Origin of the sequence: Flavobacterium sp. I-STPP5a (genome assembly GCF_009764685.1) — a bacterium.
In the GTDB taxonomy this organism is placed as follows: domain Bacteria; phylum Bacteroidota; class Bacteroidia; order Flavobacteriales; family Flavobacteriaceae; genus Flavobacterium.
On sequence record NZ_VHLM01000072.1, the window covers coordinates 1 to 57671 of the forward strand.

Here is a 57671-nt window from a genome sequence, read left to right on the forward strand (position 1 = left end):
TGTCCCGTCCTAAAATAGCGATACACAAAAAGTATCCTTATGGAAAATCCTCAAGAATCACGCTACTTAAAGCGTACCCAAAAAGACTACACGATGTCTTTTAAATTACAGATTGTACAAGACATAGAGCAGGGAAAGATGTCTATTTCGCAAGTCAAAAAAGTTTACGGTATTCAGTCACGCTCGACAATTGTGCAATGGCTCCGGAAATTTGGTAACTTTGATTGGGATAATCAAACACCATCAAATATGCCAAAATCACCTGAACAAAGAATAATGGAACTTGAAGCACAAGTTATGTTGTTAGAAAAGCAGAAAGCATTGCTAGAGAGAGAAGCTTATGTATCGGATAAGAAAGCTATCATCTTTGATAAAATGATTGATATTGCAGAAAAAGAATATCAAATTGACATCAGAAAAAACTCATCACCCGAACAATCGACCAATTCAAACAAGAGCAACAAGAGACAGTAATGTTTACCTGTACTTTGTTCGGGATAGACAGACAGGTTTATTATCGAAAAATAAAAAGAAGAGAAGCAAGACAATCCAAGGCTTCTAAGATAGTTGCTATGGTTATAACAATCAGGCAGACGATGCCTAGGATTGGAGCAAAAAAACTCTATTTTCTTTTAAATAACGAATTAAAGCAACTAAAAGTCGGAAGAGATAAATTTATCAGTATCCTAAGAGCTAATCATTTATTGATTGTTCCAAAGCGTTCGTATCATATTACAACCAACTCGCATCATCGCTTTAGAAAACATCAAAATCAGATTCTGGAACTAGAAATAAAACGTCCGGAACAAGTTTGGGTTTCAGACATAACCTATATTGGAAAAAGAGAAAATCCGTGTTACTTAAGTTTGGTAACTGATGCTTATTCTAAAAAAATAATGGGGTTTAATGTAGCTGATAATATGAATACAGAAAGTAGCTTAATAGCATTGGAAAACGCAATAAAACTAAGAAAGGACAAGAATTTATCATTAATACATCATTCCGACAGAGGAGTGCAATATTGTGCAAATGATTATCAAAAACTACTCAAGAAAAGCCTTATAAAGTGTAGCATGACACAAAACTCAGATCCTTATGAAAATGCAGTAGCAGAAAGAATAAATGGTATTTTAAAACAAGAATTTGATATTGATAAATTCAACAAAGACCTTCCAATTATGAAGTTGTTGGTTAAAGATGCTATTGAAATCTATAATCAAAAAAGACCTCATTACTCCAATTATATGCTAACACCAAATCAAATGCATCAGCAAAGTAAAATTAAGATGAGAACCTATAAAAGAAAAAACACTTGCAAGAACGATCCAGCAAGTGTTTAATTAATTATTTTTGTTTAATAATCTGTATCGATTATTTAGGACTAGTCATTGATTTAGATGATAATTATTCAAATTCAGAAGTGAAAAATAATTTGACATTGGGATATTTACTTTGTGTCATTTGAATTGTAAAATCAGAGTCTGCTAGAAAAACTAATTGACCGTATTTATCATGTGCCAAGAATTTTTGTTTGATTCTTCTAAACTCTTTAAACTCGTCACTTTTTAGATCATTTGGCTTTACCCAGCAAGCTTTGTGAACAGGGAAGTTTTCATATGTACATTTGGCTCCATATTCATGTTCCAAACGGTATTGAATAACCTCATATTGTAATGCACCCACTGTTCCAATGATTTTTCGGTTGTTCATTTCTAGTGTAAACAATTGCGCTACTCCTTCATCCATTAGCTGATCAACCCCTTTCTCCAGCTGTTTAGCTTTCATGGGATCAGCGTTGTTAATATATCTAAAATGTTCTGGTGAAAAACTTGGGATTCCTTTAAAGCTCATTAATTCCCCTTCGGTAAGTGTATCACCAATTTTAAAATTTCCTGTATCATGAAGGCCTACAATATCTCCCGGATAAGATATATCTACAATTTCTTTTTTCTCTGCAAAAAATGCGTTTGGACTTGAAAATTTTAAATTTTTCTTTTGGCGAACGTGATAATAGGGTTTGTTTCTTTCAAAAGTACCCGACACGATTTTAATAAAAGCGAGTCTGTCTCTGTGTTTAGGATCCATATTGGCATGGATTTTAAATACAAAACCAGACATTTTTTGTTCTTCTGGATCCACTAGCCTTGTTTCGGAATCTTTAGGTCTTGGCGAAGGCGCAATTTCTACAAAGCAGTCAAGCAATTCTCTAACACCAAAATTATTTAATGCTGAACCAAAGAAAACGGGTTGTAGTTTTCCGTCTAAATAATCTTGTCTGTCAAATTTTGGATATACTTCGTCAATTAACTCTAATTCTTCTCTAAGTTTATCGGCTGGTTTTTGACCAATTATTTTTTCAAGCTCAGGACTTTGTACATCTGAGAAAGCAATTGTTTCTTCTATGTTTTTACGACTATCACCACTGAATAAATTGATATTTTGTTCCCAAAGATTATAAATTCCTTGAAAGTCATATCCCATCCCAATAGGGAAACTCAAAGGTGTTACAGTAAGTCCGAGTTTTTGTTCAACTTCATCCATTAAGTCGAATGCATCTTTTCCTTCTCTATCTAATTTATTGATAAATACAATAATTGGAATTTTACGCATTCTACAAACTGCTACTAATTTTTCAGTTTGTTCCTCCACACCTTTAGCCACGTCAATTACTACAATTACACTGTCAACTGCTGTTAAAGTTCTAAAAGTGTCTTCGGCAAAATCCTTGTGTCCAGGTGTATCAAGGATGTTTATTTTCTTGTCTTGATAATTAAATGCAAGTACAGATGTTGACACAGAAATTCCTCTCTGGCGTTCAATTTCCATAAAGTCACTCGTAGCACCTTTCTTTATTTTATTATTTTTCACGGCACCTGCTTCTTGAATTGCTCCTCCAAAAAGAAGTAATTTTTCAGTCAATGTCGTTTTTCCAGCATCAGGATGTGAGATAATCCCGAAAGTTCTTCTGCGTTGTATTTCTTCTAAAAAGCCCATATGTATATCAATAGTTTGCAAAAGTACTATTTATATACGCTATTTGAAAATTTGATCTCTTTAAAAGGTATTTTCGTATTTTGTAAACGCTATAATTTTTTGTTAATAGTAGCAGGTATACTTGTATAATGTAATTGAATTGTTATTTTTGTTCGTTTTTAAAATTTTAAGATAACTGCTTTTGTTTTAACATAGTAAATATGTCAATCATAGAATCTTATATTTAGAAGGCGAACACCTGAAAAGGTTTCGTTTCGAAAATCTTAATTTTAATAACCGTTTCATTAAAAGTAAATTAAATAATGCCAATAAATTCAATACCAATGAAGTCCAATAATAATAGAATTACACTTACTGTTTTGTTTTTAATGTTTATGAGTGTAGTTGTGAACGCACAAGAAATTATTAAGGATTCTGTAATAGCTCCCGTGAAAAAAGTAAAGTCAACTGGTAAGCAGAAAGTTGATGGTGTTGTAGCAACCGTTGGGGATTATATCATCTTAGATTCGGATATAGACAAAACGTATTTAGAAATTCAAGCTGGTGGAGGTAATACATCAGATTACGATCGTTGTCAAATGCTAGGAAAACTGCTAGAAGATAAGTTGTATGCGCATCAAGCAGTTCAAGATAGTATTATAGTTACTGATACAGAGGTAAAAGGAATGATGGAAGAACGATTAAACTACATGATAGACAAAATAGGGTCTATGGAAAAAGTAGTTCAATATTATAAGAAAGATTCTGAAGAAGAATTTAGAACTTATTTTGCGGATATCTTAAAGGAAGGAAAGCTAACATCAGAAATGCAAAAAAAGATTATTGATGCTGTAGAAATTACCCCTGAAGAGGTTCGGAATTATTTCAAACAAATACCAGCGGCTGATTTGCCATTTTTTGGTGTAGAACTTGAAGTAGCGCAAATTGTGGTTAAGCCAAAAGTTTCTGCAGAAGACAAACAAAAAGTTATTGATAAACTTAACGGGTTTAAAAAGGAAGTACAAGAAGGTGCTAGTTTTTCAACAAAGGCAGTTTTGTACACGCAAGATCCAGGCTCTAGGTCGAATGGTGGTTACTATAAAATGAATCGTAAAACTCCTTTTGTAAAAGAGTTTAAAGAAGTTGCTTTTAGTTTAGCCGAAGGAGAAATCTCTGCTCCTTTTGAAACAGAATTTGGATATCACATTATTCTTGTCGAAAAGATTAAAGGTCAAGAAGTAGAGTTGCGTCATATATTGTTAGCACCAACAGTAACAGATGCATCTTTGGCTGAGGCTAAAGAAAAAATTCAATTAATAAAAAAGAGAATTGAAAACAAGGATATTACTTTTGCTGAGGCTGCCAGAACTTTATCTGAGGAAAAAGAAACTCGAGCAAATGGTGGTGCTTTACTTAACCCACAAACACAAGATACCCGTTTTGAGTTGACTAAAATGGATCCTACTTTTTACAGCCAAGTTTCTAATTTGAAAGAAAATGAAGTTTCTGCTCCTATCTTAGATCAAAGTGAAGAAGGTAAAAAGAGCTTTAAAATTATTACGGTAACCAATAGAATTGATGAACACACGGCAGATTACGCAAAGGATTACATCAAAATTAAGGATTTAGCGTTAAAACAAAAACGAATTACTGAAATAGGAAAATGGTTTGACGAAAAAATCAAAGAGACCTATATTAAGATTCAGGGGGAATATAGAGATTGTAAATTCACAAATAATTGGTTAAAAAAATAGACTTATTTTTAGGGTTTAAAACTTAAAAAATTTCTGTAAATAAATAAAAAGAGTTAGTTTTATGCTTGCATAAACTAGCTCTTTTTTAATTTAAAAAATATATACATGTCAGATGTTGCAGCAATACATAATTTGGTTCAAAAACGAAATGAACTAAAAAAAGAAATCGCAAAAATTATTGTAGGACAAGATGCTGTTGTCGATCAAATATTACTTTGTATTTTTTCGGGTGGACATGCTTTATTATTGGGCGTTCCTGGATTAGCAAAAACGCTTATGGTAAACACTTTGGCGCAGGCCTTAGGGCTTGATTTTAAGAGAATTCAGTTTACTCCAGATTTAATGCCATCAGATATTTTAGGAAGTGAAATTTTAGATGAAAGCAGGCAGTTTAAGTTTATAAAAGGACCTATTTTTTCGAATATAGTTCTAGCAGATGAGATCAATAGAACACCTCCCAAAACTCAAGCGGCTTTGCTTGAGGCTATGCAAGAAAGATCTGTTACAATTGCAGGAAATAATTATAAATTGAATTTGCCTTATTTTGTTTTGGCAACTCAAAACCCAATTGAGCAAGAAGGAACCTATCCTTTACCCGAAGCGCAACTGGATCGTTTTATGTTTGCTATAAAACTTGAGTATCCAAGTTTTGAAGAGGAAGTACAAGTGGTAAAGCAAACTACATCTAATGAGAAAGTAGTTGTAAATGCACTTTTTACTGCACAAGAGATTATTGGTTTTCAAGAATTGATTCGAAGAATTCCAGTTGCGGACAATGTTATAGAATATGCGGTGCGCTTGGTGAGTAAAACGCGTCCAGATAATTCCTTGTCAAATGAATATGTGAAAAATTATTTAGATTGGGGAGCAGGACCTAGAGCCTCTCAAAATTTGATTTTGGCTGCCAAAGCCAATGCCGCTTTTAATGGAAAATTTTCTCCAGACATAGAAGATGTTCAAGCCGTGGCAACCGGAATTTTGAGACACCGAATCATTAAAAATTATAAAGCAGATGCAGAGGGAATAACTGAAGAAATGATCATTGAAAAGCTATTATAACGTTATAGTTGGCTTATTTAGAAAGGTTCTTTGTTGTAAAAGCAGCAAAGAACCTTTTTTTATTTGGTTGTCAATTTAAGGATTACTAAAAATGGCTTTTTAAAATACTAAATAAATAATATTCTTTTCGATTTTTGAATTATCTGCATGAAAATTAAATTTTTATGTGGTTTTAGCATTAATAATTTTTAAAAATGGGACTTCTATTAAATTTTTTTAAATCTCAGCTTTAATTCTTAAATTTGCTTAACAAAATAACATTTAATTCTTATGTCTCTTTTGCATTGATTTTTTAGTACAATGAGACATTAATATATCACACTTATGAGTACTTATAACGATTACATTAATGAGATTGAAGATCGTAAAGGTCAAGGTCTTCACCCAAAGCCAATTGATTCAGCAGAATTGCTAATCGAAATCGTAGCACAAATTAAAGATACAAATAACTCAAATAGAGTAGATTCTCTACAGTTTTTTATCTACAATACCTTACCAGGAACTACAAGTGCTGCTGCTGAAAAAGCAAAATTTTTAAAAGAAATTATTCTTGGTGAAGAAGTGGTAAATGAAATTACTCCTGCTTTTGCTTTTGAATTATTGTCGCACATGAAAGGTGGTCCTTCAATAGAAGTATTACTTGACTTAGCTTTAGGAAGTGATATTGCTATTGCAAATGAAGCTGCAGCTGTTCTTAAAACACAAGTGTATCTGTATGATGCCGATATGGATCGTTTAAAGAGTGCTTTTGAAAATGGAAATGAAGTAGTTAGAGGTGTTTTAGAAAGTTATGCTCAAGCAGAATTTTTCACAAAACTTCCAGAAGTAGCTGAAGAAATTAAAGTAGTAACGTTTATAGCAGGTGAAGGAGATATTTCTACGGATTTATTGTCGCCCGGAAACCAAGCACACTCTCGTTCAGATCGTGAATTGCATGGTAAATGTATGATTACCCCTCAAGCACAAGACGAAATCAAAGCCTTGCAAGCACAACATCCAGACAAATCTGTAATGTTAATTGCTGAAAGAGGTACAATGGGTGTAGGTTCGTCTCGTATGTCGGGTGTAAATAACGTAGCGCTTTGGACAGGAAAACAAGCAAGTCCATACGTGCCATTCGTAAACTTTATGCCAATCGTTGCGGGAACAAACGGAATTTCTCCAATTTTCCTAACAACTGTAGACGTAACTGGTGGTATCGGTTTAGACTTGAAAAACTGGGTAAAAAAGACAGACGCTAATGGAGAAGTAGTTCGTAATGAAAGTGGTGATCCAGTTTTAGAAGAAACCTATTCTGTAGCAACAGGAACTGTTCTTACCATCAATACAAAAGCAAAAAAATTATATAACGGAGACCAAGAATTAATTGACATTTCTAAAGCTTTCACGCCTCAGAAAATGGAATTCATCAAAGCTGGTGGTTCTTATGCGATTGTTTTCGGTAAAAAACTTCAAACATTTGCTGCAAAAACTTTAGGAATTGAAGCGCCTCTAGTTTATGCGCCATCAAAAGAAGTCTCAATAGAAGGACAAGGTCTTACTGCTGTGGAGAAAATCTTCAACAGAAATGCTGTAGGAACCATTTCTAAAAAAGCGTTACACGCGGGATCCGATGTTCGTGTTGAAGTAAACATCGTTGGTTCTCAAGATACAACGGGATTAATGACTGCTCAAGAATTAGAGTCTATGGCAGCAACAGTAATTTCGCCAATAGTTGACGGTGCGTACCAATCTGGTTGTCATACGGCTTCTGTTTGGGATAAAAAAGCGCAAGCTAATATTCCAAAATTAATGAAATTCATGAACGATTTTGGTTTGATTACTGCACGTGATCCAAAAGGTCAATACCATGCCATGACTGACGTAATTCATAAGGTTCTTAACGATATTGTAATTGACGATTGGGCTATCATTATTGGTGGTGATTCACATACTCGTATGTCAAAAGGAGTAGCATTTGGTGCTGATTCTGGAACAGTTGCTTTAGCTCTTGCAACCGGAGAAGCTTCTATGCCGATACCTGAATCTGTAAAGGTAACTTTCAAAGGTCAAATGGCTAGTTACATGGATTTCCGTGATGTAGTTCACGCTACTCAGGCGCAAATGTTACAAAAATTTGGAGGAGAAAATGTTTTCCAAGGACGAATTATTGAAGTGCATTTAGGAACGCTTACTGCCGATCAAGCGTTTACATTTACAGATTGGACTGCTGAAATGAAAGCCAAAGCTTCGATTTGTATTTCAGAAGATGATACATTAATTGAATCTTTAGAAATTGCGAAAGGGAGAATCCAGATCATGATTGATAAAGGAATGGACAACAAAACGCAAGTTCTTCAAGGATTAATCAACAAAGCAAACAAGAGAATTGCTGAAATTAAATCAGGTGATAAACCAGCTTTAACTCCAGATGCCAATGCAAAATATTATGCTGAGGTAGAAATTGATTTGGATGTGATTAACGAACCAATGATTGCTGATCCAGATGTAAACAACAAAGACGTTTCTAAAAGATATACTCACGATACCATTCGTCCGCTTTCTTTCTACGGAGGGGATAAAAAAGTAGATTTAGGATTCATCGGTTCTTGTATGGTGCATAAAGGTGATATGAAAATATTAGCACAAATGCTTAAAAACGTGGAAGCACAAAATGGTAAAGTAGAATTTAAAGCGCCATTAGTAGTAGCACCACCAACCTATAACATCGTAGACGAATTAAAAGCAGAAGGGGATTGGGAAGTTTTACAAAAGTATTCTGGTTTCGAGTTTGATGATAGCGCTCCAAAAGGCGCTGCACGTACTGAATACGAAAACATGTTGTATTTAGAGCGCCCAGGTTGTAATCTATGTATGGGTAACCAAGAAAAAGCTTCAAAAGGTGATACGGTTATGGCAACATCTACTCGTTTGTTCCAAGGTAGAGTAGTAGAAGATACAGCTGAGAAAAAAGGGGAGTCACTACTTTCTTCTACGCCAGTAGTTGTATTGTCAACAATATTAGGAAGAACTCCAACCATTGAAGAATATAAAATTGCAGTTCAAGGAATCAATTTAACCAAATTTGCACCTTCAAATAAGCAATCAGTATTTTAAGGAGATACGTTAATATTTCTATAAAAAGCTCGGGTTTAGGTACTCGAGCTTTTTTTTGTGTAATAGCTGACCTAATTTTTTGTAAATTGTAGTATTGTTCAACAATACTTAAATAGAAATTATGGTCTTTGATATAGAAATGATAAAAAGAGTGTACAGCAACATGGCAGATCGTGTTGATGAAGCAAGAAAAGTTGTAGGTAGACCACTCACATTAAGCGAGAAAATTTTGTACAATCACCTTTGGGAAGGCAAGCCTAACCAAGCTTTTACTCGTGGGGTTAATTATGTAGATTTTGCACCAGATAGAGTTGCTTGTCAAGATGCTACAGCTCAAATGGCCTTATTGCAGTTTATGCATGCGGGTAAAAAAACGGTAGCTGTACCCACAACAGTTCATTGTGATCACTTGATTTTGGCAAAAAACGGAGCCCAATCTGATTTGGCTGTAGCCAATACACAGTCTAAAGAAGTTTTTGATTTCCTTTCTTCGGTTTCTGATAAATATGGAATCGGGTTTTGGAAACCAGGATCAGGAATTATTCATCAAATTGTATTAGAAAATTATGCTTTCCCCGGAGGTTTAATGATTGGGACTGATTCACATACCGTTAATGCTGGTGGTTTAGGAATGCTTGCTATTGGTGTTGGTGGTGCTGATGCTGTTGACGTAATGTCTGGAATGTCTTGGGAATTAAAATTCCCTAAATTGATTGGAGTTAAATTAACAGGTAAATTATCTGGATGGACAGCACCTAAAGATGTTATTTTGAAAGTAGCCGATATACTAACGGTAAAAGGAGGCACAGGAGCCATTGTTGAATATTTTGGAGAAGGAGCAACTTCAATGTCATGTACTGGTAAAGGAACTATTTGCAACATGGGTGCTGAGATTGGAGCAACCACGTCTACATTTGGTTATGATGAATCCATGCGTAGGTATTTAGCAGCAACGGGCAGACAAGATGTGGTAGATGCAGCAGACCATGTAGCAGCATATTTAACCGCAGATCCTGAGGTTTATGCAGATCCTGAAACTTATTTCGACCAAGTAATTGAAATCAATCTTTCTGAACTAGAGCCACATATTAACGGACCTTTTACCCCAGATAGAGGAACACCAGTTTCTCAAATGAAAGCAGAAGCGGCTGCAAACGGTTGGCCAATTAAAGTAGAATGGGGTTTGATAGGGTCTTGTACCAACTCCTCTTATGAGGATATGGCACGAGCTGCATCAATTGTAAACCAAGCGGTAGCAAATGGTATTACTCCAAAAGCTGAATTCGGAATCAATCCAGGATCGGAACAAATTAGATATACCATTGAAAGAGATGGAATTATTGCCACTTTTGAAAAAATGGGAACCAAAGTATTTACCAATGCTTGCGGACCATGCATTGGGCAATGGGATAGAGCAGGAGCAGATAAAGAAGAAAAAAATACCATTGTGCATTCGTTCAATCGAAACTTTTCGAAAAGAGCCGATGGAAATCCTAACACCCATGCATTTGTAACTTCCCCAGAAATGGTTGCGGCTCTTGCTATTTCGGGACGTTTGGATTTTAATCCGATTACAGATACCTTGATAAATGATAAAGGGGAAGAGGTGAAATTAACGGCTCCTTATGGTGATGAATTGCCTCAAAAAGGTTTTGCAGTAGAAGACAATGGATTTCAAGTGCCAGCTGAGGATGGTTCTGGAGTTCAAATTTTAGTTAGTGAAACGTCTGATAGGCTGCAACTTTTAGCTCCATTTGAAGCCTGGAATCGAAAAAATATTACAGGAGCAAAGTTATTGATAAAAGCATTTGGCAAGTGTACCACAGATCACATATCTATGGCTGGTCCTTGGTTGCGTTTTAGAGGCCATTTAGATAATATTTCTAACAATATGTTGATTGGTGCTGTTAATGTATTTAATCAAAAAACGAACGCTGTAAAAAATCAATTAACAGGTGAATATGACGCTGTTCCTGCGGTGGCCAGGGCTTACAAAGCTGCTGGAATTCCGTCAATAGTAGTGGGAGATCACAATTATGGCGAAGGATCATCAAGAGAGCATGCCGCTATGGAACCTCGATTTTTAGGGGTGAAAGCCGTTCTTGTTAAATCGTTTGCTCGCATACATGAAACGAATTTAAAAAAACAAGGTATGCTAGCTTTGACTTTTGCAAATGAAAATGATTATGATAAAATTCAAGAAAACGATACCATTAATTTTCTAGACTTAGTATCATTTGCGCCAGCAAAACCACTCACACTGGAGTTTGTTCACTCAGATGGTAGTACTGATCGAATTCTTGCAAATCATACTTATAATGAAAGTCAAATAGGTTGGTTTGAGGCAGGATCAGCTTTAAATTTAATTGCTGCGGCTAGCAATTTATAAACAGACTTTACATCTTTAAAACTCTCAAAGCTATTTTGAGAGTTTTTTTGTGATATACATTACTTTAGTTGACTGATGAAGTAAGAATAGTCATAAATACTAGCAACGCTAGTTCGTTTAATTTTTCTAAAGAATTCGTTAAAATGGATTTTTTCAACGTTAAAGTTCGAAAAAAGGATGTGTTTTTTGATTAAATCATTTAAATTAGCTTTTTTGAAATAATTAAATAAAAATTTAATTCATTTTCAGGATTTTTTGAATTTAATGCAATACTATTCCAATCGCTAATGTTTAGATTGGAAAAACTCTTTCAGACAAAGAGATTAAGGTAATTGCATTTTTATATAGTTTAGAAGTGAAAATTTTTTTAATCATTTCTTAATCAATTAACTAAGAACCAAATCACGCTCTATTTTTTTAAAAGAGCAGCAAACAAATAAATATGAATTTACGATTACTAACAGCTTTATTTTTTCTAAATAGTGTTGCTATTTTCTCGCAAGAGCGAGTTATAAAACACACTATTGTAAAAGGAGAAACCGTATCAAGTATTGCTGATAAATATCAAGTGAAGCAAAGAGAAATTATAAAGTTAAACCCAAGTGCCAAAAAATTATTAAAACTGAATGCAGTTTTAGTAATACCTCAAAACGCAAAGAGTAAAAATAGATCCAAAAGTAATTTGATATTAAGTCAAAATACAAAGGAGCATGAAGTACAAGCCAAAGAAACGTTGTACGGAATTGCAAAACAATATGGAATTGGATTTAAATTACTTAAGGCATTAAATCCCACGGTAGGAGAATCTGAACTACCAATAGGTCAAAAAATCAATGTCCCTGAAAATGCATTTTTATCTAGTAAGACGGAATCGGATGTTGCAAATCAGACCGAAAATGGGAATAGAGAAAATCAAAATGTGGTAAAAAGTACTTTTACAAGAGCGGTTTTACCAAAAGAAACGAAGTATTCTATCACACGAAAATACGGGATTACAATCAAAGAATTTGACAAAGTAAATCCTGGAATAGGAGTAAAAGCATTACGAGCAGGTCAAATGATAACTATTCCGGGTAACGAGGTGGTATCACAAAGTCAATCTACTCCTCTTGAAGAAAATCGTACTGCAACAGTTGTAGCAAGTTCCAAAAATGAAAATTTGGAAACAATATCAAATACAAGTAGCGTAGTAGAAAAAGCTATAGATAATTCAGCTAGTCTTACTCAGCCTAAAGCTCCTGCAGCAACATTAAATTCCCAATCTATAATAAGAGAGGTTTTGCCTAAGGAAACTAAGTATGCGATAGCAAAACAATATGGTATTACTGTTAAAGAATTAGAGAAACAAAATCCTGAAATTAAAAAAGGCCTTCCTGTAGGGCATAAACTTTCTATTCTTTCGCCTACTCTTTCAAGTTTGGAGTCTAACCAAGCGGCAGAGATAAAAATAAGCGATGCGGCCATAGAGAGTAAAAAAATTGACTTTAATACCTCCGTTAAACCATCATTTAATTACGATTTTCTAGATCAGTTGATTTATAGAGCCTCAGAGAATATAGGGACTCGATACCGAAGTGGAGGTACAAGTAAAGAGGGCTTTGATTGTTCTGGATTGATGTGTTCTACTTTTGGTTCTTTTGACATAAAACTACCCCGAACTTCTAGAGAGCAATCTGCGGTGGGCACTAAGATTAGTACAGATGAAGCCCAAAAAGGAGACTTAATTTTTTTCAAAACCAATGGTAGAGGGCGAATTAATCACGTGGGAATGGTTGTTGAGGTTTGTGAGGGAGAAATAAAATTTATCCATTCATCAACAAGTAACGGAGTAATTATATCTTCAACCAAGGAAAAGTATTACGAAAAAAACTTTTCCCAAATTAATAGAGTTGTACAATAAGTGCAATATAAGTTGTAGCAAAAAAGCCTCTTTTTTATTAAGAAAAGAGGCTTTTTTTATGGAAATGAAACTTTTATTTAGAATCAATAACTGAAAGAACCGTTTTAATATTTGTTATCCATTCTTTAACTGTACCTATGTTTGTATTGATTCCTATGCTGTTGTTGTGATAAGGCTTGTAAATAGCAATGTTTGGTCGTGAAAACAAACCTACTGTAGGAGTTAAACCGGCGCTTGCTAAATGCATAATTCCACTATCAGCTCCTATAAAAAGTTTTGTATTTGCAACTACAGCAGCTATTTCTCTAACATCTTTGCTGTAAAATGAAGTTGCCTTAAAATTGATTTGTGACACATTTTCAACGGGTAAAATTTCTAAGATATTATAATTAGAAAATTCTAATTTTAGACCCGCATAAAATTCCTCCCACCACGTTGTAGAGTAACATTTGTCAGCTGTAGCGTAAGTAAAAATACAAATGGTTTCTTTGTCATTTGGTACTAGAGCATCAACAGCGCTCTTACCTTGTAGTAATTCCGCTGCTGTCAGTTTGATGTCTAATGGAGGCAAAGTTGCATGATTATCGGGAAAACCTAATTTAGTTAGAAAACTTCGGAATTCATAAATAGGAAACTTTGCAATATGATCGTAATCAAGGTGTTTCATTCGGAGTGTTTCGTCTTCTTCTCCAAAAAATTTGTATTTCGCATTTGCAAATTGTGCTGATAACCTACCAGAAGAGGAGTTTTTATCCACATTTATTACAATATCATATTTTTCACTTTTGATTTTTACCCATACTTTAAAATAAGCAATAAGATCTTTAAAAGGTTTTTTAGGTAATTCTATAATGTTATTGATGTTGTCATAGTTTTGAAAAACAATTGGCGCCAAGCCACCTTTTACAAACAAATCTATTTTACAATCTGGAAAAGTGTTGGTGACATCCTGAACAAGCGGAGTAATTAGTAGTAAGTTACCAAGCCTGTGATTAGGTCTAGAAATTAAGACTTTTGTAATTGTTATTTTTTGAGAAGGATCTATGGTGTAGTTGTTAGCGGAGTTGCCAATATTTTTTGTAAGCCCACGAGTTACAGCTCGGCGCAGCACATTGATTTTTGTTAGAAGACTCATGTAGTAAATGAAATGTTATATTATTCTATTTTGGACAAATGTACAATTTACTTGTTTACATTGTTTTTTTGAGTAAAAAAGTATTATTTAGAACTGGTTCGAAAATTGAAGGGGCTTTACAGAATGTGAGTTTTGTATTGTTTCTCTCTGGTTGAAATTCATTTTTGTTGCTAAATAAATACACTTTTCATGAAGTACAACAAAATAGAATTAATGTAAATAACCCTATTCAATAATAAAATACTACTCTATCTTGAACAGTTTCTAAAATATTTTGCAATCTTTGATTTCTAAAAAAAAATACAGCAATATGAGCAAGACTAAATTAACAATCAATAAAAATGGTTCTATAAAAATAGAAGGTGACTTTGAAATTACAGACTGTGAAGGAAAAACATACGGATTAGAAGGAAGAACGGCTTTGGGGCTTTGCCGTTGTGGTTTATCTGCCAACAAACCTTTTTGTGATGGTGCACACCGTAACGGTTTTGAGCATGAGCCTGCTGCATTTGACTTGCCACCAATGAAAACAAAGTAATAGCGTTTTCTGATTCGATTAAACAAGAAAAGCTACATCGTAATGAGTGTAGCTTTTCTTGTTTTTGTGAGTATTTAATAGAATTATAAAACCCTATTTACTTTTCAAACTACTAATAATCGCCATTACGTCTTGATTACCCAATCCTTCTTTTTCGGCTGCAGCGTAACTATCATACAAAGGATGAATGAGTGGTGAATCTAATCCCGCTGCTTTGGCCAAGCCTAAATCTTTAACCAAGTGTTTTAAGGCAAATGCCGCTGGATACGAATCGCTTAAAATAGAAGGTGTTTTGATATTTGTGATGCCGTTACCACAAGCACCTTGATTGATAATGATAAGCATGTCTTCTTTGCTCACGCCGTTTTTCTCGGCAAATAACACCGTTTCGGCTATTCCTTGAAGATTTAATCCTAATAGGTAATTGATGGCTAATTTAGCTGAACTTGCCACGCCGGGTTCGCCTACATGAATGGCAATTTTACCTAAAACATCGAATATCGGTTTTACTTTTTCGAAATTTTCTGGAGTAGCACCCACCAAAATTACAAGTGTGCCATCTTGTGCTGGTTTTACACTTCCCGAAACGGGTGCATCTATAAATGCTACCTTATGTTGGTTGCAAATGGTATTTAAATAGCGAGAGGTTTCAGGAGAAACGGTGCTCATATTGATAATAGTTTTTCCTGAATCAACTTGCGATAATAAACCGGTTGTACCTTCAAAAACTTCTTTTACTGCTACGTCATTAGATAACATGGTCAAAACTACATCGCAAGTTTCCATTAAATCTTGTAAGCTGTTTGCTGATTTTGCTCCTGCAGCTAGTAAAGGTGCTTCTTTTTCTTTGGTTCTATTAAAAACGGATACTTCAAAACCCGCTTTAACTAGGTTAAGCACCATTGGGTTACCCATGTTGCCCAGACCGACCCATCCTAATTGTATTTTTTTCATAATGTTCTAGTTCAAAAAATGATTTGTTTTCTTTTTGGTTTTAAATGCATACTTGCAAAAGGAAAACAACACTAAAGTACGGTTTAATTTTGGTAAATAAACCATCTTGCCGATAGCACATTTGGGACTGAGGAGTTTTGATTTTAAATTTATAAATAACTCATAAGTCTCGCCAACAAAAAACCGATTCCAACTCCAATTACAGACCAAAGAATCCTCTGTTTGATATTAATTTTAGCGGATTGTTCTTCAAGCAATAGATCATTTTCTATCAATTGCATTTTCATTTTTCCTGGTACGTATCTGACTTTTAAAACTAGATTCCGGCCTTGAAGTTTTATGGGATGATTTTCACCTGAGAAAGAAAACTTACTTGAAACTTTTTTTCCGTTTAAAAGCACTTTTTCAACTCCAAGAATAGAGTTCCAAAATTCTATTGTGTTGTTTTCAATAGTAAATTCAGCGTGTTTCATCGTATAATAAATGAGAATTGTTATGCAATTTGGCGTTATGATTTTAGTTTTTACGAATGAATTACAAAGTAGCTTTACGCCAATTGTACAATAACAATCGTCTTCTATCATCAATATCATTCACTCTTACCTCAGTAATATCCTCTATTTTAAAAAGTGAAGTTCCTAGATCTTCTCCGTTTTTTGCTACACAATTCAGAATAAAATCTTCATTAGAAAGGTCTTTAACAAAACCAGAGAAAAATTCATTTCCGTTGATTTCAAAACTCGCCATTTGATCCTGAGCATTATGCAATTGTAAAACAGCACTAAACTGCCAGTTTTCGGATTGATTCAAGTGAATAGCAAAGTTGGATGGCTTGTCAATAATGTCCGAATACTCAATAAGGCACTCCATAACCTTAATGTAATCATCATTGAAGTCTACATTTTTTATGTTTTGCAATCTGATAAAAATAATTCCATCGGGTTTTCCAAAACGGGTGTAATGCCTAAACCCTATATATTCTTCGTTAATTTCAGTTATGTATCCTACAAGAGAGCCTTTGTCTGAGTTGTATTGCCAAATGGAAATTATTTCTTTGTTTTCCTTAGATTTTTGTAATATCGACTGTAAAATACTAGTACTCATTTGGGGCGATTTCTTTTTTGGTTGAAATAAATTTTTTAAAAATAGAATCATGATGGTTGGCTTGGTTAATCTATTTTATAAAATGGGTCTGAACCGATTCTCTCTTTAAAACCGATTTTGATTATGTTTTGTAAATATGATACTATTTTATTTGCTAGAACTAATTGTAGTTCTTTAAAAGAATGTATTGTTATTAGCTTTTGTTAACCAAATCAATTAAAGTTCCTATTAGAACAAGTATAATCCCAAAAGATATCATACCTAATAAGTAAGCACACAATGCCTTGATATAGCTCATAACTTTGCCTTTATTAAAAAAATGTCCAATTGCCCAAGAACTATACAGTATACCTACGGCACCTGCAAATGTCATAATTTTGAAATGTGTTACACCTTCAATGATTACAATAATCGAAAATATCAGCATTACCATCCCTATAACAAAACATAGCATTATCAAGATTTCATAGAAGTTATAGTTGGACTTTTTAAAAAATATTTTCAACCACATTGCTATTAATACTCCCATCAATATGTTTGCATATCCATAATGTCCTTGTAACCATTTTACAATTATGCTTATTGTATCATTTTGTAAGCCTTTATATTTAATAAATCCATCACCAAGGTTGAAAAAGTTATTTAGAATGGTGTAAATTAGAGAAGTGACAATTATAAATATAACTGGTTTCACAAGTCGGGTTCTATTTTGTGTGAAATAATCTCGGATGTTTTTTCCAGGATTAATTAATAACTCTTTAATGGTAAATAAAATGCCCCGTTCAAAATGTAAAACGTGTTCTATTTCATGAATTATGTAGTGTCCGTTAATTCTTTTTAATTCAGCTGGCTGTCCGCACTCTGGACAATACTTTGAGGTTAATTCTTGATTACAATTGTTACAATTCATGTTTATAGATTCTTAATTATTTTGCCTATAGGTTAATAGCTATACCTTTTGGTTTAAAGGGTAAGTGAATTTAATCGTAAATATAATTGATTTTAACTACAAAATAAGAACAAGTATCATTATGAATATGTTTTGTTTTTAGGTACTAGCTGATTATTTGAAATTTATGCTGTGGTATTTAATTTTATTTCTTTTTGAGTTCTTTCATTAAATCTTCTAGATAGTCTGTTTGAATTTCTTGAATTTCAAGTAGTTTTTTGTTTTGATGGGCTAACAAATGGTCAATTTTTTCACTCAAAAGTTTTATTTCAAGTTCGGCTTTTAAATTGATTTTATAATCATGTTCGCTTCTCTGTCTGTCTTTTTGTTCCTGTCGGTTTTGGCTCATCATAATAATAGGCGCTTGGATAGCTGCTAAGCAAGAAAGAATCAGGTTAAGCAATATAAAGGGAAATGGGTCAAATGGTTTTGTGGTTAAAAACCAAATATTAATAATCATCCAAATTAAGATGAAAGAAAAGAAAGTAATGATGAACATCCAACTACCACCAAATGCAGCAACATTATCAGCAAGTTTTTGTCCAAAAGTGAGTTCAGCCTCCATTTCATCTTGAATATTCTCAGAAAGAATGGAGTTGTTTTTTATGGCCTCCATTACATCTTGATCAATGGCAGCAATTTCTCCTTTTTCTAGAATGATTAAGGAGGTTAAATAAAGGCGTCTGTATTGATTTAATTCGTCAATAGAAATATAATCGTCTTGTTTTAAGTCGGAAAAGTTTGATTTGATTAAATTGAAAATTCCTTCTCTTATATCCCAACATTTTACCTCTTCACCCTTTTGAATTTCTTTTTTACTGATGTGGCTTGTTTTCATTTGGGTTTTATATTATTTGATACTATTTAATTTTCTTCTTTTAGCTAAAGAATTAATTTCAAAAGCACTTTTCAAGACTTATTATTATCATAGCCAATATGCTTTAAAAACGCTGTATGTATACGTAAATATAGTTGTTCTAAATTACAAAACCGTAATGTATTCTAATTTTAAAGTTTACTTTTGAATCTAATAAAAAATAGAACAGTAAGCCTTACAAGCGCGCTTTCTATTTTATAAAGCACGCTTTGTCATTGCTATATTGATGTTCTTATTGATAAAATCATAGATTTTTTTTAACAAAAACTTTTACAGAAGCTTACATTTTTATCAGTGCTATCTCTTTTTCAAGACTCCTATTTCTGACACAAATAACATCGGACCTTCGCTTTGTTTTACCGTAAAATTGTATTCGTTATGCATGCTCAAGACTAAGCCGTACTGTTCGTTCATTTGTCTGAATACGTAAAAAGAAAGTATTTTTTGTTCTTTATCATAGTTCCAACTTCCAACTTCTGTGGTCATATAATCTTTTGTCTGTTTCGAGAGATAGCCATTGTATCGTTTTAAATCATTACCCAATCTAATGGTGCGAAAATTATCAGCAGTAGTTAGCGTATAAGACCCTACAAACTGCTCTAATTGTTCCATTCTAGCATCGTAGTAAACACCGGCTTCACAATTTAGATTTAACACTAAATCAGTGTTAAGGGCTATGTTTTTTAAATTTTCAAACTCAGAAGCATTTACAATTTCTAATACCTTGATGCGCTGTGCGCAACTGTTTGGATTAGTTGTTTCTTGCGTTATGTCTGTTGCAAAGACCAAAACGGGACTGTTTAATTTCTTGATTTCGGCAATGGCTATTTTAAAACGGAACGCTCTATCCTTCCCAAACGTTATAAATTTTTTAGGATCAAATTGCTTTCCCTCTTCGGTCCAATAAATTTTACCTGTTTCTGGTAAGCCGTAAGATTCGACTTTTCCAAATAACTCTAAGTTTTGGGAAAAGCCCATTGATGAAACAATAAGTAGTAAAAGGACAACTATTTTTTTCATTTTTTTTGGGATTTAGTCGGTATTATATAATGTTGCTTTTTCAGGTACTTGCGGTACAAACCTACATATTTTTTTAAAAGTACGTGTCGAGCTCCATCTAATCGAGGGAACTTCTTTATTTTTACAACACCCTATTCTCCATCTCAGCTTTTCGATCTAAATTACTACCGATTAACTGCCCAACAGCGATTCCAAAGACCATACCTACTGGTAAACCTATTGCAATTTTCCCTAAAGCAACACCAATAGCTACTCCCATTGACATTCCTAATACCATGCCTTGACTGGTATAACTTTTTTTGAATTTACCTTTTGGGATATAATTGTAGTTTTCTTTTACAAAGGTTTGTAAATTAGTAATGTCATTCAAATTTTTTGTTTTGTACTGAATTTTTTGATTCGCTGTCTTAGGTTGGATACCATTAATAACCTCTTCTATTTTTGAGCAAAGTAATTCACTATCAGGAATATGATTGCCTTCAATTTTTGTCAATAAGTTTTTTAAATACTCAAAATTAACAGTAACCTTCTCTTGGGGAGTATAGTTTTCAGTTTTATCGTTTAAAATCTCTTGCATTTTTTGCGTCCAATTTGTCATAACTATTTTGGTTTGAAATTATCTGTTTTTAATTGATTGTAATGTTGCGGTAGTGAACACAAATACTATCTCAATATTTTAAAAATAAATCTAATGACCAACACAAACTAAAATTACATTGATCTTTTAACCTTTATCAGGAGCGAGTAGCCTAGATTTACGGTAGTTGATTTTTACTTTTTATCCAAGAATAAAAACATCCATTCCTAAATATTTAGTTTCGGATAAAATCTTCATCCCGTTCTTTATAGCTACGTTTATTGAAGCTGTGTTTTCTTTGTCTATTATTGAAACAAATTGATTTGAAATGTTATTTTCAAGCCCAAATTTTTTTAACTGTGTTGAGATTTCTGTAGCAAATCCTTTTCCCCAAAACTCTTGTTTTAAGGAATACGATATTTCCATTTCTGCTTTGCCATCAACTTCACGGGGTATAATCCCACTCACCCCAATAAACTCACCCGAATTTTTCTCAATAGCTGCAAGATGTCCAAGTCCTTGATTTTCGTAGCGCTCTAATTGTTTGGATATCCAGTCAGTTGCTAACGTACTAGGTGATTTTGACATGTCAATACCAACATACTTTAACATTTGGTTATCTACAAAAAAGCCAGTCCATTTTTCAACGTCTGACATTGTTAACTTTCTTAATATTACTCGTTCTGTTTCTTGGTTAAAATACTCCACTATAATTTATTTGTGTTATTTTGTTTGTTTATTATGCTACTCGTTTTCAATTACTGCTAATTTTCCGTAGCTAGACCGTGTTTGTGATTAAATGCTGCTCTCTTTTGTACTTTGTCTCAACCTGCGCAAGCTTCGCGCTCATGAACACAGTGGTTATCTCAATATTTTAAAAACAAATCTAATGACTGGCACCAACTGAAATCCTAGTAATGTATTAGCATTAATCACGAGCGGGACCATCACGCTAGCGGGGGTAGTAGAGGTTTCTTATTCAATTTTCATTGCCTCATTTTTTACACCTTGTTCAGGTTGAGTGACTATATATTTTGTTACTTTCTCATTTTCAAAAATAAACTCGTATCTAACTTCAGGACTAAACCCAATTATCCTAAATAGTGTTTTGTTAATAGGTTCTAACTCAAATTTCTCTTCTTCACTCATTGGAATATATAACTTTCCATTTTCATGTAAGATTTTCTTAATAGTTCCTTTTTCCGTTTTATAATCGCCACTTATCATTTTTAGATATTGTTCACTAAAAATTAACGGCTTAATATCATAAAGAATATCTCTGATTTGCTTTGATGGAATTTTTGTATTTTTAGTATCATTATTTTGCAATAAAATTATAGTTTTATCATTATTTACATGTCTTTCAATAAAAGAAATATAACCTGGCCAACTTCCACTATGATTGGCAATTTTCCCGAAAGTTTCGTTGTTATCTATCATCCAACCAAAACCATATTCTGTTTTTGTGCCATTATTTAGAGTTGCGTCAGTAAAAATTTCAGCTATCCCATTTTTAGATACTAACTGATTAGTATATAAATTTCTATCCCATTTTAATAAATCATTTATTGTTGAGTTGACTGTGCCATCTCCAACAATTCCGTCTAATGTGTAAACATATAAATCTAATCCTTTTATTTGGTCAGGAAGTTGGTTTGTTTTTAAACTATCAGAATAAACATATCCAAAAGCGTAATTTTTAATGTTTTGTGGTTTTAATCTTCTTGTATAAACAAATGTTTTGTTCATTTTTAAAGGTTTAAAAATTTCTGTTTTTAAAAATTCAGCAAATGATTTGCCACTGATTTTTTCGATAATAGATGCCAAAATTGCATATCCAGTATTACTATATTCCCAATTTTCATTAGGTTCAAATAATAAACTTGGTTTGTGTTTTTCAAAAACATCTAAAATATCTTTATTGGTAGCAATTTTAGTTTTGTTATCCCAAGTTTTGTCTATTAATAAACTATCTAAAATTTTCATATAGTCAGGTAAACCACTGGTGTGGTTTAATAAATTGCGAACTGTAATATTTTTGTAGAATGATAATTGAGGCAAAATATCTCCAATTTTATCTTCGTATTTTAATTTTCCTTTTTCTTTTAGAATTACAATTGCAAAAGCAGTAAATTGTTTGGAAACCGATGCCAATTCAAAAATTGAATTTTCATTTAATTTTTCTTTATTAGTTTCGTTCGCTAAACCAAAACTATTTTTATAAATTACTTTTCCTTTTTCTGCGATTAGTACATTTCCATTAAATTCTTTATTCGAACTTAATTTTTGAAATAAGCTGTCTATTTTCTGAGTTTTTTGAGCCAATAAATCATTAGCAATTAGCACTAGTAACATCAAGAATATTTTTTTCATTTTTCTTTAAATTAAAATTTTTCGTTTTTTTAGGTATTTTTTTTGCTAACTTATTTATACGTCAGATAAAATTAAACACAGCTTCAGCTATCGCGAGCGTCACGCTGGTGAACATAATTAATATTTCAATATTTAAAAAAAATTAATGAAAGGCATAAACTAAAATCATAGTAATGAGTTGACACCATCACGAGCGGCACGCTCGTGCTAGCAACGAGTTGTAAGCACTATAATTTAAGTTAGTATCCTTTTTTTTGCCGCAATAAATTCCTCATCAGTTAGTACGCCGTTCTGTTTAAGTTCGAAAAGACTTTCTAATTCAGTAATGGTTGCCGCTTTTGGACTATTTTCTTTGCCGTGTTTAAGGATGTTTATTTCAGCTTCTAGTTTCTTTTGTTTATTACTTTTTGTTAATAACATGATCAACCCGATTATGAAAATAATCAGTCCAAAAAATCCAGCAAAAATTGCACTAGCTTGAGAAGATTCTAAACTATATCGATAATCTTGATCAAGTTCTGTTCGGGCTTGAGATAATAGATTTTTCTTTTCATTATTAATATCTGTTAATGCGGCAGATGTTACTGTAATTATTATAAGTCCAACAAATTGTATGAGTGTACCAAAAAATTTCTTCATTGTGTTGTTTTTATTATGTTTTATAATTTGAGTAATTGGGTTAATTGATCTCCACACTTGACGTGAGCGTCACTCTCGTAAACATAAATATTATTTCAATATTAAAAAAAAATCTAATGACTGCTACAAACTAAAAACATGTTAATCTATTCACCCATCACGAGCGGGACGCTCGCGCTAGCGGGGATTCCAATACTCACCCATTTGAAGTTTCAATTATTTTTTTCTCCTTTTGAACAATTTGTATAGATTGTACTGAGTTATCAATTGGATTATAATTGAACGTAATTCTTATTTGTTCAAAATCATATGAATCCAGTTTTTTCCAACCAATGATAGGTATATTTTCGTCTACACTTCTCGTTGGCGTACCTGCTTTTTCTCTAATGCCTTCAAATTTATCCGAAAATGAGATGCCAAAAATAAAGTTGTCAAATAAATTAAAAGAGGAAGGATAAATATTAAAATGTGTAAATATTGGTCGTCCACCCATTATTGGTTTGTCATTGTCAGTTCCCCTTATCATTCGTTCATTTGTGAAGCCAATTTCTAGATTTGACTTCCTACACACTATGTATAACGTTTGATTGTCGTAGTTTGCAGGGGCAATTAGAATTTTGTCCAAAACGCTTTGTAACTCAGCGTTAGATTTGTAAAAACCAAAATATTTTGTCAGTTCGTCAATTGATTTCATTATTAAATTCTGTTGTCTTTATACATTGGTGCTAACTTGTAAATACGTCTAACAAAATCAAACACTGCTCCCTAAAATTAAATCGCTTGCTTTGATGTTAGCCACATTTATCTGTTTTCAAATATAAGAATAATTGTATTACAAAACGGTAAAGGCGTTTTATTAGTTGCAAGCTTTTCGTACTTAAAACTCTAATGAAATACTTCTCTTTTTCTGAGGTTGAACTTGAAACGGAGGATTTCGCATGAAGGATAGTAGCGGCATCCTTTATTTTCTTTCTTTAAGAAAATAAAGATAGAGCGCATAGCCTGACGCAGCTGTAGCCTTGCGGAAGCTGGGACATGCCCAAAATAAGCACATCTGAATTTAGATTTCTAAAAAAAGTATATCTTTAGCCCACAACTAACCAAAAAACCATTTTATGGAAGACCAAAAACCAGATAATTTTAAGAGAGAATTAGGACTACTTGACGGGACCATGCTTGTGGTGGGCTCTATGATAGGATCGGGGATATTTATTGTAAGCTCGGATATGGTGCGACAACTCGGCTCTGCCGGATGGCTGATTGCTATGTGGGTGCTTACGGGCGTGATTACCGTGATTGCTGCGGTGAGTTACGGCGAGTTGAGCGCGATGTTCCCTACGGCGGGTGGGCAGTATGTGTATATTAAGGAAGCTTACGGTAAACTCATTGGTTTTTTGTACGGATGGAGCTTTTTTGCGGTGATTCAAACCGGTACTATTGCGGCGGTGGGTGTGGCTTTTGCCAAATTTGCGGCTTACTTATATGCGCCTTTGAGTGATAAAAATATTTTGTGTGAAATAGGTGATTTTAAACTGAACGCAGCTCAAATTGTATCTATTGTGACGATTGTGTTGTTGAGTTATGTCAATAGTCGCGGGGTGAAGAATTCTAAGATTTTGCAAACGGTGCTTACGGTGATCAAAGTACTTTCGTTAGCGGGTTTGATTATTTTTGGTTTTATTGCTGTAGATAGTGCGGTGTGGGATGCGAATTGGGCCAACGCTTGGCAAGCTCAAAGTTTGAATGTGGAAACAGGTGAGTGGCTGCCTATTGGTGGTATTGCATTGATATCTGGTATTTCGGCGGCTTTTGTGGGATCGCAATTCTCGAGTGTGGCTTGGGAAGGCGTAACTTTTATTGCAGGCGAAATTAAAAACCCAAAACGCAATGTGGGTTTGAGTTTGTTTCTAGGAACATTATTGGTGAGTGTGATTTATATTGTGGCCAATGTGATGTACTTGGCTGTGGTGCCTTTGTTTGATATTGCTACGGCCGAATCAGATCGTGTGGCTGTGGTTGCTTCGCAAACTATTTTTGGGTCGGTAGGTACTTTGATTATTGCCGTGATGATTATGATTTCGACTTTTGCGTGTAACAATGGTTTGATTATGGCTGGTGCTCGCGTGTATTATACGATGGCGCAGGATGGTGTTTTCTTCAAAAAAGCGGCTTCGTTAAACAAAGCGAGTGTACCAGAATGGTCTATTTGGGCGCAATGTATCTGGGCTTCGGCCTTGTGTTTGACGGGTAAGTATGGTGATTTACTTGATTTTGTGGTGATTATTGTACTGGTGTTTTACATCTTGACTATACTAGGGATATTTATTTTACGTAAAAAAATGCCCAATGCAAAGCGTCCGTATAAGGCTTTTGGTTATCCGGTATTGCCTGCTTTGTATATCTTGATTTCTTCGGCGATATGCTTGGCGTTATTGTACACAAAACCAACTACCTGTGGTTGGGGTGTATTGATTATGCTTATTGGTATCCCGATTTACTATTTGACTAAGGCGAAGGAGTAGGTTTTTTAGTCTCAGTTTGCAGTTTGCAGTTTACAGTCTCAGTGTTCAGTCTCAATTTTCAGTTTACGGTGTTCAGTTTACGGTGTTCAGTTTTCAGTCTCGGAGTTTAGATTGAATATTTCAAAGTTGAAAATCTGCTAAATCTGCTAAATCTGCGTGCTAATTCAGCACATAACAAAGCAGTGGCTATTTATATTTAAAACTATTGACTAAAGCTAAAAGTCTTTGTGAAATCTGTGGTTCAGTCTCAGTTTTTAATCTCGGAGTTTAGATTAAGTATTTTATAGTTGAAAATCTGCTAAATCTGCGAGATCTGCGTGCCAATTCATTACATAAGAAAGCGTTGGCTACTTTAAATTTAACACTATTGACTAAAGCTAAAAGAATCTGTGAAATCTGTGTTTATTTCAGTCGCAGTCTCAGTATTCAGTCTCGGAGTTTAGATTGAATATTTTTAAAATTGAAAATCTGCTAAATCTGCTAAATCTGCGTGCCAATTCAGTACCACAACAAAAATCGTAAACAAAAAAATCCGTCTCGTTGAAGAACTAGACGGATTTTAAATTTTATTCAAGTCGGGAAGTGGCTGCTAACAATTTAAACTATTTACTAAAACTAAAAAAAGAAGAACAACCACCCACCACAACTTGTAAACAGTAGGCTAGTAGTACGTGAAACGTCTTACTTTAGCAATATATTTAGCCAAGCGAATTACTTGGTGGCTGTACCCGTATTCATTATCGTACCAAATGTAAAGCACAATATTTTTCCCATCTGCAGACACAATAGTAGCATTACTGTCATAAATAGCTGGTTGGGCTGTTCCTACAATATCTGAGGAAACCAACTCATTATTCATAGAGTATTTAATTTGCTCTACAAGCTCCCCTTCAAGAGCATATTTTTTCATGATGGCATTGATATCTGCCACGGTTGTTTTTTTAGTCACTTCTAAGTTTAGAACTACTAGCGAACCATTAGGAACAGGAACTCTAATAGCATTAGAAGTTAGCTTTCCTTCTAATGATGGTAACGCTTTTGCAACAGCGCTTCCAGCACCAGTTTCAGTAATTACCATATTCAACGCTGCTGCTCTACCACGGCGGTATTTCTTGTGCATGTTGTCTACCAAGTTCTGATCGTTAGTATACGCATGGATGGTTTCTAAATGTCCTTTTACAACGCCAAGTGTATCTTCAACCGCTTTCAAAATCGGAGTAATCGCATTGGTTGTGCAAGATGCTGCAGAGAAAATATTGATTTCATCTGGGTTGTACTCGTTGTGGTTTACACCGTGTACAATATTAGGAACTCCTTTTCCAGGAGCGGTAAGCAATACTTTATCGGCTCCTTTTGAAGTTAAATGGCGGCTCAATGCTTCTTGAGTTGTAAAAGCGCCAGTGTTATCAATTACTAAAGCATTGTTGATGTGAAATTGCGTATAATCAATTTCTTCTGGACCGTTTGCAGTAATAATATGAACGGTTGTTCCATTAATAATTAAAGCATTGTTTGTAGGATCTGCAGTTACTGAACCTTCAAAATCTCCATGAATTGAATCATAACGTAACAATGAAGCTCTTTTTTCAAGAGAAACAGCGTCGTTTTTATCACGGGTTACAATCGCACGCAAGCGCAATTGACTTCCTTTACCCGTTTTTGACATTAATTCTCGTGCTAGTAAACGACCAATACGTCCAAAACCATATAAGACAACATCTTTTGGATGAATTTCTTCAGAATCTTTAGCGTTTTTTAGTTTGTCAATTACAAAATATTTAGCATCTGGATATTTGTCCTCTTCTAATCCATATTCATAGGTAAGTTTACCAATGTCTAATTTTGCAGGAAGTAAGTTCAACTCTAAAATAGCTTTTGCAATTTTAACCGAATCAAATACTGAAATAGGTTTGCCTACAAACTCAGCAGCATATTCATGTAAATTGATAATCTCACTTACATTTCTGTCTAATAATTGATTGCGGAATAAGACCATCTCAATTGATTTGTCATACCATAAATCACTGATGATTTTAATCAGTTCTACTCCTGCACGTCGCCTGTCGGCTTGCAAAGAGACTTCTTTTTCGTATAAAGTAGTAGTTGCCATGTTGAAAATTTAAGGAAAATAAGGTGTTGTATTTTTTAAAATTTTTTGCAAAAGTACCCATTTCAATCGATTTCGTAGCGTGTTTTTAGATTTTTTTACAAAATAAAAAAGCCACCTTGTTTAGCAAGATGGCTTAGTATTCAATTTTAAAAATAAACTTACATGTAAAAACGTAGCAGTTCACCATTTTTACTGATCAACTCTATGCGTACCTTTTGATCAGCTTCTATTTTTCCAAATCTTTTCGATACCGTTTCCACATCTGTTGCTTTTACGTTATCAATACTTAAAATGATACTTCCCACTAGTTCCTCTTCATACTGTTGCCACTGTTCATCGCTAATACCTTTAATGCGCACACCGTGATCAATTTTATATTTCTTTTTGTCAGCAGCTTCAATATTTTCGAGTGTTATACCTTTGAACTCCGCATTAAAAAACTCGTTTTTACTCAAAGTCACAGGAACGGTTTTAGTTTTTCCGTCTCTAATATAGGTAACTTGAACTTTGTCATTTGGTCTTTTCGTATTGATGTATCCAGAAAGATCTGCAAATGATGTAATATTTTGTTCGTCTAATTTGACAATCACATCTCCGTTGGTTAAGCCAGCTTTGTCAGCACCAGAATTTTTAGTTACCCTTTTTATATAAAATCCTTGGGTTAAACTAAGGCCATACTCTTTAGAATTTATACTGTTCAATTCGCCACCTTCAACGCCTAGAATTCCGCGTTGTACATTCCCGAATTCCATTAAATCTTCAATGATTTTTCGGGTAATGTTGGAGGGAACCGCAAAGGAGTATCCGGTATAACTTCCGGTTGGCGAGGAGATCATGGTATTGATACCAATCAATTCACCACGCGTGTTTACCAAGGCACCACCACTGTTTCCTGGGTTTACCGCCGCATCCGTTTGTATAAAGGATTGAATGCCGTTCGTGTCAAGATTTCTGGCTTTCGCCGAAACGATACCCGCAGTAACAGTCGAATTCAGGTTGTATGGATTTCCTACTGCCAATACCCATTCACCCACTTTCACCGAATCAGAATTGGCGAAAGCCGTGTATTGAAGCTTTTCGCCGGCATCAATTTTTAGCAGAGCGATGTCCATTTTGGAGTCGGTGCCAATTAATTTTGCTTTGTATGATTTCTTATTGTTGAGTGTAATTTCAATTTCAGAGGCGTCTTTCACCACGTGATTGTTCGTTACAATATAGCCGTCTTCAGAAATAATTACTCCAGATCCCGTTCCTACTTGTTCTTGTGATTGTCCACCTCTATAACCGTAAAAATATTCTAATATTGGGTTAGAAACAGTGGTTCTGGAAACGTTTTTTACGTGCACTACGGTATGAATGGTTTTGTCCGCGGCCTCAGTAAAATCAAGTATTTCCGATGATAAACCAACACGCTTACCGTACGAGTTGGAAGCCATGGTAACTACTGAGCCAGCATCTTTTGAAAAATAACCATCAGTATCAAATAATAGCTTGTAAGAACCCAAGGTAACTACACCACTTAATAAAGAAACTCCAAATAATGTTGATAAATTTTTCATAGTCAATTTCGTTTTTAAAAAAATATTTAGGTAAAATTAAAACTTTTTTGGATTGTTAAAATACCGTTTAACGCTCTTTAACAATGATTAACATTTCATTAATAGTTTGTACTTTTGTGTTTCACAAAATTAAAAAAATGCAATTAGAATTTTATAAATACCAAGGCACAGGCAATGATTTTGTAATGATTGACAACCGCACCGAATTTTTCCCAAAAGAGAACACAAAATTGATTGCTCAACTGTGTGACCGCCGATTTGGAATAGGAGGCGATGGTTTAATTTTGTTAGAAAATGACTTGGATACCGATTTTAAAATGGTGTATTACAACTCAGATGGAAACCAAAGTTCCATGTGCGGCAATGGTGGACGCTGTTTAGTGGCTTTCGCCAAGAAGCTTCAGGTTATTGAAAACAAAACTACATTTATAGCCACAGATGGATTGCATCATGCTACTGTTGATGAGAACGAAATTGTAGCTCTGCAAATGATTGATGTTGCCGCCGTAAATGTGACTCCTGATTATGTGTTTTTAAATACAGGTTCGCCACATCACGTACAATTGGTAAGTGATCTAGAAAACTACGATGTAAAAAATATTGGCGCATCAATTAGATACGGAGATTTATACGGTCAAGCAGGTAGTAATGTTAATTTTGTAGAGCAAATTAATGAAAATACCTTTTCGCTTCGAACGTATGAAAGAGGCGTTGAAGATGAAACACTTTCTTGCGGAACAGGCGCTACAGCTGTTGCTATTGCCATGAATGTTTTAGGGAAAACACCTGAAACAGCAATAGATTTGAATGTTGAAGGCGGCAAATTAGCAATTTCATTTGATGTCAATGAGGGTGTGTTTACCAATGTGTTTTTAAAAGGCCCAGCTCAATTTGTATTTCAAGGTGCAATTGAGATTTAATTTTCGAAACCAGTATTAAAATCAAGTTTGGTGTGTCTCTATGTAACTTTCTGAAATAAATAAATGAAAACATTAAAAGGCGATAATATTTACATTCGGGCATTAGAACCCAATGATTTAGAATTTATTTATGCAATTGAAAACGACCAAAGCATTTGGGAAGTTAGTAATACAAACACTCCATACAGTAGGTTTCTAGTCAAGCAATACCTTGAAAACGCACATCAAGATATTTACGAAGCTAAGCAGTTGCGTCTTGCTATTTGCCAAGATCAAGATTTTCCCGCCATAGGTTTAATTGATTTATTTGATTTTGATCCAAGGAATAATAGGGCAGGTGTGGGTATCGTAATTCAAAAGAACGAAAACAGAAATCAGAATGTTGGCTCCGAAGCTTTGGAATTATTAATCGAATATGCATTCCATAATCTAAATTTACATCAATTATATGCAAATATTGGTACCGAAAATGTAGCAAGTACCGCACTTTTTACTAAATTTGGTTTTCAAATGATTGGTATAAAAAAAGATTGGACTTTGCATCAAGGAAATTACAAAGATGAAGCCATGTACCAGCTTATCAATACTAAATTTTAATTTTTTAAATTAAGATATAAAAGTTTTTAAATCAATTAATTACTATTTCAACAAACTAAAAGCTTAAAAATAATACCACCCTATGAATACTAAGAAAATTATTAGCATTGTCTCAGTTGTTTTAATATCTGGATTGATGATATACGGCATGATTTTATTAAAACAAATTTTCTCTGCCAATACAAAGTTTCCTGAGCAAGAAGTATACGTTTATGTACCTACCGATTCTAAATATGAAGATGTCAAGAAAATTTTAAGCCCTTACGTAGAAAATCTAGAGCGTTTTGAGCTTGTAGCTGCTAAGCGAGGCTATATTGAAAATGTAATTCCAGGACGTTTTGTGATTAAAAAAGGAATGAGCAGCTATGATCTTGTAAAAACTTTACGTTTCAATTCACCAGTAAAATTAGCATTCAACAATCAAGAACGAATAGAAAATCTTGCAGGTCGTGTAGGATCTCAAATAGAAGCGGATAGTTTAGTTTTGCTAAATACGTTCAAAGATTCAGTTTTTTTACAAGAAAACGGATTCAACGATGAGAACATTTTAGCCATGTTTATTCCCAATACTTATGAAATTTATTGGAATACCACAGCCGAAAAGTTTCGAGACAAAATGATTAAAGAGTACCGCAACTTCTGGAACGAAGAGCGTACTGCAAAAGCAAAAGCGCAAGGTCTTACTCCAGTTGAAGCTACTATTTTAGCCTCAATTGTTCACAAAGAGTCGGTTAAAAAAGATGAAAGACCAAGAATTGCAGGAGTATATCTTAACCGATTGAAATTAGAAATGCCTTTACAAGCAGATCCTACGGTGATTTTTGCCATGAAAAAGAAAGCCAATGATTTTAATCAAGTAATCAAGAGAGTTTTTTACAATGACCTGACAATGTCTCATCCTTACAATACATACATGAATATCGGTTTGCCTCCTGGGCCAATTGCTATGCCTGATATTACCGCATTAGAGGCGGTTTTAAATCCTGAAAAAAACGATTTCATTTATTTTTGCGCTAGTGTTGACCGTTTTGGGTATCATGAATTTGCAGCTACATTGCCAGAACATAATGTAAATGCCAAAAAATATTCAGATTGGATTAACAATCAAGGTGTAAAAAGATAGTTGTGATCACTACTTTGAGGTGCACGTTTGTGGCCGTTCTGTTTTTTCAAATTGGCTTTTGCCAAAGCAAATTAAACACGTTTTTAAAACCTTCGGATACAATACAAGTGCAAAGGCAAAAAACATTATTGATTTCCGAAGCTGTGGTTGCTACAGGAACAATACTTGCTTTGAATCAGTTATGGTATGCCAATTATCCCAAATCTGATTTTCATTTTGTAAATGACAATGCAGAGTGGTTACAAATGGACAAAGTAGGGCATGTTTTTTCATCCTATCAATTGGGGAGTTTTAGTGCTCAAATGCTCCATTGGAGTGGTGCTTCTAAAAAAAATCAGCTGCTTTACGGCGCAGGATTGGGTTTTGCATTCTTGACCGCTGTTGAGGTAATGGACGGATACTCCGCAGAGTGGGGAGCTTCTCTAGGCGATGTTGTTGCTAATGCTACAGGAACAGGCTTGTATGTATCGCAAGAATTACTGTGGGATGAACAACGTATACTGCCTAAATTTTCTTTTCATACTTCACCTTATGCGCAATACCGTCCAGCGGTGTTAGGGAAATCATTATCAGAACAAATCATAAAGGATTATAACGGACAAACATATTGGCTCTCTATCAATTTACATTCCTTTTCTAAAAATTCTAAAATACCAAAATGGTTGAATGTTGCTTTGGGTTATGGTGCCGAAGGAATGGTAACAGGTAACAGTGCTACACTTGATCCGGATGCGACTTTTAATCCACAACGGTATAGACAGTTTTACTTTAGTTTGGATGTCGACTTGACAAAAATTAAAACAAAGTCTCATTTTTTGAAGACGGTTTTCTCCATTTTAAATACGGTCAAAATTCCTGCACCTACAATTGAGTTTTCGCACTTAAGCGGCGTTAAATACCACTTCATCTATTTTTAGATAAGTTTAACGCATTGATTATCAAGCTTGCTATTTTTTTTGTATCTTTGCGCGTAGAAATTTCTTAACGGGACAGCGTTTTGAAGAAAAACAATTTATGATAAAGAAGTGGTATTTTTATGCTAGTCTAACTGTTATTACAGTTTTTTTAAGCTCAGGTTTTAAACCTTTTAACCTAGAAACCAGCCCTTGGTTTCTAATAAATGAAGAAGATGGAACACACTATTTATTTCCATCTGAAGAAGCGAGTGAATACAGTAATTTAAGTATTCCATTTACAGGAAATTTTTTCATAGGCTTCAAAGAAGCAATCGGTCATCGAGAATCCGAAAGCAAATACAAGAAAATCAATTCGCTTGGGTATTTAGGTAAATATCAATTTGGTGCCGAAACGCTAAAGTCTGTTGGTGTAAAGAGTAGTACTGCCTTTTTGAATAATCCTGAATTACAAGAACGTGCTTTTATTGCATTATTGGCAAAAAACAAGTGGGAATTAAAAAGAGAAATTGATAAGTATGACGGTACAATTCTCAATGGAATCCGTATCACCGAGTCAGGAATATTAGCCGCTGCTCATTTAGGCGGCGCAGGATCAGTAAAAAAATATTTTAGACACGAAGGCAAACGTAATTTTAGGGATGCTTACGGAACCTCTATCAGGAGTTATATGAGAATGTTTGGCGGGTATGACACTTCTTTTATTGTTGCAGATAATAATGCAACGGTACATAATATCTAGTTTTCATCTACTGGGTTTAATTGAAATTAAAAAGTTGTATTCTTTCATTAAGAAACAGTTTTCAATTTCTTGAAGTATGTATTTAGTCCTATATTTTACAAAACAAAAAAATCACCATATAGGTGATTTTTTTGTTAAATGGTTTATTCAAAACTTTCGAGCAGTATTTCAAGTATTTTGATTGCTGCATCACTTATTTTTGTTCCAGGTCCAAAAACAGCTACCGCGCCAGCATCAAATAAAAATTGATAATCTTGTGCAGGTATTACGCCGCCCACAACTACCATAATATCCTCACGACCGTATTTTTTTAGTTCATCAATTACTTGTGGCACTAGCGTTTTGTGTCCAGCAGCAAGTGAGGAAACACCTAGAATATGCACATCATTTTCAACAGCTTGTTTGGCAGCTTCTTCGGGTGTTTGAAAAAGCGGACCTATATCCACATCAAATCCCACATCGGCATAGCCAGTTGCTACTACTTTTGCACCTCTGTCGTGACCGTCTTGCCCCATTTTTGCAATCATGATGCGAGGGCGACGGCCTTCTTTTACTGCAAATTCGTCGGCTAATTGTTTTGCTTTTTCAAAACTTTTGTCGTCTTTGATTTCTTTACTATACACACCACTAAATGATTTTATTTGTGCTTTATACCTACCAAAAACGGCTTCTAAGGCGTCACTAATTTCTCCAAGTGTAGTCCTGTTTCTGGCTGCTTCAACTGCAATTTCAAGTAAATTTCCCTCGCCAGTTTGTGCGCAAAGAGTCAGTTTTTTAAGTGAATCTTGTACTTTTTGGGTATCTCTAGATGCTTTAATTCGCTCTAATTGTTCTAGTTGCTGCTTGCGAACCATTTGATTGTCTACGTCAAGAATCTGCAATGGATCTTCTTTTTCTAATCGATATTGATTTACACCTACAATAATATCTTGTCCGCTGTCTATTCGGGCTTGCTTTCTTGCTGCAGCTTCCTCTATGCGTAATTTTGGGATACCAGATTCAATAGCCTTGGTCATCCCGCCAAGCTCTTCAACTTCTTCGATTAATTTCCATGCGTTTTCGGCAATTTCATTTGTCAAACTCTCTACATAATAACTACCAGCCCAAGGATCTACTGTTTTTGTAATTTTAGTTTCTTCTTGAAGATAGAGTTGTGTATTTCTTGCAATCCTAGCCGAAAAATCTGTAGGTAAGGCTATAGCTTCATCAAGTGCATTGGTATGTAAAGATTGTGTACCGCCAAAAGCGGCTGCAGCAGCTTCTATACAAGTTCTAGCTACATTATTAAACGGATCTTGTTCAGTTAAACTCCATCCTGATGTTTGACAATGCGTTCGTAACGCCAGAGACTTATCATCTTTCGGTTCAAATTGTTTGACTAATTTTGCCCAGATCATTCTACCGGCACGCATTTTTGCAATTTCCATAAAATGATTCATTCCAATTGCCCAGAAAAAGGACAAACGCGGAGCAAATTCGTCTATTTTCATTCCTGTGGCTAATCCAGTTCGGATGTATTCCAATCCATCAGCTAGTGTGTACGCAAGTTCAATATCTGCTGTTGCACCAGCCTCTTGCATGTGGTATCCAGAAATTGAAATGGAATTGAATTTTGGCATGTTTTTACTGGTATACTCAAAGATATCAGCAATTATTTTCATAGAAGGTGTAGGCGGATAAATATAGGTATTACGCACCATGAACTCCTTTAGAATATCATTTTGAATGGTTCCAGAAAGTAATTCAGCTTTAACACCTTGCTCTTCTGCAGCTACAATATAAAAAGCCATTATAGGTAATACAGCACCGTTCATGGTCATGGATACTGACATTTCATCAAGAGGGATTTGGTCAAAAAGTACCTTCATATCCTCAACGGAATCTATAGCTACTCCCGCTTTTCCTACATCGCCTACAACACGTTCGTGATCTGAATCATAGCCTCGATGGGTAGGTAAGTCAAAAGCTACTGAAAGTCCTTTTTGTCCTGCAGCTAAGTTTCTGCGGTAAAAAGCATTACTTTCTTCGGCTGTTGAAAATCCTGCATATTGACGCACGGTCCAAGGTCGGCGCACATACATGGTTGCATACGGTCCTCGTAAATTTGGTGCAAAACCAGCTCCAAAATCAAGATGAGTGAGATTATCAATGTCCTGCTGTGTGTATGTTGGTTTTAGCTCTATTCCCTCTGCAGTTAGAAATACATCAGCCGCAACATTTTCATTCTCCACTTTCAACGGTGTGCTTTCTAATTTTATATGTTGTAAATCTTTTCTTTTCATTTGTTTGTTACAAAGATTATGGTTTTTGAAATTTTAATTCCTTTCAATCCATATTTCGGCATTTCTTGAAGTATGAAAAATAGCTTTAATGACAATTGTGTGATCATAGCAGTTGAAATGAATTAAGTATGGAAAATTTTCAATTAAAGCTACTCTGGTCTCATTATATCTTATTTGAAAAAGTAGCGGATTTGATTTAATTACTTTTAAACTTTCCTTGAAAGAATTGGTGAACTTAATGCCTAATATTGGTTGGATGCTTTTGTACCATTTCAAAGCTGTTTTGAAATCAAGTTTAGCTTCTTCTATAATTACAATTTTATAACTCACTGTCAATATCTTTTAGAAAATCATCGATATCTTGAGCTGAAGACGGATTTTTAAGATATTTCTCAGTTCTTTCTCTAACTTGGTCCATTTGCCATTGAGTGATTTCTACATTATTGGACTTGGGAAGAATAATCACTTCAACTTCATCAGCATTAAAATCATCTGGCAGTGTGATACTTATTTTGTGATTTTTTACCTTAACAATTTGTCTTATGGCGTCCATTATTTTAAATTTTAAGTAAAGTAAATATAGTCTTTTCCATTGGTATAGAATTAAATAACAATTTCGTCCTGACTATTCAAGCTCTAATCGTTCCTGTTCTATTTTTTCTGCCAAACGTTTTTCAATAATGGGTGTAATCAAGGTTTTTCTTGGCTTGACTTTTACAAAAGGAAATAACTCTAAATCATGTTTCATTTTATCCTGTTTGTTAGGATGTTTGTTGGTGCCTAACAAAATTTCTTTTCCAGAATCAAATGATTCTTGTGCTGTATCTGCGCTTTCTTGAATTTTCCTTTTTATGGTTCCCTCGTTTAATTGTTTTAGGAAACCTCCATTTGCCTCAATGTCTTTAAACAAGGCTAATGCTTTTTCTGCAAGTTGCTGAGTTAGATTTTCAATATAATAACTACCATCGGCTGGGTTGTTTACTTTGTCAAAATAACTTTCTTTTTTTAGAATTAATAACTGATTGCGAGCAATTCTATCTCCAAATTCATTATCCTTATGGTACAAGGCATCGTAAGGTAAATTAGCAATAGCATCAGCACCACCAAGTATAGCACTCATACATTCGGTAGTGGTGCGCAACATATTTACGTTGTAATCGTATAAAGTTTTATTTCTTTTGGTAGGAAAAGCTATAATGTTACATGGTAGTGTATGGTTATATTCTTTAGCAATTAAGTTAAATAGGACGCGCAGTGCACGTAATTTTGCAATTTCAAAGAAATAGTTAGTCCCAATGGCTATTTCAAAAACGATAGGTTTTGAAATTGATTCCACACGATTAAAATACTCATTTACATGTCCTAAACTATATGCAATTTGCTGCACAATTGTAGCGCCAGCATTTTGATATAATGCGCCGTTTACACTAATAAAGGAAACTGATTTTGTAGATGAGACAATGGTATTTAAACTATCAAAATTGTTCTTTTCAGGAGTTGTAAACCAATTTCCATCTTTGGCTAGTTGTCCTATTGGATCTATATTACAAAAAATAGTAACGTTACTTTTCTTAGCAAAATCCTCTATTTTTTTTACGAAATCGATTGAAAAAAAACCAAGGTTAAAATATACGGTAATCCCTTGAAGAGCTATTTTTTCAAGTAAAAAGGTGATGTCTACAGTTTCGTCTTCAATAGTAAACCTCAAGCTATCAGCGCCTCTATTTAATGCGTCTTGAGCTCTTTCAATTGATTTTGACACATCAAAAACAAATATATTTTGACAAATTTTGAACTCAGTAGCTTTTGTTCCAATGTTTAAAGCGGGACTAGTTTCGTCTTTATGGTAAAAAGGTTTTACCATGATATCCTCTGGGGAGTTCCAAACTAAGGTTTCGTTATAATCCGCTCCTTTGAGTTCGTACTGGATTTTTTGTTTCCATTGTTTGGATGAAATAGGATCAAAATCTTCAAAAAGGTTTGTATTCATCTTTTTTATATTTTTCATCATCTTTATCCCTAAAAAAAGGATACAGATTTATGTTGTTTTATTTGGCTGTTAACATATTTAGAAATCTTGATGCGCTGCGGAATTAGAAATAAAATTTTACTTTTTCAAAGTATCGCTCTCAAATTCTATGATGTAAATATCCTCATTGTTTTTTTTCATGTAATATTTTTCGCGAGCGTATTTTTCTATTTGTTCGGAATTTTTTAATTGCTTGATGTGTTCTTTGTCTTTCTTAATTTCCTCTTTATAATACCTAGCATTTTCTTCTAGATCTTGTATTTGCTCATCTAAAATCCGATGATTAAAATAAGAGTAATTGTCCAAAAAAATCATCCAGACACAAAAAGACAATAAAACCCAGACGTATTTATTACTCAAAAACGTAAGCCAAGGTTTGTTTGTAAATTTGTTTTTCATGATCTATTCAATACGATTAGGTATACGGTTTTTATATTTTATAAAGATACGTCAATTTATGAAATCCTTTGATTTATTACTGCTCTAACCACATCAATAGCAACGGTGTTATACTTGTCATTAGGAATAATGATGTCAGCAAAAGCTTTTGTAGGTTCTATGAATTGCTCGTGCATTGGTTTTAATGTGTTTTGATATCGGTTGATAACCTCGTTCATGTCTCGACCTCGTTCAGCAATATCACGTTTCATTCTTCTAATTAAGCGTTCGTCAGAGTCTGCATGAACGTATATTTTAACATCAAATAATTCTCTTAACTCAGGGTTAGCTAGGATAAGGATTCCTTCAACAATCATTACTTTTCTAGGATGTGTAAAAACAGTGTCGTCTGTTCTATTATGAGTTACAAAAGAATACACTGGTTGGTGAATATTACTCCCAGCTTTTAATTCTTTTAAATGGGACACTAATAAAGGAAAATCAATGGCTCTAGGATGGTCAAAGTTGATTAAGGCTCTTTCATCAAATGAGAGTCCGTGATTCTCTTTATAGTAAGAATCTTGAGAGATAATACCTACCTCAGTTTGTGGTAACTCATTCATAATTTGATGTACAACAGTTGTTTTACCGCTACCTGTTCCTCCTGCAATTCCTATAATTAGCATATGTGTATTATTATGTTTTTATTTTGGCAAAAATAGGAATTTTAATGGGGTAGTTTTCCATTTTTCGAATAAAAATTAGTTCAACAGGGTGCTTTTTTTCTCCTTTATGCAATCAGATTTAGTATCTTTAATTTTTAAATTCAGTACCCATCGTGTATACACAAATTAACTCTAATATAACCCGTTATGTTTCTTTTAGTTCAAGTGAGTTAGCGCTTTTTAATTCACTTTTGACGCACAAAGAAGTACCAAAAAAAACCATGTTGTTGCAGGAAGGGGAGATCTGTAATTTTGAAATTTTTGTGATCAAAGGCTGTGTTCGAAAGTATTATATTGATGCCAATGGATTTGAAGTCATTTTACAATTTGCCATAGAAAATGCTTGGGTAAGTGATAGTTCATTTAGTATTTATGAAAGCAATCCCAGTCGGGTTTTTATAGAAACTCTTGAGGATTGTGAGTTTTTTGTTTTTAGTCCAGAAACTAAAGAGGAATTATTTCTCAAAGCGCCACGGTTTGAACGTGCTTTTAGGATTTTAATGCAACGAAGTTTGGCCGTAACTCAAGAACGTTTGTTTCAAACTATTGCAAAAACAGCCACCGAGAAGTACCAAGAATTCACAGCGCAATATCCCACACTTTCGCAGCGTGTGGCACAACATTATATTGCTTCTTATTTGGGTATTTCGGCTGAGTTCTTAAGTAAAATAAGAACAAAAATAGCTAAGAAATAATGTAGAAAATTGTTTTTCTTGTCCTAGTTCAATGTCCTAGTTTCTTTTTTGTTGCAATTTTGTACTCTAATATTAAAACACGAAATCATGGAAAATACAACGATATCTCAAGAAAATGCTTTAACTCATTATGAACTACACAAAGCGAACACTCGTGGGCATGCTAATCATGGCTGGTTAGAGTCCTATCACACTTTTAGTTTTGCAAATTACCACAACAAAGACCGAATGAATTTTGGAGTTTTACGTGTATTAAATGATGATAGAGTGAATCAAGGTATGGGTTTTGGGAAACATCCACATGATAACATGGAAATAATATCCATTCCATTAGAAGGAGATCTTGAACATCAAGACAGCATGGGAAATACAACAGTGATCAAAGAAGGAGATATTCAAGTGATGAGCGCTGGTACCGGAATTTTTCATAGCGAATACAATAAAAATCAAGACCAATTGGTTAAGTTTTTGCAAATTTGGATTTATCCAAATAAAAAAAATGTAACTCCACGTTACGACCAAATCACACTTGATTTAAAAGACCGTCATAATAAATTGCAACAAATTTTATCCCCTAATCCAGAGGATGAGGGTGTATGGATTCATCAAGACGCCTGGTTTCATATTGGCAAGTTTGATAACATGCATTCAGTTAATTACCAATTGAAGAAATCTGGAAATGGCGTTTATGCTTTTATTTTGAAAGGTGATTTTACAATAGGGGGTATTTCTTTAAATGAACGTGATGGTTTAGGGATTTGGGATACGAATACCTTTGATATTGTTGCAAATAGTGAAGAAGCTCAAATTTTATTGATGGAAGTTCCTATGCAATTGTAATACAAGTAATTTAGAATTTTGTATTTTATAGAGTTCGTTTTTTCTAAATGATTTGTAGGAGTAATAAATTTAATGGTTAATAAACATTTTTTTTTGTATGAGCATTTCACCCCAAATAAACATTTTATATGTAGGCTTACATAAAGAAATAACTGCAACTGTAGTACGATTGCTTAATGCAAATGAAAACTGGAACGGAATAGGAGTGTGCGATGTACATCAAGCAAGGCAGTCTTTTGCCAAAATTCCGTTTTCACTAGTGTTATTGGGATCTGGTTTAGATGAGAAATGTGAAACCGAATTGTGTTCTTTTTTTAGAAAAGAAAATTCAAATATAAAAATAGTACAACATTACGGCGGAGGAAGTGGCTTGCTCAAAAGCGAAATCCTATTAGCCTTGGAAATTTAAAAAAGTAAAAGAGGATAGTAAAACAACCGTTGAACTATCCTCTTTTTATATCTAAAAAAACGTGTGATTATTTATTTTTCTTAGCTTTAATCATCATTTCTAGTTGATCCCAAAGTTCCTCTGGAATAGCCTCTAGTAAATTAAATTGTCCAGCACCTTTAAGCCATTCGCCACCATCAATAGTAATAACATCTCCGTTGATGTAAGCTGAAAAGTCAGATACTAAATAAGCTGCAAGGTTAGCTAATTCTTGGTGATCACCCACACGTTTTAAAGGCACTTTTTTAGCCATATCAAATTTTTCGGCTAAGTCTCCAGGAAGTAATCTATCCCAAGCTCCTTTTGTAGGGAACGGTCCTGGCGCAATTGCATTAGTACGAATACCATATTTAGCCCACTCTACAGCTAAACTTCTTGTCATGGCTAACACTCCCGCTTTTGCAGTTGCACTTGGCACTACATAAGCTGATCCTGTCCAAGCATAAGTGGTTACAATATTTAAAACAGTTGATGAGGCTTGTTTGGTATCTATCCAATGTTTTCCAAAAGCCAACGTACAGTTTTTAGTTCCTTTAAGTACAATATCAATAACAGTATCAAATGCATTTGACGAAAGTCGCTCAGTAGGTGAAATGAAATTTCCAGCAGCATTGTTAAGCAATACATCTACTTTCCCAAAGGTTTTTAAAACTTCTTGAAGCATATTTTCTACTTCTTCATAATGACGTACATCACATTGAATAGGCAAACAAGTTCCACCTGTTTCCTGCTCTAACTCAGCAGCTGTATTTTTTAACTTTTCAATATCTCTTGAAGAAATAGCAACTTTTGCTCCTAATTCTAAGAAATATTTGGTCATTGCTTTACCTAGTCCGCTGCCACCACCTGTTACAACAATTACTTTTCCTTGTAGCGCATCGTCGCGTAACATTTTATCTGTATAACTCATATCTTGATATTTTTTAATGTAAATATAATAAAATAAAAATAGTATGCATGCATAATAAAAAGAAAAACTCAGAAATAGTTAAACTTTACACAATCGTAAAGCAGCCTCTTTAAGTGTATTGTTGTCCTTGGCAAAACAAAAACGAATGAGTTTTAAATCTCTACCATCAGCATAAAAGGTCGAAATAGGGATTGCAGCAACACCATGTTCAAGGATCAATCGTTTGCAAAAATCAACATCATTTTCCTGAGATATCTTGGCATAAGAAGCTACCTGAAAGTATGTTCCTTCACAGGACAGCAGGTCAAATCTACTAGAAATAAGCAGTTCTTTAAAATAATCACGCTTTGCTTGGTATTGTTTTTTAATTTCTGAAAGATCTACAATATCAATGTATTCGCTAATGGCCACTTGGCTTATGCTATTCACACTAAAAACAAGGAACTGATGTACTTTTTTAATTTCATTCATCAATGTTTCGGGAGCCACAACATATCCTATTTTCCAGCCTGTGATGTGAAAGGATTTACCAAAAGAGGAAATCATGACACAGCGATTCCGAATTTTTTTTCTAGTGTGCGCTGATATATGTTTGTCTTCAAATGTGATGTATTCATACACTTCATCTGAAAGTAATATGATGTTAGGATGTTTTTCCAAAATAGCTTCAAGACATTCAATGTCCTCATTACTCAATATTTTTCCGGTAGGATTGTGCGGATTTGTAATAATTATCATTCTGGTTTTTGGGGTACAAGCACTCGCAATTCGCTCCCAGTATGGGGAATAATCATCATGAAGCGGAATCCTAACAGGTGTAGCTTGACTTAGTAACACCGGAGCCTCATAACAATCATAACTGGGATCTAGAATAATCACTTCGTCACCACTATTCACCAGAGCCATTATAGTAGTAAAAATCCCTTGAGTAGCGCCCGCTGTCACTAGAATTTCAGTTTCGGGATTCAAAATTCTGTCGTAAGAACGCTCTACCAACTTAGAAATTTGATGCAGTAACGGAGGATATCCCGCCATGGGTGTATATTGGTGCACATTTTCTTGGGACAAGCGCGCCATAATAGCAGTCAACTTTTCATCAACAGGAAAGTTAGGAAAACCTTGCGAAAGATTGATGGCTCCGTGTTCTGACGCCATTTTAGACATTATCGAAAAAATACTCGTTTTTACATCCGGAAGTTTACTCATGAAATAGTCAATTAAAACACGTTAAAAATAGGGATTTAATACATACCATGAAGTGCTTTCAATCAAAAAAGGGATTACTATATTATACAGAGTTATTTTCCTTTGGGCGTGACCCTACAAAAAAAGGGGCTTTATCACTGTAACAGTGACAAAGCCCCTTTTTTTGTAGCGTCAGGCTATACGCAGTACTTCGGTACTTGCTGCTATCCCTCACGCAACCCAACTTACATTTTATGAATAATAAAAATAGTAGGTCTTTTATGTAAATCAACAGTTTCTTTTTTCCAAGCTGCTATTTTTTTGGTTTTAATATATTCAGTAGGCAACGTGATATCGGTTGCTATACACAAGTGTGTCTCTGGATGCAATATCTGAATTAAATCTTCCAGTAACTTATTATTTCTATAAGGAGTTTCAATAAAAATCTGAGACTGATTTTTTTCAAATGAGATTCTCTCTAAGGTTTTTAAACTGGATTTTTTTTCATCTTTCTCTATGGGTAAATAACCATGAAAAGTAAAACTTTGTCCATTCATCCCAGATGCCATCATTGCCAATAATATTGAGGATGGTCCTACTAATGGAACTACTTGAATGCCTTTTTCATGTGCTAGTTTTACAATTACGGCACCAGGATCTGCCACACCAGGACAGCCGGCTTCGCTCATAAGTCCCATGTTATGGCCTTCAAGCAAAGGTTTTATAAACTCAAGATGCTCTTTAGTTTCGGTATGTTTGTTTAAAACATAAAGGGTAAGATCAGCTTGTTTTTTTTCTGGACATACTAATTTGATTGATTTTCTTGCCGTTTTGTCATTTTCAACAATATAATGGTCTAGTAGTTCTATGCTTCTTTTTATAGTTTGCGGAAAAACATCCATAGGATCACATTCTCCCATTGTTGTAGGGATTAAATAAAGTTTGCCTAGAGAAGTTTTACTGTTCATATACTGTAATTTTAAGTCTTGAATGATTACTTTTTAGAAAACTAAATAGCATCAATATAATTAGGAGTGTTTTTGATTAAGTTTGGTTGCAATGATGTCGCAAACTTCATCTAGCATGTTAAAAACCATTTCAAAACCATTGGCTAAGCCATAGTAGGGATCAGGAACATCTACATTTTCATTTGGAAATAGTTCATTCAAAATCAGTTTTACCTTTTTTTGATGTTCAGTAGTTGAGGCAAGCTGCACTACATCGTCATAATTTGAACTGTCCATCACATAGATGTAGTCGTAGGTTTCAAAGTCTTTTTTATTGAAATGTTTACCTCTTTGATCTGCAATAGAAATGTTGTTTTTTTTTGCAACGGCTACAGAACGTTCATCAGGAGATTTACCCACGTGCCAAGAACCGGTACCAGCTGAGTCTACAATAAATTTTTCAGGATCAAGTTTAGAGGCTAATATTCCCTCAGCCAATGGTGACCGACAGATATTACCCAAACAAACCATGAGAATTTTAGTAGGCATGAACTATTTACAACGTTAATTTTTTATTGATATCGTCAACAAATTTTTTGAATTGTTTATCAGTAGCAACAAGGTTATCTACTGTTTTGCAAGCATGTAAAACGGTAGCATGATCACGATCACCTATCTGTGAACCAATATTAGCTAGTGACGCTTTTGTAAACTTTTTAGCAAAAAACATAGCAAGTTGACGGGCTTGTACCACATGTCTTTTTCTAGTTTTTGATTGTAAAGTCTCTAAATCTAATTGAAAGTAATCTGAAACTATTTTCTGGATGTAATCAATTGAAATTTCTCGTTTTACATTTTTAACGAATTTTTCAACGACACTTTTCGCTAGGTCAAGAGTTACTTCTTTTTTATTGAATGAGGATTGTGCTATCAATGAAATGATGGCACCTTCTAACTCTCTAACATTTGATTTGATATTACGAGCTACGTACTCAATAATATCCTCAGGTATTTCAACTCCATCTCTATATAAAATATTTTTTAAGATAGAAATTCTAGTTTCATAATCGGGTTGGTGAATTTCTGCAGACAATCCCCATTTGAATCTTGAAAGCAAACGCTGTTCAATGTCTTGCATATCAACCGGAGCTTTGTCAGATGTTAGAATTACCTGTTTCCCGTTTTGATGCAAGTAGTTGAATATGTGAAAAAACACATCTTGAGTTCCTGATTTACCAGATAAAAATTGAACATCATCAATGATTAAAACATCAATCAATTGGTAAAAATGGATAAAATCGTTACGGTTATTTTTCTTAACCGAGTCAATATATTGTTGCGTAAATATCTCAGCAGAAATATATAAAACGGTTTTCTCTGGATATTTATCTTTTATTTCTACACCTATTGCATGTGCAAGGTGTGTTTTTCCAAGTCCGACTCCTCCAAAAATTAATAAGGGGTTGAATGAGGTTCCTCCGGGTTTATTGGCCACGGCCATCCCTGCTGAACGAGCCAATCTGTTGGAGTCTCCTTCAAGAAAATTATCAAAACTATAATTAGCGTTAAGCTGTGATTCAATCTTTAGATTTCGAATACCTGGAATTACGAACGGATTTTTGAGCTCTGGGTTTAAGTTTTTAAACGGAGCATCAACTTCCTGAGGTTTCATTGGAACTCTATTGGCACTTGGCAACTGTTCTGTAAACGGTTGTTTGTTGCCAATGGTGTTTTCCATTCTAATTTTATAAAGTAACTTAGCATTTTTTCCAAGTTCTTTAGTCAAGGCAACTTTTAAAAGTTTTACATAGTGTTCCTCTAGCCATTCGTAGAAAAATTTACTAGGTACTTGAATATATAATGCATTATCGGTAAGTTCAACTGACTTGATAGGTTCAAACCAAGTTTTATAGGCTTGGTCTTGAATGTTGTCTTTTATAAAAGACAAACAGTTTTCCCATACTGATTGAGCAGTTTTGTTCATATATTCTAAATAAATTGTTTTTATTTGTAATTTTTGGATTACTAAAAAAAAGATGTTTTGTTACTTATTATTGGGGTAACAAATATGTGAACAAATTTCTGTAAAAAAAAATATATAGGGTTATAATTTTCTCTATTATTGTTGTAAGGCACTATTTTTAATTAAATTTTTTAATTCAATATTAATGAAAGATCATCAAGTACAAGTTAGAGTTCGATACTCTGAAACAGACCAAATGGGAGTGGTTTATCACGGTAATTATATCCCATATTTTGAAATAGGAAGGGTGGAATGGCTAAGAAACAAAGGGGTTTCATATAAAAGTATGGAAGAAAGTGGAATTGCGTTGCCTATTGTTTCAATGAACATAAATTATAAAAAATCAGCGCGCTATGATGAGCTTTTAACGGTTCATACAGTTTTTAAAAGTCAGTCATCTGTTAAGATAGAATTTGACTGCGCTATCTACAACGAACAGGATGAGTTATTAACAACTGCCCAATTTATTTTGGTTTTTGTGTCCTTAAAAACAGGTCGTCCGGTGGCTCCGCCAGATTATATTTTGGAATTGTTAAAAGAGATGGAATAAAATAGAAAAGATGCAGTTTTTTGTGAATTTAAACACGAATTATTTTGATTTCAAAAATAGAATTAAAAATGTCGAATATCATTTCGGCATTTTTTTTTCGTGTTTTTATTTCAATAATACCTTCGGGTTGTTGTGTCAAACTATTAATTTCCATAGTTTGTGTCACGATATCTAACTTTTTTTCTTTCACCACGCGCATGATTTTATTCATGAATTGGTAGTCAAACATAATTTTAAAATGAATGTCAATTGTTTTTTCGATAATCTCGCATTCTGATAAGGCCATTTGTGCTGCCGTTTTATAAGCAGATATTAATCCGCCAACACCTAGTTTTACACCGCCAAAGATGCGCACCACTACAACAAGGATGTTTGTGACATCAAAGGATAGTATTTGCCCGTAAATTGGCATTCCAGCGCTGTTGCTCGGTTCTCCATCATCGTTTGCTCTATAGGTATAAGTTGAAGTCCCCATTTGATACGCATAGCAAAAATGTCCTGCGTTTGGGTGAAGTTTGCGTAAACTTTCTAGTATGGTTTTTACATTTTCTTCACTGCTTGCGGGGAATGCATAGCCAAAAAACTTGCTGTTCTTTTCTTTAAATAGAATTTCACTAGAAGGCGTGTCAATGGTTTTATAGGTGTCTTTCACAATAAATTTAAAATCTTATGGTATTTTAGAATTTCCTAAAGCGTTACAAATTTATTTTTTCGAATAAATCAACAACGTCTTCCGTACCAACTTGTAAATTCCAAACCTGTAAGTCAGTTTTTAGTGCTGCATCTGTGTTTTCTTTTTTGTCATCAACAAAAAGGGTATTGGTTGGAATTAAATGGTGTGATTCTATGAGGTGCTTGTAAATGTCTAGATCGGGTTTGCGCATGCCTAGATCAAAGGAGAAATATACTTTTTCAAAACATTTATAAAAAGTGCTGTAAAACGCCGCGCCGCTTTGTTTTTCAAATTGCTCTATGTGAATGGCATCTGTATTAGACAATAAAAACAACCGGTATTTATTTGACAATAAAACTAAAAAATCCAAGCGATACTGTGGAAAATCAAGCAGAATGGCATTCCAAGCTTTCAAAATCTCAGTTTGGTTAGCCTGCGGAATTTGTTTTTGTAAACCATCTAAAAATTCATGACGGGATATTTTTCCAGTTTCAAATGCCACGTTTAATGCGTCCAGAGTGCTATTCCATTGTTGTAATCCTAATTGTTTGAAGGCTTCTGGAGTGGCTTGCTTGTCTAAATTGATGAAAATATCACCAAAATCAAATATAATAGTATCAATCATAATTTTTGATCAAAATTAGTTCGTCTGTTAAAAGGTGCTTTTTTTGTACTACGGTTTTGTTTATTTGCAGGGCTTTGATGCCGTTATAAAGTGGTTTGTCTCCAATGAAAACTCTTGCTTCGTCCCAGAGTTGTGCGTCTATAAAAGTTTGCAAAGTTTGTTTTCCACCTTCAATAATAACCGATTGAATTTCCATTTCATAAAGCGTTTGGACAATTTGAGGGGCAATATTTTCTTTGAAATCAATTATTTTTTCAGCAGTATTCTCTATATCTGTTGCAAATGGGAGGCTTGTAAAAACAACTGTTTGAGCTTGATTGTCAAAAATGGCACTTTCTTTTGAGACCCTTTTGTTTTGGTCTAAGATCAGTCTAACAGGGTTTTTTCCGTACCAGTCACGTGCATTAAGTGTGGGATTGTCATCAATAACGGTTTGCGTTCCCACCAGTATGGCTTGTTCCTCGGTACGCCATTTGTGAACCAGCTGTCTAGAATAGGGATTAGTAATCCAAACGGGTTTTTGTTCAAAACGTTCCTTTGGAGCAATAAAACCATCTTGGCTTTCGGCCCATTTCAAGATGATATAAGGTCTTTTTTTTTCGTGAAAAGTAAAAAATCTTTTGTTTAGTTCCAGGCAATCTTGTTCTAGTACGCCTACAGTAACGTTAATGCCAGCCTCAAGAAGTCTTTTTATACCATTTCCAGCCACTTTTATATTAGGGTCTACAGTGCCTATAACTACATTCGGTATTTTATGTTTGATAATCAAATCACAGCAAGGCGGTGTTTTACCAAAGTGGCTACAAGGTTCCAAGCTTACATAAATAGTAGCGGTTTTTAATAATGACGCATCGCGTACAGATTGTATTGCATTGACTTCGGCATGCGGTTCTCCCGCTTTTTTATGCCAACCTTCACCTATAATGATGTTATTATGTACAATCACACTTCCCACAAGCGGGTTAGGATAGGTTGTGCCTAGGCCGTTTTGGGCCAGTTGAATGCAACGGCTGATGTATTTTTCATGTATATTCACGGTGCAAAAGTAATACTTTTTGAGCTTTTCATTTTGTTAAAATGTTTTACGGCTTAATAGCAAAGTATTTCTATTTTTGCATCAATAACCTAATTTTTGAAATATGGAAAATTACAGCATTAGAAAAATACATAAAGAGGACAATGCAGCAGTAGCAGAGCTAATTCGATCTGTTTTTGACGAAATGAATATCCCAAAAGTAGGTACAGCTTATGAGGATCCATATCTAGATTTGATGTTTGAAGAGTACAGCAAGCCAAGATCTGTATATTATGTAGTAGAACACAATAGTAGGATTGTAGGCGCGGCCGGAATTGCACCACTAGCTAATGAAGCGGTTTTTATATGTGAATTACAAAAAATGTATTTTTTACCTGAGACTCGTGGAATGGGAATAGGAACTGAGATGATGGAAGTATGTTTGCAAAGTGCTCGAAATTTTGGCTATGAAAAATGCTATCTTGAAACCATGCCATTCATGCATGATGCTCAAAAATTATATAAAAAAACAGGTTTTGTAAATATTGACGGACCTATGGGTTCTACTGGTCATAGTAGTTGCCCGGTGTGGATGTTGAAGGATTTATAAAATTAATTCAAGCAGTACTTTGCCATAAAAATGTCCCTCACACATGAAAATAAAAGAATACAGAACGCAATTTATACAAGATTTAACGGCTCTTTATGGTGAAGATGAAGCCGAAAGTTTCTTTTATTTGATTTTAGAAAACCAACAGCAATTAAAAAGAATCGATCTGGCTTTACAACCGGATTTGATTCTTTCAACTGATGCACTTAAAGTTTGGGATCAATTTTTACAGCAATTAAAAAACGAAATCCCGGTGCAATATGTTTTGGGGAATACTAGTTTTTTTGGATTGGATTTTGAAGTCAATAATGCTGTTTTAATCCCAAGACACGAGACGGAGGAATTGGTTGATTGGATTCTGAATAGTTTACAATCTACTGTTACTAATCAAAAAGTAAAAATTATTGACATAGGAACGGGTAGTGGCTGTATTGCAATTTCTTTAGCAAAAAATATTCCGCACGCACATGTTACGGCACTTGATGTATCTGTTGATGCCTTGGCAACAGCCCAAAAAAATGCACAAAATAACCAAGTCACTGTTGCTTTTAAAAACCAAAACATTTTAGAAACGTATGATTTACAAGAGCAGTTTGATGTAATTGTTTCTAATCCGCCATACGTTCGCAATCTTGAAAAAGTAGAGATTAAGAAAAATGTTTTGGATTACGAGCCGCATCTGGCGCTTTTTGTAGAAAATGACAATGCGTTGATTTTTTACAAGAAAATAGCCGAATTGGCGCAGAAAAATCTGAAACCAAATGGCTTTCTTTTTTTTGAAATCAATCAGTATTTAGGTGCTGAAATGATAGGATTATTGCACGATCTAGGTTTTAAAAATATCGAATTAAGAAAAGATATCTACGGGAATGATAGAATGATACGGTGTAATTACAGTAAACTAGACTAGGAAAAAAAAACAGTTTCATGTTACCAAAAACAAACTACTGGGCACTTCGCGTGAGGGGTAGCAGCACGTTACCATGTAACGCGTATGACCCGACGCTATAAAGAAAAGGGGCAACAATCCAGTACGATTTGTTGCCCCTTTTTTTTATAGGGTCACGCCCTAATTTTATTGTGAAATGTCTATTATTCGTATCGCAATGCCTCAATAGGATCTAAAACAGCAGCTTTAATGGCTGGATATAAACCTGATGCAATAGCAACTATAAAACTGGTGATAAAAGCTGCCATTATTGCACCCCACGGAATCACAAAAGCAAAATCCATGGCAGTTGCTATACCAAAACCAATGAGGATTCCCATTACAATTCCTACTAATCCTCCCATTTGACCTATAAGTAGGGTTTCAATGAAGAATTGAATGGCGATGGTTGTTTTTTTGGCACCAAGAGCTTTTCTTACCCCAATTTCTCGAGTTCTCTCTGTTACCGATACGATCATAATGTTCATCAATGCAATAGAAGAACCTAAAACAGTAATAATTCCAATAAGCCATGAGGCTAATCCTAGGTATTGTGTAATTCCTAAAATTCTATTAATTAAATCATCACTTCTTACAATCCCAAAATTATTATCTTTTATCGGGCTCAGTTTTCTAACCCTACGCATCACGCTTGTTGCGTTGTCTAGCGCTTGCTCTAGCACTTCTTTTTTATTAACCATAACACTTACGGTATAATTAATGTTAGGCGCTGTAAAGAGGGAACGTGCTACTTGAATAGGAATAAGAATTCTTAAATCTTGACTGTTCCCAAAAGTGGAACCTTTTTCTTTTAACACCCCAATAACTCTAAATTTTGCCCCACGTATAGAAAGTACCTTATCTATAGGATTGACATCTTTAAAAAGTCCTTTTTCAAAATCAGAACCTACAACGCACACATACGCATTATTGTCAATATCAAAACGAGTAAAATTCCTTCCAGAACTGGTTTCAAGACCAGAGTTTGTCATAAAGTATTCATCAACACCTACAACAGAGTTTTCAGGATCGGTTTTATTAGATTCAAATTTAACCTCGGCTCTAGCTGTCGCAATAAAGGAAAGCGAGGTTTCGGTTAAAGGATAGTTGTATTTGTTTTTGAAAGCCACCGCTTCGGGATATGAAATAATAGGATTAATTATTTCACGTTCTTCTCGGCCCTGTCTTCTTACGGTGTTTTCATATTGCTTTATATTAAAGGTGTTGGCACCCATTGAAGCAAAATCAGAGGAAATAGTATTCTCCAGTGCAGATACAACTGTAAGAATACTCACTAAAGCCGTGATTCCTATGGCGATAATCATCACCGTAAGAACCGTTCGCAACAATTGCGTTCTGATAGAACCAGACGCAATTCGAACATTTTCTTTAAATAATTTTAACATCATACCCATTTGACACGAATTTACATTTTTTGTTACAAAATTTTACAACCAAAAAAATATTTCATAACAATTTTCTTTTTTTTAGGAGCTATTTCCGGCTTTTGTTACAATACCGCTCTTTAACTTCTTTGTTTTCTACCTTACTTTAAGGAGCTTCCGCTGGTCGCTCTTTAAGCAAGGAAAACATAAGAATTTAAAGTGCTTTATTTTCACGACAATCCGGGCTAAGCAAGTAGTAATAAAATGTAGTTTTTTGTAAACAGAATAATTTTAAAAATAAGATATTTGCAACCAGAAAAAGATTGCCTAACAAGGCATAATTATAAGGACAGCAAAAAAAAGATTCATGGCATCAAAACCTAGCATACCAAAAGGAACCCGAGATTTTTCGCCAGCAGATGTGGCCAAAAGAAATTATATCATTCAAATCATTAAAAGCAATTTCGAAAAATTTGGCTTTCAACCCATAGAAACGCCATCGTTTGAAAACTCTGAAACCTTAATGGGTAAATACGGAGAAGAAGGAGATCGTTTGATTTTTAAAATATTAAACTCTGGAGACTATCTTGCTAAAGCCAACGAAAGTCATCTGGAAAGTAAAGACAGTACAAAATTAACGTCAAGCATATCAGAGAAAGCCTTGCGTTATGATTTGACGGTACCTTTTGCACGCTATGTGGTGCAACATCAAAACGATATTGAATTTCCGTTTAAGCGATATCAAATCCAACCCGTTTGGAGAGCTGATCGACCTCAAAAAGGACGTTTTAGAGAGTTTTATCAATGTGACGCCGATGTAGTTGGGTCAAAATCTTTGTGGCAAGAAGTAGAGTTGGTTCAATTGTATGACACCGTTTTTACAGCATTAGGTTTACAAGGCGTTACCATCAAAATCAATAATAGAAAAATTTTATCTGGAATTGCAGCCGTAATAGGAGCCTCTGACAAGCTTATAGATTTCACAGTAGCTCTTGACAAACTAGACAAAATAGGCGAGGACGGAGTCAAGAAAGAAATGATAGAAAAAGGAATTCCAGAGGAAGCCCTGTCAAAAGTTCAGCCTCTATTTAATTTCACGGGTGCTATCACTGAGAAAATCGAGAAACTTTCGGTTTTATTACAAGACTCAGAAGAAGGTATGAAAGGTGTGGAAGAGTTGCGTTTTATTTGTGAAACGGTTTTGCAACTAGGGCTGTCAACAGCTGTTTTAGATCTAGATGTTACATTAGCAAGAGGTTTAAATTATTACACAGGCGCTATTTTTGAAGTAGCACCACCAAAAACTGTTGCCATGGGATCCATCGGTGGCGGAGGACGTTATGATGATTTAACGGGGATTTTTGGTTTAAAAAACATGAGTGGAGTAGGAATATCTTTTGGTCTTGATCGAATTTATTTGGTGGTAGAAGAGCTAAAGTTGTTTCCAGAAACAGTATCAGCAACGTCTAAAGCTTTGTTTATTAATTACGGAAATGACGAGGCATTTTATGCCATGCAAGCCATCAAGGAGCTTAGGGAAGCGGGTATAAAAGTAGAGTTGTATCCAGATGCTGTAAAAGTGGCAAAGCAGTTTCAGCATGCTGACAAGCGCGGAATACCATTTGCAATTATTGCAGGAGAACAAGAATTAGAATCTAAAACATTTGCTCTTAAAAATTTACTTTCAGGAGAGCAACAGGTTCTCGATTTAGAAGGATTAAAAAATTATCTCTTACAGAATTAAAAAAAAAAGCTTCGTTGAAAAACGAAGCTTTTTTTATATAACGTAAATGTGAATTAATAATTTGTCATTCTATTTCATGCGAAATGAATAAAACCATTCACAAATATAACCTAAATATAATATGATAATCTTAAAAAAAACCTAAAATTTTTTTAAATAGTAATTAAGATTAGGATTTTAAATAGCGATTATTCATTTCTCAAAAAAATACTATTGTGTTTTAAGAAGCCACTGTGTTCTTTTGGCAAGACAATTTAGATGCTTGCAACACTTTTTTAACAGTTTACAGAATATAAGTGTGACAATTTGACATTTTAAGAGAATTGGCAGTACTTTTGCAATTCAAAAAAAAGATTAAAATGAATTTTAAGAATATTTTTAAAAATAAGAGTACTATGACCACTGAAAATACAGAAATCGATCAAGAATTACAGGACGCAACATTAGAAAATAATGCAAATGAAGAGCAGGTTGTTGTTGAGGAATTAAGCGTGGAAGAACAATTATCACAAGATTTAGCAAAAGAAAAAGATAAATACCTAAGGTTATTTGCAGAGTTTGAAAACTACAAAAGAAGAACAACTAAGGAACGTATTGAATTGTTTAAAACAGCAAATCAAGAAGTGTTACTTGCTATGTTACCTGTTTTAGATGATTTTGATAGAGCGATTATTGAAATTAATAAATCAGAGGATGAATTGCTTACTAAAGGTGTTGAACTTATTCATGAAAAACTAAAAAATACGCTTGTAGGTAAAGGATTAGAGCAAGTTGAGGTTAAAGCTGGTGACGCATTTGATGCTGATTTCGCCGAAGCTATTACGCAAATACCAGCCCCATCAGACAGTATGAAAGGTAAAATTGTGGATGTACTTGAAAAAGGATACAAACTTGGAGACAAGATTATCCGTTTTCCAAAAGTGGTAATCGGTCAATAATACAACTGCGATGCTGGTTGAAAGTGTCATTTTAAGTATAAATGTGGAGTAGTAGCTTTTTTTAAGATACTACTAAAAACATTCGCACTAAATAAAAAATACAAATGAAAAAAGATTTTTACGAAATATTAGGCATTACTAAAAGTGCAACTGCTGCAGAAATAAAAAAAGCATACAGACAAAGTGCCTTGCAACATCACCCGGATAAAAATCCTGGCGATAAAGCTGCTGAAGAGAAATTTAAGTTAGCTGCAGAAGCTTATGAAGTATTGAGTGATCCGCAAAAAAAGGCAAAATACGATCAGTATGGTCATCAAGCATTTGATGGTTCAGGCGGTTTTGGCGGAGGTGGTCATGGCGGTATGAACATGGATGATATTTTCAGTCAGTTTGGAGATATTTTTGGAGGTGGTTTTGGTGGTTTTGGCGGCGGCGGTGGCGGCGGAGTTCGTCGTGCTAAAGGAAGCAACCTGCGCATAAAAGTGAAACTTACTCTTGAAGAAATTGCAAACGGTGTTGAAAAGAAAGTTAAAGTAAAAAGAAAAGTTCAAGCCCCAGGAGTTTCTTATAGAACTTGCTCTACTTGTAATGGTCAAGGTCAGGTCATGAGAGTTACCAATACTATTTTGGGTAGAATGCAATCTGCTACAACGTGTTCTTCATGTAATGGTTCGGGTCAAATATTAGATAAAAAACCATCTGAAGCAGATTCACAAGGAATGATTCTTGAAGACGAAACCGTTTCGATAAAAATACCAGCCGGTGTAGTTGATGGCATGCAGTTAAAAGTTTCTAATAAAGGAAACGATGCGCCAGGAAACAGTATTCCAGGTGACTTGATTGTTGCTATTGAGGAACTAGAACATGATTTCTTGAAACGTGAAGGTGAAAACTTGCACTATGATTTATACATCAGTTTTGCTGAGGCTGTTCTTGGGATTTCAAAAGATATTGAAGCCATAAACGGAAAAGTTAGAATCAAATTAGAGGAAGGAATTCAATCTGGTAAAATATTAAGATTAAAAGGAAAAGGGATACCAAGTATCAATGGTTACGGGAATGGTGATTTATTGGTTCATGTGAACGTATGGACTCCTAAAACATTGAACAAAGAACAAAAACAGTTTTTTGAGAAGAATTTAACCGACGATAATTTTATTCCAAATCCTGAGAAATCAGATAAGTCATTTTTTGAAAAAGTAAAAGACATGTTCTCTTAATTCAAAAATGTTAATTTTGAATTTAGACTTTCATATAAAACCCATCCTTATGCACAAGGATGGGTTTTTTGTGAAATACAATTTGTTATTTTGGTGTCAGCAAAAAGCATTTTACGCAAGGCTAAAAAATTAAGTTTTTGCCAAAATAAAATACTACTTATATCAAACTATTATAAGTATTTCGATACTAATTATTTACTTTTACAGCATTAAAATATAAGTATGAGTACTATTCTTGAAATCAATCAAGTTGTAAAACAATACGGCGATTATAAGGCACTTAATGCAGTATCGCTCAATATACCTAAAGGTAGTATTTACGGACTCTTGGGGCCAAATGGAGCTGGTAAAACTTCATTAATTCGAATTATCAATCAAATTACAATGCCTGATAGTGGCACTGTAATTTTTGATGGAGAGAAATTGCAACCCAAGCATGTACAACACATAGGATATTTACCAGAGGAAAGAGGTTTGTACAACACTATGAAAGTAGGAGAGCAATGCCTATATCTAGCACAAATGAAAGGTCTTTCAAAGGCTGAAGCCAAAAAACAACTGGAATATTGGTTTGATAGGCTAGGTATTCAAGGCTGGTGGAACAAAAAGATTCAAGAACTGTCTAAAGGGATGGCTCAAAAAATCCAATTTGTTGTTTGTGTGTTGCATAAACCCAAATTACTCATTTTTGACGAACCTTTTTCAGGTTTTGACCCTGTGAATGCCATCATTATTAAAGACGAAATTCTAGCTCTGAGAGATCAAGGTGCTACAATAATTTTCTCTACCCACCGTATGGAAAGTGTGGAGGAAATGTGTGATCATATTGCATTGATTCACAAATCAAATAAATTAATTGAAGGGAAGCTAAATGATGTCAAGAGGCAATTTAAAACCAATACTTTTGAAGTAGGAATACTTTCGGATAAGCCCGAAGCTTTAATGCAAGTGCTATCTCAAAACTTTAGCACAAATCCTGCCCAATTTAAATCGTTAAATAATGAGTTTAAATTAGACATTCAATTAGGGAATGCATCACCAAATGAGTTGCTGAACAGCTTAACTCCTTTTGGTCAAATCACACATTTTGTAGAAAAAATCCCGAGTGTGAATGATATTTTCATTCAAACCGTTAGCGGTTCTTAGCATAACATTAGTATAAAAAAAATAAACTAAATAACCATTTTTTGATTCCTCTTTTTTGGGAATTTTGGACAAATCAAAACTAAAAAATGTCAATAATTACATTAATCATCAAGCGAGAGTTCATTACCAAGGTACGTAACAAGTCCTTTATTGTAATGACTTTTTTAAGTCCGTTGCTATTTGTGGCCATTGCAGTTTTTGTAGCGTACTTAAGCAGTATGAAACCAGATACAAAGCGCATTGCTATACATGATAAATCGGGATTGTTTGTACAAGAATTTTTAAAGAAAAACAGTAAAAAAGCCACGTATGACTACCAAGATTTAACAGCTCTTGATTTAAATTTTTTAAAAGATAGTATTAGTGCTGAGGCATACGAAGGAATTATTTATATCCCAAAAGTACAGGATACAAAACTGTTAGAAAATAAAATTCAATACATATCAAATGATAGTCCAGGCATTGCATTTATTGAAAACATGCAAGATATCGTAGCTAATAAGTTGACAAAGGCAAATTTAGAACAAGCTAAACTCGATACACTTGCCATC

Annotated in this window: 55 protein-coding genes (1 of these 55 running past the window's edge); 25 read left to right on the forward strand and 30 right to left on the reverse strand. The window is 34.3% G+C overall.

Going from position 1 to position 57671, the window contains the following annotated elements; translation table 11 throughout:
- Positions 1-39: 39 nt before the first annotated feature.
- Both FJV36_RS16380 and FJV36_RS13215 read left to right on the forward strand, forming a co-directional pair.
- A complete protein-coding gene (locus FJV36_RS16380) occupies positions 40-474 on the forward strand; it encodes a helix-turn-helix domain-containing protein (protein WP_158728780.1) in 435 nt (144 codons plus the stop codon).
- Positions 474-1340 carry an IS3 family transposase gene (locus FJV36_RS13215; protein ID WP_199250875.1) on the forward strand — a complete coding sequence of 289 codons (867 nt, stop codon included), beginning with the start codon at positions 474-476 and terminating at the stop codon, positions 1338-1340. The genes FJV36_RS16380 and FJV36_RS13215 overlap by 1 nt, the downstream gene beginning before the upstream one ends.
- A gap of 64 nt (positions 1341-1404) precedes the next feature.
- Here FJV36_RS13215 and FJV36_RS13220 read toward each other — a convergent pair whose 3' ends face one another.
- Positions 1405-2994 carry a peptide chain release factor 3 gene (locus FJV36_RS13220; RefSeq protein ID WP_158728715.1) on the reverse strand — a complete coding sequence of 530 codons (1590 nt, stop codon included), beginning with the start codon at positions 2992-2994 and terminating at the stop codon, positions 1405-1407.
- Positions 2995-3317: 323 nt separating this feature from the next.
- Between FJV36_RS13220 and FJV36_RS13225 the strand changes: the two genes are divergently transcribed.
- The 5 genes from FJV36_RS13225 (at position 3318) to FJV36_RS13245 (ending at position 13171) form a co-directional block, all read left to right on the forward strand.
- Positions 3318-4727: a peptidylprolyl isomerase gene (locus FJV36_RS13225; RefSeq protein ID WP_370514385.1), complete on the forward strand. Its 1410-nt coding sequence runs from the start codon at positions 3318-3320 to the stop codon at positions 4725-4727.
- 105 nt (positions 4728-4832) lie between these two features.
- Positions 4833-5786 (forward strand): MoxR family ATPase, encoded by a 954-nt coding sequence (locus tag FJV36_RS13230; protein WP_158728661.1) that lies wholly within the window; start codon positions 4833-4835, stop codon positions 5784-5786.
- 324 nt (positions 5787-6110) lie between these two features.
- Positions 6111-8882 carry a bifunctional aconitate hydratase 2/2-methylisocitrate dehydratase gene (locus FJV36_RS13235; protein ID WP_158728662.1) on the forward strand — a complete coding sequence of 924 codons (2772 nt, stop codon included), beginning with the start codon at positions 6111-6113 and terminating at the stop codon, positions 8880-8882.
- 121 nt (positions 8883-9003) lie between these two features.
- Positions 9004-11271, forward strand: a complete 2268-nt coding sequence (locus FJV36_RS13240; RefSeq protein WP_158728663.1) for an aconitate hydratase — start codon at positions 9004-9006, stop codon at positions 11269-11271.
- 442 nt (positions 11272-11713) lie between these two features.
- On the forward strand, positions 11714-13171 hold the full coding sequence (locus FJV36_RS13245) for a peptidoglycan endopeptidase (protein ID WP_158728664.1): 1458 nt from the start codon (positions 11714-11716) through the stop codon (positions 13169-13171).
- 73 nt (positions 13172-13244) lie between these two features.
- On the opposite strand, the gene FJV36_RS13250 is transcribed toward FJV36_RS13245, so the two are convergent.
- Entirely contained in the window at positions 13245-14306 is a 1062-nt protein-coding gene (locus FJV36_RS13250; protein ID WP_158728665.1) for a glycosyltransferase family 9 protein, read from the reverse strand.
- A 310-nt stretch (positions 14307-14616) separates the two neighbouring features.
- Between FJV36_RS13250 and FJV36_RS13255 the strand changes: the two genes are divergently transcribed.
- Positions 14617-14844, forward strand: a complete 228-nt coding sequence (locus FJV36_RS13255) for a CDGSH iron-sulfur domain-containing protein (protein WP_158728666.1) — start codon at positions 14617-14619, stop codon at positions 14842-14844.
- Positions 14845-14937: 93 nt separating this feature from the next.
- On the opposite strand, the gene FJV36_RS13260 is transcribed toward FJV36_RS13255, so the two are convergent.
- The 11 genes from FJV36_RS13260 to FJV36_RS13310 form a co-directional block, all read right to left on the reverse strand.
- Positions 14938-15798 carry an NAD(P)-dependent oxidoreductase gene (locus tag FJV36_RS13260; protein ID WP_158728667.1) on the reverse strand — a complete coding sequence of 287 codons (861 nt, stop codon included), beginning with the start codon at positions 15796-15798 and terminating at the stop codon, positions 14938-14940.
- 149 nt (positions 15799-15947) lie between these two features.
- Positions 15948-16271 (reverse strand): hypothetical protein, encoded by a 324-nt coding sequence (locus tag FJV36_RS13265; protein ID WP_158728668.1) that lies wholly within the window; start codon positions 16269-16271, stop codon positions 15948-15950.
- Positions 16272-16332: 61 nt separating this feature from the next.
- A complete protein-coding gene (locus FJV36_RS13270) occupies positions 16333-16902 on the reverse strand; it encodes a hypothetical protein (RefSeq protein ID WP_140344677.1) in 570 nt (189 codons plus the stop codon).
- 193 nt (positions 16903-17095) lie between these two features.
- The gene (locus FJV36_RS13275) at positions 17096-17812 is read right to left on the reverse strand and encodes a DUF3667 domain-containing protein (protein ID WP_158728669.1); all 717 of its coding nucleotides are present in this window, start codon (positions 17810-17812) and stop codon (positions 17096-17098) included.
- A gap of 184 nt (positions 17813-17996) precedes the next feature.
- Entirely contained in the window at positions 17997-18689 is a 693-nt protein-coding gene (locus tag FJV36_RS13280; protein ID WP_158728670.1) for a DUF1003 domain-containing protein, read from the reverse strand.
- Between the two features lie 336 nt (positions 18690-19025).
- Positions 19026-19748, reverse strand: coding sequence for a hypothetical protein (locus FJV36_RS13285; RefSeq protein WP_158728671.1), 723 nt, complete (start codon positions 19746-19748; stop codon positions 19026-19028).
- A 121-nt stretch (positions 19749-19869) separates the two neighbouring features.
- A complete protein-coding gene (locus tag FJV36_RS13290; RefSeq protein WP_158728672.1) occupies positions 19870-20346 on the reverse strand; it encodes a hypothetical protein in 477 nt (158 codons plus the stop codon).
- A gap of 180 nt (positions 20347-20526) precedes the next feature.
- Positions 20527-21033, reverse strand: a complete 507-nt coding sequence (locus FJV36_RS13295; RefSeq protein ID WP_255470409.1) for a GNAT family N-acetyltransferase — start codon at positions 21031-21033, stop codon at positions 20527-20529.
- A 267-nt stretch (positions 21034-21300) separates the two neighbouring features.
- Entirely contained in the window at positions 21301-22698 is a 1398-nt protein-coding gene (locus FJV36_RS13300) for a serine hydrolase (protein ID WP_158728674.1), read from the reverse strand.
- A gap of 234 nt (positions 22699-22932) precedes the next feature.
- Positions 22933-23337: an SHOCT domain-containing protein gene (locus tag FJV36_RS16385; protein WP_199250880.1), complete on the reverse strand. Its 405-nt coding sequence runs from the start codon at positions 23335-23337 to the stop codon at positions 22933-22935.
- A gap of 196 nt (positions 23338-23533) precedes the next feature.
- The gene (locus FJV36_RS13310; protein WP_158728675.1) at positions 23534-24031 is read right to left on the reverse strand and encodes a hypothetical protein; all 498 of its coding nucleotides are present in this window, start codon (positions 24029-24031) and stop codon (positions 23534-23536) included.
- Positions 24032-24452: 421 nt separating this feature from the next.
- Here FJV36_RS13310 and FJV36_RS13315 point away from each other — a divergent pair, with 421 nt between their 5' ends.
- The gene (locus FJV36_RS13315; RefSeq protein ID WP_158728676.1) at positions 24453-25859 is read left to right on the forward strand and encodes an APC family permease; all 1407 of its coding nucleotides are present in this window, start codon (positions 24453-24455) and stop codon (positions 25857-25859) included.
- 661 nt (positions 25860-26520) lie between these two features.
- On the opposite strand, the gene FJV36_RS13320 is transcribed toward FJV36_RS13315, so the two are convergent.
- Both FJV36_RS13320 and FJV36_RS13325 read right to left on the reverse strand, forming a co-directional pair.
- Positions 26521-27969: a glyceraldehyde-3-phosphate dehydrogenase gene (locus FJV36_RS13320; RefSeq protein ID WP_158728677.1), complete on the reverse strand. Its 1449-nt coding sequence runs from the start codon at positions 27967-27969 to the stop codon at positions 26521-26523.
- Between the two features lie 158 nt (positions 27970-28127).
- A complete protein-coding gene (locus tag FJV36_RS13325; protein WP_158728678.1) occupies positions 28128-29528 on the reverse strand; it encodes a trypsin-like peptidase domain-containing protein in 1401 nt (466 codons plus the stop codon).
- A gap of 137 nt (positions 29529-29665) precedes the next feature.
- On the opposite strand from FJV36_RS13325, the gene dapF reads away from it, so the two are divergent.
- The 5 genes from dapF (at position 29666) to FJV36_RS13350 (ending at position 33824) form a co-directional block, all read left to right on the forward strand.
- Positions 29666-30448, forward strand: coding sequence for a diaminopimelate epimerase (gene dapF, locus FJV36_RS13330; RefSeq protein ID WP_158728679.1), 783 nt, complete (start codon positions 29666-29668; stop codon positions 30446-30448).
- 63 nt (positions 30449-30511) lie between these two features.
- Positions 30512-31045 (forward strand): GNAT family N-acetyltransferase, encoded by a 534-nt coding sequence (locus FJV36_RS13335; RefSeq protein ID WP_158728680.1) that lies wholly within the window; start codon positions 30512-30514, stop codon positions 31043-31045.
- Positions 31046-31127: 82 nt separating this feature from the next.
- Positions 31128-32168 (forward strand): endolytic transglycosylase MltG, encoded by a 1041-nt coding sequence (gene mltG / locus FJV36_RS13340; RefSeq protein WP_158728681.1) that lies wholly within the window; start codon positions 31128-31130, stop codon positions 32166-32168.
- Between the two features lie 29 nt (positions 32169-32197).
- Positions 32198-33085 carry a DUF2279 domain-containing protein gene (locus FJV36_RS13345; RefSeq protein ID WP_233264555.1) on the forward strand — a complete coding sequence of 296 codons (888 nt, stop codon included), beginning with the start codon at positions 32198-32200 and terminating at the stop codon, positions 33083-33085.
- A gap of 97 nt (positions 33086-33182) precedes the next feature.
- A complete protein-coding gene (locus FJV36_RS13350) occupies positions 33183-33824 on the forward strand; it encodes a peptidoglycan-binding protein LysM (protein ID WP_158728682.1) in 642 nt (213 codons plus the stop codon).
- A gap of 143 nt (positions 33825-33967) precedes the next feature.
- On the opposite strand, the gene scpA is transcribed toward FJV36_RS13350, so the two are convergent.
- From scpA to udk, 6 genes are all read right to left on the reverse strand, one after another.
- Positions 33968-36106 carry a methylmalonyl-CoA mutase gene (scpA, locus tag FJV36_RS13355; RefSeq protein WP_158728683.1) on the reverse strand — a complete coding sequence of 713 codons (2139 nt, stop codon included), beginning with the start codon at positions 36104-36106 and terminating at the stop codon, positions 33968-33970.
- A 33-nt stretch (positions 36107-36139) separates the two neighbouring features.
- Positions 36140-36436, reverse strand: a complete 297-nt coding sequence (locus tag FJV36_RS13360) for a type II toxin-antitoxin system RelE/ParE family toxin (RefSeq protein WP_158728684.1) — start codon at positions 36434-36436, stop codon at positions 36140-36142.
- Positions 36426-36659, reverse strand: coding sequence for a hypothetical protein (locus tag FJV36_RS13365; protein ID WP_158728685.1), 234 nt, complete (start codon positions 36657-36659; stop codon positions 36426-36428). The genes FJV36_RS13360 and FJV36_RS13365 overlap by 11 nt, the downstream gene beginning before the upstream one ends.
- A gap of 72 nt (positions 36660-36731) precedes the next feature.
- Complete coding sequence (locus FJV36_RS13370) at positions 36732-38096, reverse strand: methylmalonyl-CoA mutase subunit beta (protein WP_158728686.1); 1365 nt, start codon at positions 38094-38096, stop codon at positions 36732-36734.
- Positions 38097-38213: 117 nt separating this feature from the next.
- Positions 38214-38534, reverse strand: a complete 321-nt coding sequence (locus FJV36_RS13375) for a septum formation initiator family protein (protein WP_158728687.1) — start codon at positions 38532-38534, stop codon at positions 38214-38216.
- 56 nt (positions 38535-38590) lie between these two features.
- Positions 38591-39199 carry a uridine kinase gene (gene udk, locus FJV36_RS13380; protein WP_158981205.1) on the reverse strand — a complete coding sequence of 203 codons (609 nt, stop codon included), beginning with the start codon at positions 39197-39199 and terminating at the stop codon, positions 38591-38593.
- Between the two features lie 152 nt (positions 39200-39351).
- Between udk and FJV36_RS13385 the strand changes: the two genes are divergently transcribed.
- The 3 genes from FJV36_RS13385 (at position 39352) to FJV36_RS13395 (ending at position 41182) form a co-directional block, all read left to right on the forward strand.
- Positions 39352-39933 (forward strand): Crp/Fnr family transcriptional regulator, encoded by a 582-nt coding sequence (locus tag FJV36_RS13385; protein ID WP_158981207.1) that lies wholly within the window; start codon positions 39352-39354, stop codon positions 39931-39933.
- Positions 39934-40020: 87 nt separating this feature from the next.
- A complete protein-coding gene (locus FJV36_RS13390) occupies positions 40021-40773 on the forward strand; it encodes a pirin family protein (protein ID WP_158728690.1) in 753 nt (250 codons plus the stop codon).
- Between the two features lie 97 nt (positions 40774-40870).
- On the forward strand, positions 40871-41182 hold the full coding sequence (locus tag FJV36_RS13395) for a hypothetical protein (protein ID WP_233264553.1): 312 nt from the start codon (positions 40871-40873) through the stop codon (positions 41180-41182).
- Between the two features lie 67 nt (positions 41183-41249).
- On the opposite strand, the gene FJV36_RS13400 is transcribed toward FJV36_RS13395, so the two are convergent.
- From FJV36_RS13400 to dnaA, 5 genes are all read right to left on the reverse strand, one after another.
- Positions 41250-42131 carry an SDR family oxidoreductase gene (locus FJV36_RS13400; RefSeq protein WP_176330725.1) on the reverse strand — a complete coding sequence of 294 codons (882 nt, stop codon included), beginning with the start codon at positions 42129-42131 and terminating at the stop codon, positions 41250-41252.
- A gap of 78 nt (positions 42132-42209) precedes the next feature.
- On the reverse strand, positions 42210-43337 hold the full coding sequence (locus FJV36_RS13405) for a methionine aminotransferase (protein WP_158728691.1): 1128 nt from the start codon (positions 43335-43337) through the stop codon (positions 42210-42212).
- A gap of 224 nt (positions 43338-43561) precedes the next feature.
- The gene (locus FJV36_RS13410; RefSeq protein WP_158728692.1) at positions 43562-44284 is read right to left on the reverse strand and encodes an SAM-dependent methyltransferase; all 723 of its coding nucleotides are present in this window, start codon (positions 44282-44284) and stop codon (positions 43562-43564) included.
- A gap of 60 nt (positions 44285-44344) precedes the next feature.
- Positions 44345-44812 carry a low molecular weight protein-tyrosine-phosphatase gene (locus tag FJV36_RS13415; protein WP_158728693.1) on the reverse strand — a complete coding sequence of 156 codons (468 nt, stop codon included), beginning with the start codon at positions 44810-44812 and terminating at the stop codon, positions 44345-44347.
- 7 nt (positions 44813-44819) lie between these two features.
- Positions 44820-46247: a chromosomal replication initiator protein DnaA gene (gene dnaA / locus FJV36_RS13420; RefSeq protein ID WP_158728694.1), complete on the reverse strand. Its 1428-nt coding sequence runs from the start codon at positions 46245-46247 to the stop codon at positions 44820-44822.
- 184 nt (positions 46248-46431) lie between these two features.
- On the opposite strand from dnaA, the gene FJV36_RS13425 reads away from it, so the two are divergent.
- A complete protein-coding gene (locus FJV36_RS13425; RefSeq protein WP_158728695.1) occupies positions 46432-46836 on the forward strand; it encodes a thioesterase family protein in 405 nt (134 codons plus the stop codon).
- 28 nt (positions 46837-46864) lie between these two features.
- Here FJV36_RS13425 and FJV36_RS13430 read toward each other — a convergent pair whose 3' ends face one another.
- From FJV36_RS13430 to ribD, 3 genes are read right to left on the reverse strand one after another with little or no spacing between them, the layout of a single operon-like run.
- Complete coding sequence (locus FJV36_RS13430; protein ID WP_158728719.1) at positions 46865-47491, reverse strand: YigZ family protein; 627 nt, start codon at positions 47489-47491, stop codon at positions 46865-46867.
- Positions 47492-47531: 40 nt separating this feature from the next.
- Positions 47532-48134 carry an HAD-IA family hydrolase gene (locus FJV36_RS13435; RefSeq protein WP_158728696.1) on the reverse strand — a complete coding sequence of 201 codons (603 nt, stop codon included), beginning with the start codon at positions 48132-48134 and terminating at the stop codon, positions 47532-47534.
- Positions 48127-49170, reverse strand: coding sequence for a bifunctional diaminohydroxyphosphoribosylaminopyrimidine deaminase/5-amino-6-(5-phosphoribosylamino)uracil reductase RibD (gene ribD / locus FJV36_RS13440; RefSeq protein WP_158728697.1), 1044 nt, complete (start codon positions 49168-49170; stop codon positions 48127-48129). The genes FJV36_RS13435 and ribD overlap by 8 nt, the downstream gene beginning before the upstream one ends.
- 103 nt (positions 49171-49273) lie before the next feature.
- Here ribD and FJV36_RS13445 point away from each other — a divergent pair, with 103 nt between their 5' ends.
- Both FJV36_RS13445 and prmC read left to right on the forward strand, forming a co-directional pair.
- Positions 49274-49759, forward strand: a complete 486-nt coding sequence (locus FJV36_RS13445; protein ID WP_158728698.1) for a GNAT family N-acetyltransferase — start codon at positions 49274-49276, stop codon at positions 49757-49759.
- 43 nt (positions 49760-49802) lie between these two features.
- The gene (prmC, locus tag FJV36_RS13450; protein WP_158728699.1) at positions 49803-50669 is read left to right on the forward strand and encodes a peptide chain release factor N(5)-glutamine methyltransferase; all 867 of its coding nucleotides are present in this window, start codon (positions 49803-49805) and stop codon (positions 50667-50669) included.
- A gap of 182 nt (positions 50670-50851) precedes the next feature.
- Here the strand turns inward: prmC and FJV36_RS13455 are convergent, their stop codons facing one another.
- Entirely contained in the window at positions 50852-52096 is a 1245-nt protein-coding gene (locus tag FJV36_RS13455; protein ID WP_199250881.1) for an ABC transporter permease, read from the reverse strand.
- A 343-nt stretch (positions 52097-52439) separates the two neighbouring features.
- Here FJV36_RS13455 and hisS point away from each other — a divergent pair, with 343 nt between their 5' ends.
- The 5 genes from hisS to FJV36_RS13480 form a co-directional block, all read left to right on the forward strand.
- Entirely contained in the window at positions 52440-53816 is a 1377-nt protein-coding gene (gene hisS, locus FJV36_RS13460; protein ID WP_158728700.1) for a histidine--tRNA ligase, read from the forward strand.
- 359 nt (positions 53817-54175) lie between these two features.
- Positions 54176-54754 (forward strand): nucleotide exchange factor GrpE, encoded by a 579-nt coding sequence (locus FJV36_RS13465; RefSeq protein WP_158728701.1) that lies wholly within the window; start codon positions 54176-54178, stop codon positions 54752-54754.
- 104 nt (positions 54755-54858) lie between these two features.
- Positions 54859-55974 (forward strand): molecular chaperone DnaJ, encoded by a 1116-nt coding sequence (gene dnaJ / locus FJV36_RS13470; RefSeq protein ID WP_158728702.1) that lies wholly within the window; start codon positions 54859-54861, stop codon positions 55972-55974.
- Positions 55975-56196: 222 nt separating this feature from the next.
- Complete coding sequence (locus tag FJV36_RS13475; RefSeq protein WP_158728703.1) at positions 56197-57120, forward strand: ABC transporter ATP-binding protein; 924 nt, start codon at positions 56197-56199, stop codon at positions 57118-57120.
- Positions 57121-57206: 86 nt separating this feature from the next.
- On the forward strand, positions 57207-57671 hold the 5' portion of the coding sequence (locus FJV36_RS13480) for an ABC transporter permease (RefSeq protein WP_158728704.1). The gene runs 843 nt beyond the window's last position; only the first 465 of its 1308 coding nucleotides appear in the window; its start codon is at positions 57207-57209; the stop codon falls past the right edge of the window.

What these genes read in the sequence shown, in the direction of transcription:
- scpA (WP_158728683.1), bottom strand. Translation starts at nt 36,106, where the DNA reads ATGAAAAGAAAAGATTTACAACATATAAAATTAGAAAGCACACCGTTG.
- FJV36_RS13415 (WP_158728693.1), bottom strand. Translation starts at nt 44,812, where the DNA reads ATGCCTACTAAAATTCTCATGGTTTGTTTGGGTAATATCTGTCGGTCA.
- FJV36_RS13365 (WP_158728685.1), bottom strand. Translation starts at nt 36,659, where the DNA reads ATGGACGCCATAAGACAAATTGTTAAGGTAAAAAATCACAAAATAAGT.
- hisS (WP_158728700.1), top strand. Translation starts at nt 52,440, where the DNA reads ATGGCATCAAAACCTAGCATACCAAAAGGAACCCGAGATTTTTCGCCA.
- FJV36_RS13265 (WP_158728668.1), bottom strand. Translation starts at nt 16,271, where the DNA reads ATGAAACACGCTGAATTTACTATTGAAAACAACACAATAGAATTTTGG.
- FJV36_RS13435 (WP_158728696.1), bottom strand. Translation starts at nt 48,134, where the DNA reads ATGATTGATACTATTATATTTGATTTTGGTGATATTTTCATCAATTTA.
- FJV36_RS13300 (WP_158728674.1), bottom strand. Translation starts at nt 22,698, where the DNA reads ATGAAAAAAATATTCTTGATGTTACTAGTGCTAATTGCTAATGATTTA.
- dnaA (WP_158728694.1), bottom strand. Translation starts at nt 46,247, where the DNA reads ATGAACAAAACTGCTCAATCAGTATGGGAAAACTGTTTGTCTTTTATA.
- FJV36_RS13285 (WP_158728671.1), bottom strand. Translation starts at nt 19,748, where the DNA reads ATGAAAAAAATAGTTGTCCTTTTACTACTTATTGTTTCATCAATGGGC.
- FJV36_RS13400 (WP_176330725.1), bottom strand. Translation starts at nt 42,131, where the DNA reads ATGAGTTATACAGATAAAATGTTACGCGACGATGCGCTACAAGGAAAA.
- FJV36_RS13235 (WP_158728662.1), top strand. Translation starts at nt 6,111, where the DNA reads ATGAGTACTTATAACGATTACATTAATGAGATTGAAGATCGTAAAGGT.
- FJV36_RS13370 (WP_158728686.1), bottom strand. Translation starts at nt 38,096, where the DNA reads ATGAATACAAACCTTTTTGAAGATTTTGATCCTATTTCATCCAAACAA.
- FJV36_RS13290 (WP_158728672.1), bottom strand. Translation starts at nt 20,346, where the DNA reads ATGACAAATTGGACGCAAAAAATGCAAGAGATTTTAAACGATAAAACT.
- FJV36_RS13475 (WP_158728703.1), top strand. Translation starts at nt 56,197, where the DNA reads ATGAGTACTATTCTTGAAATCAATCAAGTTGTAAAACAATACGGCGAT.
- mltG (WP_158728681.1), top strand. Translation starts at nt 31,128, where the DNA reads ATGAATACTAAGAAAATTATTAGCATTGTCTCAGTTGTTTTAATATCT.
- FJV36_RS16385 (WP_199250880.1), bottom strand. Translation starts at nt 23,337, where the DNA reads ATGAAGAAATTTTTTGGTACACTCATACAATTTGTTGGACTTATAATA.
- FJV36_RS13350 (WP_158728682.1), top strand. Translation starts at nt 33,183, where the DNA reads ATGATAAAGAAGTGGTATTTTTATGCTAGTCTAACTGTTATTACAGTT.
- dnaJ (WP_158728702.1), top strand. Translation starts at nt 54,859, where the DNA reads ATGAAAAAAGATTTTTACGAAATATTAGGCATTACTAAAAGTGCAACT.
- FJV36_RS13445 (WP_158728698.1), top strand. Translation starts at nt 49,274, where the DNA reads ATGGAAAATTACAGCATTAGAAAAATACATAAAGAGGACAATGCAGCA.
- FJV36_RS13410 (WP_158728692.1), bottom strand. Translation starts at nt 44,284, where the DNA reads ATGAACAGTAAAACTTCTCTAGGCAAACTTTATTTAATCCCTACAACA.
- FJV36_RS13245 (WP_158728664.1), top strand. Translation starts at nt 11,714, where the DNA reads ATGAATTTACGATTACTAACAGCTTTATTTTTTCTAAATAGTGTTGCT.
- FJV36_RS13405 (WP_158728691.1), bottom strand. Translation starts at nt 43,337, where the DNA reads ATGAGTAAACTTCCGGATGTAAAAACGAGTATTTTTTCGATAATGTCT.
- prmC (WP_158728699.1), top strand. Translation starts at nt 49,803, where the DNA reads ATGAAAATAAAAGAATACAGAACGCAATTTATACAAGATTTAACGGCT.
- FJV36_RS13455 (WP_199250881.1), bottom strand. Translation starts at nt 52,096, where the DNA reads ATGATGTTAAAATTATTTAAAGAAAATGTTCGAATTGCGTCTGGTTCT.
- udk (WP_158981205.1), bottom strand. Translation starts at nt 39,199, where the DNA reads ATGCTAATTATAGGAATTGCAGGAGGAACAGGTAGCGGTAAAACAACT.
- FJV36_RS13275 (WP_158728669.1), bottom strand. Translation starts at nt 17,812, where the DNA reads ATGAATTGTAACAATTGTAATCAAGAATTAACCTCAAAGTATTGTCCA.
- FJV36_RS13390 (WP_158728690.1), top strand. Translation starts at nt 40,021, where the DNA reads ATGGAAAATACAACGATATCTCAAGAAAATGCTTTAACTCATTATGAA.
- FJV36_RS13250 (WP_158728665.1), bottom strand. Translation starts at nt 14,306, where the DNA reads ATGAGTCTTCTAACAAAAATCAATGTGCTGCGCCGAGCTGTAACTCGT.
- FJV36_RS13465 (WP_158728701.1), top strand. Translation starts at nt 54,176, where the DNA reads ATGAATTTTAAGAATATTTTTAAAAATAAGAGTACTATGACCACTGAA.
- FJV36_RS13280 (WP_158728670.1), bottom strand. Translation starts at nt 18,689, where the DNA reads ATGAAAACAAGCCACATCAGTAAAAAAGAAATTCAAAAGGGTGAAGAG.
- FJV36_RS13310 (WP_158728675.1), bottom strand. Translation starts at nt 24,031, where the DNA reads ATGAAATCAATTGACGAACTGACAAAATATTTTGGTTTTTACAAATCT.
- FJV36_RS13225 (WP_370514385.1), top strand. Translation starts at nt 3,318, where the DNA reads ATGAAGTCCAATAATAATAGAATTACACTTACTGTTTTGTTTTTAATG.
- FJV36_RS13375 (WP_158728687.1), bottom strand. Translation starts at nt 38,534, where the DNA reads ATGAAAAACAAATTTACAAACAAACCTTGGCTTACGTTTTTGAGTAAT.
- FJV36_RS13395 (WP_233264553.1), top strand. Translation starts at nt 40,871, where the DNA reads ATGAGCATTTCACCCCAAATAAACATTTTATATGTAGGCTTACATAAA.
- FJV36_RS13315 (WP_158728676.1), top strand. Translation starts at nt 24,453, where the DNA reads ATGGAAGACCAAAAACCAGATAATTTTAAGAGAGAATTAGGACTACTT.
- FJV36_RS13425 (WP_158728695.1), top strand. Translation starts at nt 46,432, where the DNA reads ATGAAAGATCATCAAGTACAAGTTAGAGTTCGATACTCTGAAACAGAC.
- FJV36_RS13320 (WP_158728677.1), bottom strand. Translation starts at nt 27,969, where the DNA reads ATGGCAACTACTACTTTATACGAAAAAGAAGTCTCTTTGCAAGCCGAC.
- FJV36_RS13260 (WP_158728667.1), bottom strand. Translation starts at nt 15,798, where the DNA reads ATGAAAAAAATACAATTAGGATGGGTCGGTCTGGGCAACATGGGTAAC.
- FJV36_RS13325 (WP_158728678.1), bottom strand. Translation starts at nt 29,528, where the DNA reads ATGAAAAATTTATCAACATTATTTGGAGTTTCTTTATTAAGTGGTGTA.
- FJV36_RS16380 (WP_158728780.1), top strand. Translation starts at nt 40, where the DNA reads ATGGAAAATCCTCAAGAATCACGCTACTTAAAGCGTACCCAAAAAGAC.
- FJV36_RS13215 (WP_199250875.1), top strand. Translation starts at nt 474, where the DNA reads ATGTTTACCTGTACTTTGTTCGGGATAGACAGACAGGTTTATTATCGA.
- FJV36_RS13270 (WP_140344677.1), bottom strand. Translation starts at nt 16,902, where the DNA reads ATGAGTACTAGTATTTTACAGTCGATATTACAAAAATCTAAGGAAAAC.
- FJV36_RS13240 (WP_158728663.1), top strand. Translation starts at nt 9,004, where the DNA reads ATGGTCTTTGATATAGAAATGATAAAAAGAGTGTACAGCAACATGGCA.
- dapF (WP_158728679.1), top strand. Translation starts at nt 29,666, where the DNA reads ATGCAATTAGAATTTTATAAATACCAAGGCACAGGCAATGATTTTGTA.
- FJV36_RS13220 (WP_158728715.1), bottom strand. Translation starts at nt 2,994, where the DNA reads ATGGGCTTTTTAGAAGAAATACAACGCAGAAGAACTTTCGGGATTATC.
- FJV36_RS13255 (WP_158728666.1), top strand. Translation starts at nt 14,617, where the DNA reads ATGAGCAAGACTAAATTAACAATCAATAAAAATGGTTCTATAAAAATA.
- FJV36_RS13230 (WP_158728661.1), top strand. Translation starts at nt 4,833, where the DNA reads ATGTCAGATGTTGCAGCAATACATAATTTGGTTCAAAAACGAAATGAA.
- FJV36_RS13335 (WP_158728680.1), top strand. Translation starts at nt 30,512, where the DNA reads ATGAAAACATTAAAAGGCGATAATATTTACATTCGGGCATTAGAACCC.